57 protein-coding genes and 1 tRNA gene (1 of these 58 only partly in view) are annotated in these 55,050 nt (G+C 67.2%); 23 read left to right on the top strand and 35 right to left on the bottom strand.

What is annotated here, in order from left to right:
* Positions 1 to 218: 218 nt before the first annotated feature.
* From CON76_RS09675 to CON76_RS09690, 4 genes are read right to left on the bottom strand one after another with little or no spacing between them, the layout of a single operon-like run.
* Entirely contained in the window at positions 219 to 1,391 is a 1,173-nt protein-coding gene (locus CON76_RS09675; RefSeq protein ID WP_101103152.1) for a response regulator, read from the bottom strand.
* A 33-nt stretch (positions 1,392 to 1,424) separates the two neighbouring features.
* Positions 1,425 to 3,416, bottom strand: a complete 1,992-nt coding sequence (locus tag CON76_RS09680) for a cache domain-containing protein (protein ID WP_101103153.1) — start codon at positions 3,414 to 3,416, stop codon at positions 1,425 to 1,427.
* Positions 3,413 to 7,549, bottom strand: coding sequence for a response regulator (locus CON76_RS09685; protein ID WP_101103154.1), 4,137 nt, complete (start codon positions 7,547 to 7,549; stop codon positions 3,413 to 3,415). Before CON76_RS09685 ends, CON76_RS09680 begins: the two co-directional genes overlap by 4 nt.
* Positions 7,540 to 8,709 carry a GAF domain-containing protein gene (locus tag CON76_RS09690; protein ID WP_145995402.1) on the bottom strand — a complete coding sequence of 390 codons (1,170 nt, stop codon included), beginning with the start codon at positions 8,707 to 8,709 and terminating at the stop codon, positions 7,540 to 7,542. Before CON76_RS09690 ends, CON76_RS09685 begins: the two co-directional genes overlap by 10 nt.
* Before the next feature lie 50 nt (positions 8,710 to 8,759).
* Here CON76_RS09690 and CON76_RS09695 point away from each other — a divergent pair, with 50 nt between their 5' ends.
* Genes CON76_RS09695 through CON76_RS09705 form a run of 3 tightly spaced genes read left to right on the top strand, consistent with a single transcriptional unit; the run spans position 8,760 to position 11,986 of the window.
* On the top strand, positions 8,760 to 9,614 hold the full coding sequence (locus CON76_RS09695) for a prepilin peptidase (RefSeq protein WP_101103156.1): 855 nt from the start codon (positions 8,760 to 8,762) through the stop codon (positions 9,612 to 9,614).
* Between the two features lie 12 nt (positions 9,615 to 9,626).
* Positions 9,627 to 10,271: a dephospho-CoA kinase gene (gene coaE, locus CON76_RS09700; protein ID WP_101103157.1), complete on the top strand. Its 645-nt coding sequence runs from the start codon at positions 9,627 to 9,629 to the stop codon at positions 10,269 to 10,271.
* Entirely contained in the window at positions 10,268 to 11,986 is a 1,719-nt protein-coding gene (locus tag CON76_RS09705) for a GGDEF domain-containing protein (RefSeq protein WP_101103158.1), read from the top strand. Before coaE ends, CON76_RS09705 begins: the two co-directional genes overlap by 4 nt.
* Positions 11,987 to 12,011: 25 nt before the next feature.
* Here CON76_RS09705 and CON76_RS09710 read toward each other — a convergent pair whose 3' ends face one another.
* Positions 12,012 to 12,752: a 2OG-Fe dioxygenase family protein gene (locus CON76_RS09710; protein ID WP_101103217.1), complete on the bottom strand. Its 741-nt coding sequence runs from the start codon at positions 12,750 to 12,752 to the stop codon at positions 12,012 to 12,014.
* Positions 12,753 to 12,825: 73 nt separating this feature from the next.
* Between CON76_RS09710 and coq7 the strand changes: the two genes are divergently transcribed.
* The gene (gene coq7, locus CON76_RS09715) at positions 12,826 to 13,494 is read left to right on the top strand and encodes a 2-polyprenyl-3-methyl-6-methoxy-1,4-benzoquinone monooxygenase (protein ID WP_101103159.1); all 669 of its coding nucleotides are present in this window, start codon (positions 12,826 to 12,828) and stop codon (positions 13,492 to 13,494) included.
* A gap of 11 nt (positions 13,495 to 13,505) precedes the next feature.
* Here the strand turns inward: coq7 and CON76_RS09720 are convergent, their stop codons facing one another.
* From CON76_RS09720 to CON76_RS09735, 3 genes are all read right to left on the bottom strand, one after another.
* Positions 13,506 to 14,849: a methyl-accepting chemotaxis protein gene (locus tag CON76_RS09720; protein WP_101103160.1), complete on the bottom strand. Its 1,344-nt coding sequence runs from the start codon at positions 14,847 to 14,849 to the stop codon at positions 13,506 to 13,508.
* Between the two features lie 15 nt (positions 14,850 to 14,864).
* Positions 14,865 to 15,053 carry a hypothetical protein gene (locus CON76_RS09725; RefSeq protein ID WP_101103161.1) on the bottom strand — a complete coding sequence of 63 codons (189 nt, stop codon included), beginning with the start codon at positions 15,051 to 15,053 and terminating at the stop codon, positions 14,865 to 14,867.
* A 342-nt stretch (positions 15,054 to 15,395) separates the two neighbouring features.
* The gene (locus tag CON76_RS09735; RefSeq protein ID WP_101103163.1) at positions 15,396 to 15,845 is read right to left on the bottom strand and encodes an OsmC family protein; all 450 of its coding nucleotides are present in this window, start codon (positions 15,843 to 15,845) and stop codon (positions 15,396 to 15,398) included.
* Between the two features lie 238 nt (positions 15,846 to 16,083).
* Between CON76_RS09735 and ilvA the strand changes: the two genes are divergently transcribed.
* From ilvA to CON76_RS09750, 3 genes are read left to right on the top strand one after another with little or no spacing between them, the layout of a single operon-like run.
* Entirely contained in the window at positions 16,084 to 17,673 is a 1,590-nt protein-coding gene (ilvA, locus tag CON76_RS09740) for a threonine ammonia-lyase, biosynthetic (RefSeq protein WP_101103164.1), read from the top strand.
* Positions 17,674 to 17,681: 8 nt separating this feature from the next.
* Positions 17,682 to 18,530, top strand: coding sequence for an adenosylcobinamide-GDP ribazoletransferase (locus CON76_RS09745; protein WP_101103165.1), 849 nt, complete (start codon positions 17,682 to 17,684; stop codon positions 18,528 to 18,530).
* Positions 18,531 to 18,532: 2 nt separating this feature from the next.
* The gene (locus tag CON76_RS09750) at positions 18,533 to 19,177 is read left to right on the top strand and encodes a histidine phosphatase family protein (protein ID WP_101103166.1); all 645 of its coding nucleotides are present in this window, start codon (positions 18,533 to 18,535) and stop codon (positions 19,175 to 19,177) included.
* Here the strand turns inward: CON76_RS09750 and CON76_RS09755 are convergent.
* The gene (locus CON76_RS09755) at positions 19,143 to 19,595 is read right to left on the bottom strand and encodes a general secretion pathway protein C (RefSeq protein ID WP_145995404.1); all 453 of its coding nucleotides are present in this window, start codon (positions 19,593 to 19,595) and stop codon (positions 19,143 to 19,145) included. The two genes, CON76_RS09750 and CON76_RS09755, sit on opposite strands and share 35 nt — an antisense overlap.
* Before the next feature lie 73 nt (positions 19,596 to 19,668).
* On the opposite strand from CON76_RS09755, the gene gspG reads away from it, so the two are divergent.
* The 14 genes from gspG (at position 19,669) to CON76_RS09820 (ending at position 32,354) form a co-directional block, all read left to right on the top strand.
* Positions 19,669 to 20,151, top strand: a complete 483-nt coding sequence (gene gspG / locus CON76_RS09760) for a type II secretion system major pseudopilin GspG (RefSeq protein ID WP_101103168.1) — start codon at positions 19,669 to 19,671, stop codon at positions 20,149 to 20,151.
* Complete coding sequence (locus CON76_RS09765; RefSeq protein WP_338063689.1) at positions 20,152 to 20,679, top strand: GspH/FimT family pseudopilin; 528 nt, start codon at positions 20,152 to 20,154, stop codon at positions 20,677 to 20,679.
* Positions 20,676 to 21,113, top strand: a complete 438-nt coding sequence (gene gspI / locus CON76_RS09770) for a type II secretion system minor pseudopilin GspI (RefSeq protein WP_101103169.1) — start codon at positions 20,676 to 20,678, stop codon at positions 21,111 to 21,113. The genes CON76_RS09765 and gspI overlap by 4 nt, the downstream gene beginning before the upstream one ends.
* On the top strand, positions 21,113 to 21,862 hold the full coding sequence (locus CON76_RS09775; protein WP_101103170.1) for a PulJ/GspJ family protein: 750 nt from the start codon (positions 21,113 to 21,115) through the stop codon (positions 21,860 to 21,862). The genes gspI and CON76_RS09775 overlap by 1 nt, the downstream gene beginning before the upstream one ends.
* Entirely contained in the window at positions 21,859 to 22,884 is a 1,026-nt protein-coding gene (gene gspK / locus CON76_RS09780; RefSeq protein WP_101103171.1) for a type II secretion system minor pseudopilin GspK, read from the top strand. Before CON76_RS09775 ends, gspK begins: the two co-directional genes overlap by 4 nt.
* Before the next feature lie 68 nt (positions 22,885 to 22,952).
* Entirely contained in the window at positions 22,953 to 24,230 is a 1,278-nt protein-coding gene (gene gspL, locus CON76_RS09785) for a type II secretion system protein GspL (protein ID WP_101103172.1), read from the top strand.
* The gene (gene gspM / locus CON76_RS09790; RefSeq protein ID WP_101103173.1) at positions 24,227 to 24,724 is read left to right on the top strand and encodes a type II secretion system protein GspM; all 498 of its coding nucleotides are present in this window, start codon (positions 24,227 to 24,229) and stop codon (positions 24,722 to 24,724) included. The genes gspL and gspM overlap by 4 nt, the downstream gene beginning before the upstream one ends.
* Complete coding sequence (gspN, locus tag CON76_RS09795) at positions 24,721 to 25,554, top strand: type II secretion system protein N (protein ID WP_101103174.1); 834 nt, start codon at positions 24,721 to 24,723, stop codon at positions 25,552 to 25,554. Before gspM ends, gspN begins: the two co-directional genes overlap by 4 nt.
* A gap of 8 nt (positions 25,555 to 25,562) precedes the next feature.
* Entirely contained in the window at positions 25,563 to 27,800 is a 2,238-nt protein-coding gene (gene gspD, locus CON76_RS09800) for a type II secretion system secretin GspD (RefSeq protein ID WP_101103175.1), read from the top strand.
* Positions 27,801 to 27,809: 9 nt separating this feature from the next.
* Complete coding sequence (locus CON76_RS09805; RefSeq protein WP_101103176.1) at positions 27,810 to 29,243, top strand: GspE/PulE family protein; 1,434 nt, start codon at positions 27,810 to 27,812, stop codon at positions 29,241 to 29,243.
* A 40-nt stretch (positions 29,244 to 29,283) separates the two neighbouring features.
* Positions 29,284 to 29,451 carry a hypothetical protein gene (locus tag CON76_RS13140; protein WP_169929028.1) on the top strand — a complete coding sequence of 56 codons (168 nt, stop codon included), beginning with the start codon at positions 29,284 to 29,286 and terminating at the stop codon, positions 29,449 to 29,451.
* On the top strand, positions 29,439 to 30,878 hold the full coding sequence (locus CON76_RS09810) for a sensor domain-containing diguanylate cyclase (RefSeq protein ID WP_145995405.1): 1,440 nt from the start codon (positions 29,439 to 29,441) through the stop codon (positions 30,876 to 30,878). The genes CON76_RS13140 and CON76_RS09810 overlap by 13 nt, the downstream gene beginning before the upstream one ends.
* Before the next feature lie 11 nt (positions 30,879 to 30,889).
* On the top strand, positions 30,890 to 32,125 hold the full coding sequence (gspF, locus tag CON76_RS09815) for a type II secretion system inner membrane protein GspF (protein ID WP_101103178.1): 1,236 nt from the start codon (positions 30,890 to 30,892) through the stop codon (positions 32,123 to 32,125).
* A 10-nt stretch (positions 32,126 to 32,135) separates the two neighbouring features.
* The gene (locus CON76_RS09820; protein WP_101103179.1) at positions 32,136 to 32,354 is read left to right on the top strand and encodes a DNA gyrase inhibitor YacG; all 219 of its coding nucleotides are present in this window, start codon (positions 32,136 to 32,138) and stop codon (positions 32,352 to 32,354) included.
* A 28-nt stretch (positions 32,355 to 32,382) separates the two neighbouring features.
* Here CON76_RS09820 and CON76_RS09825 read toward each other — a convergent pair whose 3' ends face one another.
* The 5 genes from CON76_RS09825 to secA form a co-directional block, all read right to left on the bottom strand.
* On the bottom strand, positions 32,383 to 32,847 hold the full coding sequence (locus CON76_RS09825) for an NUDIX domain-containing protein (RefSeq protein ID WP_101103180.1): 465 nt from the start codon (positions 32,845 to 32,847) through the stop codon (positions 32,383 to 32,385).
* Entirely contained in the window at positions 32,844 to 33,710 is an 867-nt protein-coding gene (locus CON76_RS09830) for an ATP-binding protein (protein WP_101103181.1), read from the bottom strand. The genes CON76_RS09825 and CON76_RS09830 overlap by 4 nt, the downstream gene beginning before the upstream one ends.
* Positions 33,711 to 33,719: 9 nt before the next feature.
* The gene (argJ, locus tag CON76_RS09835) at positions 33,720 to 34,949 is read right to left on the bottom strand and encodes a bifunctional glutamate N-acetyltransferase/amino-acid acetyltransferase ArgJ (protein ID WP_101103182.1); all 1,230 of its coding nucleotides are present in this window, start codon (positions 34,947 to 34,949) and stop codon (positions 33,720 to 33,722) included.
* A gap of 70 nt (positions 34,950 to 35,019) precedes the next feature.
* Positions 35,020 to 37,290, bottom strand: coding sequence for a transporter substrate-binding domain-containing diguanylate cyclase (locus CON76_RS09840; protein ID WP_169929029.1), 2,271 nt, complete (start codon positions 37,288 to 37,290; stop codon positions 35,020 to 35,022).
* A 35-nt stretch (positions 37,291 to 37,325) separates the two neighbouring features.
* Complete coding sequence (gene secA / locus CON76_RS09845; RefSeq protein WP_101103184.1) at positions 37,326 to 40,079, bottom strand: preprotein translocase subunit SecA; 2,754 nt, start codon at positions 40,077 to 40,079, stop codon at positions 37,326 to 37,328.
* Between the two features lie 204 nt (positions 40,080 to 40,283).
* Between secA and CON76_RS09850 the strand changes: the two genes are divergently transcribed.
* A complete protein-coding gene (locus CON76_RS09850) occupies positions 40,284 to 40,601 on the top strand; it encodes a DciA family protein (protein ID WP_101103185.1) in 318 nt (105 codons plus the stop codon).
* Positions 40,602 to 40,637: 36 nt separating this feature from the next.
* On the opposite strand, the gene CON76_RS09855 is transcribed toward CON76_RS09850, so the two are convergent.
* The 9 genes from CON76_RS09855 to CON76_RS09895 all read right to left on the bottom strand — a co-directional run bounded on the left by CON76_RS09855 (position 40,638) and on the right by CON76_RS09895 (position 46,923).
* Positions 40,638 to 40,713 (bottom strand) — tRNA-Thr (locus CON76_RS09855).
* Positions 40,714 to 40,726: 13 nt separating this feature from the next.
* Positions 40,727 to 41,230 (bottom strand): ClpXP protease specificity-enhancing factor, encoded by a 504-nt coding sequence (locus CON76_RS09860; protein ID WP_101103186.1) that lies wholly within the window; start codon positions 41,228 to 41,230, stop codon positions 40,727 to 40,729.
* Positions 41,231 to 41,256: 26 nt separating this feature from the next.
* Positions 41,257 to 41,868, bottom strand: coding sequence for a glutathione S-transferase N-terminal domain-containing protein (locus CON76_RS09865; protein ID WP_101103187.1), 612 nt, complete (start codon positions 41,866 to 41,868; stop codon positions 41,257 to 41,259).
* Positions 41,869 to 41,979: 111 nt separating this feature from the next.
* Complete coding sequence (locus CON76_RS09870) at positions 41,980 to 42,714, bottom strand: cytochrome c1 (protein WP_101103188.1); 735 nt, start codon at positions 42,712 to 42,714, stop codon at positions 41,980 to 41,982.
* A 29-nt stretch (positions 42,715 to 42,743) separates the two neighbouring features.
* Positions 42,744 to 44,153, bottom strand: coding sequence for a cytochrome b (locus CON76_RS09875; RefSeq protein WP_101103189.1), 1,410 nt, complete (start codon positions 44,151 to 44,153; stop codon positions 42,744 to 42,746).
* 11 nt (positions 44,154 to 44,164) lie between these two features.
* A complete protein-coding gene (gene petA, locus CON76_RS09880) occupies positions 44,165 to 44,761 on the bottom strand; it encodes a ubiquinol-cytochrome c reductase iron-sulfur subunit (RefSeq protein ID WP_101103190.1) in 597 nt (198 codons plus the stop codon).
* Positions 44,762 to 44,902: 141 nt separating this feature from the next.
* Complete coding sequence (gene pdxA, locus CON76_RS09885) at positions 44,903 to 45,937, bottom strand: 4-hydroxythreonine-4-phosphate dehydrogenase PdxA (RefSeq protein WP_101103191.1); 1,035 nt, start codon at positions 45,935 to 45,937, stop codon at positions 44,903 to 44,905.
* A 4-nt stretch (positions 45,938 to 45,941) separates the two neighbouring features.
* Entirely contained in the window at positions 45,942 to 46,742 is an 801-nt protein-coding gene (locus tag CON76_RS09890; RefSeq protein ID WP_101103192.1) for a Nif3-like dinuclear metal center hexameric protein, read from the bottom strand.
* A 37-nt stretch (positions 46,743 to 46,779) separates the two neighbouring features.
* A complete protein-coding gene (locus CON76_RS09895; RefSeq protein WP_205758218.1) occupies positions 46,780 to 46,923 on the bottom strand; it encodes a DUF3149 domain-containing protein in 144 nt (47 codons plus the stop codon).
* Between the two features lie 105 nt (positions 46,924 to 47,028).
* Between CON76_RS09895 and CON76_RS09900 the strand changes: the two genes are divergently transcribed.
* A complete protein-coding gene (locus tag CON76_RS09900) occupies positions 47,029 to 48,189 on the top strand; it encodes a trypsin-like peptidase domain-containing protein (RefSeq protein WP_101103193.1) in 1,161 nt (386 codons plus the stop codon).
* Positions 48,190 to 48,198: 9 nt separating this feature from the next.
* Here CON76_RS09900 and tatC read toward each other — a convergent pair whose 3' ends face one another.
* The 12 genes from tatC to hisB all read right to left on the bottom strand — a co-directional run.
* Entirely contained in the window at positions 48,199 to 49,011 is an 813-nt protein-coding gene (gene tatC, locus CON76_RS09905) for a twin-arginine translocase subunit TatC (protein ID WP_101103194.1), read from the bottom strand.
* A 3-nt stretch (positions 49,012 to 49,014) separates the two neighbouring features.
* Positions 49,015 to 49,503, bottom strand: coding sequence for a Sec-independent protein translocase protein TatB (tatB, locus tag CON76_RS09910; RefSeq protein WP_101103195.1), 489 nt, complete (start codon positions 49,501 to 49,503; stop codon positions 49,015 to 49,017).
* A gap of 38 nt (positions 49,504 to 49,541) precedes the next feature.
* Entirely contained in the window at positions 49,542 to 49,802 is a 261-nt protein-coding gene (gene tatA / locus CON76_RS09915) for a Sec-independent protein translocase subunit TatA (protein WP_101103196.1), read from the bottom strand.
* 89 nt (positions 49,803 to 49,891) lie between these two features.
* Positions 49,892 to 50,263 carry a histidine triad nucleotide-binding protein gene (locus CON76_RS09920; RefSeq protein WP_101103197.1) on the bottom strand — a complete coding sequence of 124 codons (372 nt, stop codon included), beginning with the start codon at positions 50,261 to 50,263 and terminating at the stop codon, positions 49,892 to 49,894.
* A gap of 1 nt (position 50,264) precedes the next feature.
* Positions 50,265 to 50,669, bottom strand: coding sequence for a DUF4870 family protein (locus tag CON76_RS09925; protein ID WP_101103198.1), 405 nt, complete (start codon positions 50,667 to 50,669; stop codon positions 50,265 to 50,267).
* A gap of 17 nt (positions 50,670 to 50,686) precedes the next feature.
* Complete coding sequence (locus tag CON76_RS09930; protein ID WP_101103199.1) at positions 50,687 to 51,064, bottom strand: phosphoribosyl-ATP diphosphatase; 378 nt, start codon at positions 51,062 to 51,064, stop codon at positions 50,687 to 50,689.
* The gene (hisI, locus tag CON76_RS09935; protein ID WP_101103200.1) at positions 51,061 to 51,471 is read right to left on the bottom strand and encodes a phosphoribosyl-AMP cyclohydrolase; all 411 of its coding nucleotides are present in this window, start codon (positions 51,469 to 51,471) and stop codon (positions 51,061 to 51,063) included. The genes CON76_RS09930 and hisI overlap by 4 nt, the downstream gene beginning before the upstream one ends.
* A 14-nt stretch (positions 51,472 to 51,485) precedes the next feature.
* Positions 51,486 to 52,286: an imidazole glycerol phosphate synthase subunit HisF gene (gene hisF / locus CON76_RS09940; RefSeq protein ID WP_101103201.1), complete on the bottom strand. Its 801-nt coding sequence runs from the start codon at positions 52,284 to 52,286 to the stop codon at positions 51,486 to 51,488.
* Positions 52,287 to 52,310: 24 nt separating this feature from the next.
* The gene (locus CON76_RS09945; protein ID WP_101103202.1) at positions 52,311 to 53,159 is read right to left on the bottom strand and encodes a D-hexose-6-phosphate mutarotase; all 849 of its coding nucleotides are present in this window, start codon (positions 53,157 to 53,159) and stop codon (positions 52,311 to 52,313) included.
* On the bottom strand, positions 53,159 to 53,899 hold the full coding sequence (gene hisA / locus CON76_RS09950) for a 1-(5-phosphoribosyl)-5-[(5-phosphoribosylamino)methylideneamino]imidazole-4-carboxamide isomerase (RefSeq protein WP_101103203.1): 741 nt from the start codon (positions 53,897 to 53,899) through the stop codon (positions 53,159 to 53,161). The genes CON76_RS09945 and hisA overlap by 1 nt, the downstream gene beginning before the upstream one ends.
* A gap of 49 nt (positions 53,900 to 53,948) precedes the next feature.
* Positions 53,949 to 54,614 (bottom strand): imidazole glycerol phosphate synthase subunit HisH, encoded by a 666-nt coding sequence (gene hisH / locus CON76_RS09955; protein ID WP_101103204.1) that lies wholly within the window; start codon positions 54,612 to 54,614, stop codon positions 53,949 to 53,951.
* A gap of 54 nt (positions 54,615 to 54,668) precedes the next feature.
* A protein-coding gene (hisB, locus tag CON76_RS09960; protein WP_420812935.1) for an imidazoleglycerol-phosphate dehydratase HisB crosses the window boundary here: on the bottom strand, positions 54,669 to 55,050 show its 3' portion. 206 nt of this gene lie beyond the right edge of the window; the window shows 382 of its 588 coding nt (coding positions 207–588); its start codon lies off the right edge, out of view — the gene reads right to left on this strand; it ends in the stop codon at positions 54,669 to 54,671.

A 55,050-nucleotide genomic window follows, 5' to 3' on the forward strand; every position in this document is an offset into this window, starting at 1 on the left:
GACCTCGCGCGCCATCTGACGTAGCACGCGGGCGTGCTTGTCCTTGATGCGCAGTTGCAGGGTTTTGGTGGTAGTGTTCACGCCGACGATGATACGGGTCGGCTACACAAAAGACAACAGGCCGTCCCGGCCTGATCGCTCGAACCTCGGGCTGAACCCCGAGGCTTGCCGCTCAGTCTGGGTCAAACACCATGTGGCGCGGCATGGGGCGGGCGGCTTCAGGTGGTGGTGGAAGCGGTGTCGAGCACCAGGCGCTGCTGCTCGGCCTTGCGCTGCAGGTCGGCGTCGGAGTCGGCAAAGCGCTGGGCGATGGCCTGGAACTGGTCTTGCACCGCCACGAAGGCGTCCACGATGTCGGGGTCGAAGTGCTGGCCCCGGCCCTGCACGATGATGGCGGCGGCCTTCTCGTGCGGCATGCCTTCCTTGTAGACGCGGCGGCTGATGAGGGCGTCGTACACGTCGGCCACCGCCATCAGGCGCGCACCCACGGGTATGGCCTCGCCCGCTGCGCCTTGCGGGTAGCCGCTGCCGTCCCATTTTTCCTGGTGGCCGTAGGCGATTTCCTTGGCCAGGTTGAGGAACTCGACCTTCATGCCCAGGTGCTCCTCGGCGGACTGGATGGCGTCGCGCCCGAGCGTGGTGTGGGTCTTCATGATCTCGAATTCCTCGAACGTGAGCTGGCCGGGCTTGAGCAGGATGCGGTCGGGGATGCCGACCTTGCCGATGTCGTGCAGCGGCGCGGACTTGAACAGCAGCGCAATGTAGCGGTCGTCGTCGAGCACGCTGGCAAAGCGCGGGTGCTTGCGCAGGTGCTGCGCCAGCACTTTGACGTAGTGCTGGGTGCGCCGGATGTGGTTGCCGGTGTCGGAGTCGCGCGTCTCGGCCAGCGAGGCCATGGCCATGATGGTCACGTCCTGGATCGCCATGACCTCGGCGGTGCGGCGCACCACTTCGGCTTCGAGAAAATCGGCCTTGTTGCGCAAAAAATCGGCGCTGGCCTTGAGCGCGAGGTGGTTGCGCACGCGCGCCAGCACGATCGGCGGGCTGATGGGCTTGGTGATGTAGTCCACCGCGCCCAGCTCCAGGCCCATTTTCTCGTCCTCGATGCCGGCCTTGGCGGTCAGGAAGATGATGGGGATGTCGCGCGTGACGGGGTTGGCCTGCAGGCGGCGGCAGACCTCGTAGCCGTCCATGCCGGGCATCATGATGTCGAGCAGGATCAGGTCGGGCGGCGCGTCGGACTGGGCGATGCGCAAGGCCTTCTCGCCGTCGATGGCGGCCTTGACCTTGTAGATGTCGCGCAGCAGGCCGGTCATGAGCGAGAGGTTGGCGGGGGTGTCGTCCACCACCAGCACGGTGGCTTTGTCGGGCAGGGCAAGGTCGAGGTTCATGGATGCAAGCGTAACCGCTGGAGAGGGCTGTTTTCAGTCCGCCGGACGAATGACCACGCACACGCAGCGCGCATGCTGGCCAATGGCGGGGATGTTGGCCAGGGTGATGGCAACCGGGAACTCGTGCCCCCGCTGGTGCTGGGCCATGAGGCCGGTGCGCCAGTTGGCCATCTTGAGCAGGTCGCCCATGCCGCCGTTGGCAAAGGTCTGGCGTTTGGCGACGTGGTCGGCGCGCAGGCGCGCGGGCAGCAGGTCTTCGACCGTAAGGCGCAGGAAGGCGTCGGCGCTGTGGCCAAAGAGCTGCTGCGCCACGCGGTTGGCAAAGATGATGCCGCCATCATCGGCCACGATGACGATGGCGTCGGGCGCACCCGAGAGGATGGACTGGTACCAGTGCTCCATGTCCTGGCTGTAGGCTTGCTGGGCCTGGGAGTGTTCGGCGTCGTGGCGGGCCTGGGCCAGCAGCTCGGTGGTGCGCTGTTGGGCCAGCAGGATTTCCATGTTCATGGCCAGCACGGGCAGCACGGCCTCCAGCGCCGCGCGGTGCTGCGCCAGCTGGGGGTCGGTCGAGGCCAGCTCCAGCACGCCCAGCAGTTGTTCGTTGCGCACCAGCGGCAGCAGCGCCAGCCCGCGCGGCGGCACCTGCCCCAGCCCGCTGGCAATGCGCCAGAAGCCGGGCGCGGCCACGTCGTCAAACCACAGGGCGCGGCGCTCCAGCGCGCACTGGCCCAGCAGGCCTTCGCCCGGAGGCACCACGGCGGGCACGTCGTTGCCGGTGGCGTAGGTGCCGGCCAGGTGCAGCGTGGGCAGGGCGTCGGGGGCGCACAGGCTGTCCACGCGGTAGAGCGCGCCTTGCTGCACCGGCACAAAGCGGCCCAGATGCTGGAACAGGGTCTGCACCAGGGCCGCAAAGTCGCGCGCGTGCTGCAGCGCCAGCGTCAGCTGCGATTGCTGTTGCTCCAGCCGCCGGGCCTGGGCCAGGGCGTGCAGGCTGGCTTCGGCCTGGGCCAGCACGGCGCGGCGGGTGGCGGCGTCGCGCCAGCCGCGCAGCGCCAGCCACAGCACCACCCCCACGCAGCCCGAGACGCCACCGAACACCAGCAGCAAGGCGCTCCAGGGCGCCGCGCCCGACACCGGGGCCAGCACCACCAGCTGCCAGCGGCCGCGCGCGTCCTGCCAGCCCACGCTGGCGCGGGCCAGCAGGTGGCGTTCGCCCAGCAGCGTGGCTTCGGGCCGGCGCACGTCGAACGGCAGCAGCGCCAGCTCGGACGGGGCGGCATCGCCGTCGCCAAACTGGCGCTGCGTGCGCACCTCGGACGCCAGCTCGGGCGACGGGGGCGTGACGTAGTGGTTGCGCCATTTCTTGTCGGTGCTGGCAAACACCACGCCCTGCGGCGAGACCAGCAACGCGCGCCGGTTGAGGCGCTGGCGCAGGCGGTCGTCCAGGTCGGCCGCCACCAGGCGCACCACCACCACGCCCAGCACGCTGCGCTGGGCCGGGGCGTCGTCGCTGTAGATGGGGGCGGCCACGTAGAAGCCGCGCACGGGGTTGCGGTAGCCCACCGCCGGGTACACGTTGGGCACGCCCGCCATCGCCTGCTGCCAGAACGGGCGGTACGACATGTCGTCGCCCAGCGCGCTCTGGCGCTCGGTGGCGTGGGCCACCACGGTGCCGCTGGCATCGAGCACATAGACGCTGTGCACGTCCAGCGTCTGGCGCACGGCGTGCAGGCGCGCCAGCGTGCTGGGCTCGTTGGGTGGCAGTTGCCCGCGGGCCTGGGCCTTGAGCAGTGGCTCGTTGACGCCCAGCAGCTGCGCCGCGCCCATGGCCGGGCCGCGCAGGGTTTCGTCCTCCAGCTGGGTGGCGTGGCGCAGCGCCAGGCCTTGCAGTTCGATGCGGAAGTGTTCTTCTTGCGTGCTGCGGTACCACGCCGCCGCCGCCAGGCCCAGCAGCAGCGCCAGCACCCCCACCAGCAGGTGCAGCATGAACCAGCGTTGTTCAAACCATTTCAGGTGCCGGCTCATGGCGCCACCTCCAGCCCCAGGGCGCTGGCCGCCTGTTGCAGGGTGTGCAGGGCGGTTTCGTAGTCAAAGCCGCGCAGGGCGTTTTCGACCGTGGCGGCCTGCGGCCCCAGCCCGGCCTGCAGCAGCGCGGCGTGCCGGTCCCACAGCTCCTCGCAGGCGGAGTCGTCGTCGGCCAGCAGCGGCACGAGCTGCTGCACCACGCGTTGCAGCGCGGCGCGGTCGAAAGACGGGGCCACCACGGGCGTGGGCGCGGCGGTGGGGTCGGGGGGCAGCGCGGCGCCCAGCTGGGCCAGCAGCGGGTCGAGCACCTGCGCGCAGGCGGCCAGGAGCGGGTCGATCTCGGCGGGTAGGCGCTGTTCGCGCAGGGCGGTCTCCAGCCGCGCGGCCTGGGCCTGCACGGGCTCGGCGCCTATGCTGGCGGCGGTGCCCTTGAGCGTGTGGGCCAGCCGCTCGGCGGTGGCCACGTCGCCTGCGGCCAGGGCGGCGGCTACGTCGGCCAGCGTGTGCTGGGCAGCGGCCCGGAATTTGCGCAGCATGTTCAGGTACAGCGGTTGTTTGCCCAGCACGCGGCGCAGGCCCTGCTCCACGTCCAGCCCGTCGATGTGGTGCAGCGCGGCGTCCAGCGCCTGCCCGGGTGGGTGGGCGGCGGGGCCGTTGGCGGTGGCAGCGGATGCGGTGGGCGCGGGCGGCGGGGTGGATGATATGGCCGACACCAGCGCAGCGGGTGCAGCGGCACTGCGGACGGCCACGGGAGCATTGGCCAGCGGCACGGTGGCATCGGCAGCAACGGCCTGGGCGCGGGCTGGAATCCAGCGCAGCAGGGTGCGCCACAGGTCGTCGGGGTCGATGGGCTTGGCCACGTAGCCGTTCATGCCAGCGGCCAAGCAGCGGTCGCGATCCTGCTGCATGGCGTTGGCGGTCATGGCGATGATGGGCAGCTGCGCAAACTGCGCCTGCTCGCGGATTTTCAGGGTGGCGCCCACGCCGTCGAGCACCGGCATCTGCATGTCCATCAGCACCGCGTCGTAGTGGGTGGGGGGGTGGCTGGCCAGCATGTCCAGCGCGATTTGGCCATGTTCGGCCAGATCGACCACAAACCCGGCGTCCTGCAGCAGCTCGAGCGCCACCTCCTGGTTGAGTTCGTTGTCCTCCACCAGCAGCAGGCGCGCCCCGGCGATGCGCTCCAGGCTGGCCTCCACCGCCGACGGCGTGGCCGCGCTGCGCGGGGCGCTGTCCTGCACCTCGCCCAGCGCGCGGATGGCAGCATCGAACAGCACCGAGGGATTGACCGGCTTGATCAGCACATCGTCAAAACCGGCGGCCTCGGCGCCCTTGATGACTTCCTCGCGCCCGTAGGCCGTGACCATGATCAGGTGCGGCGGCGGCGTCAGGCCCAGTGCCAAAATCTGGCTGCCGGTGGCAATGCCGTCCAGGTCGGGCATCTGCCAGTCGCAGAACACCACGGCGTAGGGTCGGCCTTCGATGGCGGCCTGGCGCACCGCCGCCACCCCGGCCTGACCGCTGTCCACCGCATCGGCCACAAAGCTCATGGTGGCCAGCATGTCGGCCAGCACAATGCGGGCGTGCTCGTTGTCGTCAACCACCAGCACGCGCTGGCCGCGCAGGTCGGGCCGGGGCACCAGCTCGCGGTGCAGCTGGCGCGACTTGCCCACGCGCGCCGTGAACCAGAACTGCGAGCCCTGGCCCAGCTGCGACGCCACGCCCACCTGCCCGCCCATGAGCTCGGCCAGGTTCTTGGAGATGGCCAGCCCCAGCCCGGTGCCACCGTACTTGCGCGTGGTGGAGGTGTCGGCCTGGCTGAAGCTCTGGAACAGCCGCCCCATCTGCTCGGGCGACAGGCCAATGCCGGTGTCGCTGACGGTGAAGCGCAGCAGCACGTCGCGCTCGGTTTCCTCGTCCTTCTGGATGTGGATGGTGATCTCGCCGTGCTGCGTGAACTTGACGGCGTTGTTGCAGTAGTTGATGAGAATCTGGCCCAGCCGCAGCGGGTCGCCCACCAGGTAGGCCGGCACGCCGGGCTCCAGGTCGAAGATCAGCTCCAGCCCCTTGGCAGTGGCTTTTTCGCTGATGAGGCTGGAGACGTTTTCCAGCACCGCGTTGAGGTTGAATTCGGCGTTCTCGACCGAGAGCTTGCCGGCCTCGATCTTGGAAAAGTCCAGGATGTCGTTGATGATGCCCAGCAGGTGCTGGCCCGATTGCTGGATTTTTTGCACGTAGTCGCGCTGGCGCGGGTTGAGGTCGGTCTTGAGCGCCAGGTGCGACATGCCGATGATGGCGTTCATGGGGGTGCGGATCTCGTGGCTCATGTTGGCCAGGAAGTCGCTCTTCATGCGCGCGGCGTCCTCGGCCAGCTCGCGCGCCTTGCGCATCTCGTCGGCCACCTGGCGCTCGACCGAGATGTCGTCCAGCGTCCAGACCACGCCCTTGCCCAGGTCGCGCGCGTCGATGGCGCAGCCGTTGAGGCGCACCCAGATCGGCGTGCCATCGTGGCGCCGCATGGGCACGTCCAGCCGCACTTTCTCGCCGTGCGCCACGCGGGCGTAGGCGTCGCCCACCTGGGCAAACACCTCCTCCGACGGGTACCACTGGCGTGTGCCCTGCCCGACCAGGTCGGCGTCGGGCTGGCCAAACAGCACGCCCAGCTGGCGGTTGCACTTGGTGATGAGGCGCTCGCGCACCACCGCCACGCCGCTGCCCACCGATTCAAGGATGGCGTTCTGCTCGTTGGCGATGGCCTCGAGCGAGCGGCGCTGGGCCTCGATCTCGGCGGTCTGGCGCGCCAGCTCGCCGGTCTGCTCCTGCAGGCGCTGCGCCTGTTGCTGGGTGGCTTGCAGCAGGTGCTGGGTCTTGGCGTTGCGCTCCAGGATTTCCATGCCCAGCGCCACCACCGGCAGCAGGGCCTCGAGCAGGCCGTGCTCGCGCGCGCCCAGCGGGCGCAGCGTGGCCAGCTCCAGCACCGCCAGCACGCGCCCGGCGTTGAGCACCGGCAGCGCCAGGATGGCCGCCGGCGGCCCCTCGCCCAGGCTGGTGCCGACGTGGACGTAATCGGGCGGCGGCTGGGTCAGCTCGATGGCGGCACGCTCCAGCGCGCACTGGCCCACCAGGCCTTCGCCCAGCGCAAAGCTCTGTGCCAAGCCCTTGCGCTGGCGGTAGGCGTACTGCGCCAGCAGGCGCAGCCTCTGGGTGTCGGCGTCCAGCACGTAGAACACGCCCTGCCCCACCTGCAGCAACGGGGCCAGTTCGGCCAGCAGGGTGCGGCCCAGGTCGGGCAGTTCGGTGCAGCCCTGCAGCACGGCGGCCAGCTGGGCCTGGTTGGTCTTGACCCAGCGCTCGTCGGCGATGTGCTCGCGCGTGGTGCCGTATTCGGCCAGCGAGCGCGCCAGCTCGACGATCTCGCTCGGGGCGTGCCCCAGCACCAGCGGCGCCAGCGGCTGGCCGCCCTGCATGGCCTGCACCTGTTCGTTGAGCTGCGCCAGCGGCGCCACCACGCGCCGGGTGTAGAACAGCCCCAGCGTGCCCAGCACCAGCGCGGCGTTGAGCAGGCTCAGCCCGATGCTGGCGCCCCAGGCCAGGCGCAGGCGCGCCTCCACCTGGGTACGCTCGCGCGCCATGCGCCGCTCCAGCTGGAGGCGAAACGCCTGCACCGGGGCGTACACCTGCTGCAGGGCGTGGTCGTAGTCGTAGCCGTGGAGCAGGCGCAGCGCCGCCTCGGTGCGGCCGGCCTGGCGCTCGGCCAAGGCCTGGCGCTCCAGCGCCAGCACCACGTCGGCACGGGTCTCGGCGGTATCGATGTGGCCCAGCTCCTCGGGCAGCAGGCCCATGTCGCGCAGGGCCTGGGCCGCGTGGTGGCGGTTGCGGTACAGCTTGAGCTCGTCCTGGTAGGCGCTCTCGAACGTGGCGTCGCCCGTGACGACAAAGGCGCGCACATCGCGCGTGAGGTTGGCGGTGGCGGTCAGGAAACGCTGGGCCTGCTCGGTGGCGTAGACCTGGCGCTCGGCGGCGTGCTGCTGGCGGCTGGCCAGGTGGGACACCCACATGAAGCTGGCCACCATCAGCAGCAGCAACAGCAGGTACAGCGCGGCCAGCCAGCGGTTGAACCGGATCAGCTGCATGGCGCGGCCCCTTCGGTGGTGCGGGGCAGCGCGTTGGCGGTCGGGGCCACCAGCGGCGGCTGTGGTGGGTCGCGGTGGGCGCTGGAGCCATCCAGCTGCTCGTTGAGCAGCGCCAGCACATGCCGCCCGGCGGCCAGCACGTGGTGAACGGTGCGCTGCTGGGCCGGTTGCAGCGGCGAATGCAACAGCACGTGCGACCCGTCCACCACCGCGTTCATGGCGCTGCGCACCTCGTGGCCGATGTGGGCCAGCAGCTGATGCTCGTGCTGCGCGGCCTCTTGCGCTTGGGCCAGCATCAGCTGGCTGTGCTCGCTGGCGGCGCGGGCCTCGTCGAGCAGCCGCTCGGTGCGGTCGGCGCGCTGCACGATGTCCAGGCCCATGGCAAACACGGGCTCGATGTCGGCCAGCAGCTGCAGCTCATCGGGCGTGAGGGGGCGCAAGACGGCCAGCTCCAGCACCGCGAACACCTGCCCGCCGTATTGCACCGGGTACAACACGATCTCGGCCGGCGCCATGTCGCCCAGGCCCGACGACACGCGCGGAAACCCTGCCCCCGGATCAGGAATGCGCAGGGGCTGGCGCTGCAGCGCGCACTCGTGCAGCAGCGTGCCCAGGCGCGGCAGGCGGGTCATCACGGCCTGGGCATCGGCCCCGGCGCCACCGTAGCGCGCAGCGGCCACCAGCGTGCGTTCGGTGTCGTTCCACAGCGCGCACAGGGCCTGGCGCACCGGCAGCAGCTGGGCCAGTTGCGACAGCAGCGTGTCGGCCAGCTCCACCGACGACTGCGCCTGCTGCAGCCGCACCGACAGCGCCGCCACCTGCGCGCGGCGCTGCAGCTGGGCCTGCGCGGCGGCGGAGCTGGCCTCGGCGTGATCCTGCACCTCCAGCATGGCGCAGCGCAGGCGCCACAGCGCCCACCACAGCAGGGCCGCCACCGGCGGGGCCACCAGCGCCACCAGGCCTGCCAGCGCGTGTGCGGCCACCAGCGGCAGCCACTCGCCCCACGCCAGACCATAGGCCAGCGCCACCACCAGCGCCGCCGAAGCCAGCACCAGCAGCGGCAGCAGCCACAACCAGCGCGCCCACAGCCGACGTATCGGGTGCGACCCCAGGGCAGGCCCGGCGGCGACGGCCACGGCAGGAGTTGGAGAAATGGACACGGTCTGGACGGTTAAACTGCAAACCCGCACACCATACAACAAAGACGCGCATGGATTGGGATTATTTGACCGCCCACGGGGCCTGGCTGGGCGCGGGCGTGCTGGGCTTGCTGGTCGGCAGCTTCCTGAATGTGGTGATCCACCGCCTGCCGCTGATGCTGCAACGCCAGTGGGCGCGCGAATGCGCCGACTTCAGCGGCCAGCCCGTGCCCGACGACGCCCCGGCGTTCAACCTGCTGGTGCCGCGCTCGCGCTGCCCGCACTGCCAGCACCCCATCGCCTGGCACCAGAACCTGCCGCTGCTGAGCTTTGCGCTGCAAGGCGGGCGCTGCGCGCACTGCCAGGGCCGCATCGGCTGGCGCTACCCGCTGGTGGAGGCCCTGACCGGCGCGCTGTTTGCCGCCGTGGCCGCACAGCACGGCGCGCACTGGGGCACGCTGGCCTGGCTGGGCTTTGTGACGGCGCTGCTGGCGCTGGCCTTCATCGACTGGGACACCACCCTGCTGCCCGACGACATCACCCTGCCGCTGCTGTGGGCCGGGCTGCTGGCCGCCGCCGTGGGCTGGAGCGGCACCGCGCTGCCCGCTGCGGTGTGGGGCGCGGTGGTGGGCTACCTGACGCTGTGGTCGGTGTACTGGGCCTTCAAGCTCGCCACCGGCAAGGAGGGCATGGGCTACGGCGACTTCAAGCTGCTGGCCGCGCTGGGCGCCTGGTTTGGCTGGCAGGCACTCATCCCGATGCTGCTGCTGGCATCGCTGCTGGGGGCGGTGGTGGGCATCGCTCTCAAGCTCAGCACCGGCCTGCGCGAAGGCGGCTACATTCCGTTTGGCCCGTTTCTTGCCTTTGCAGGCTTGACGGCGCTGCTGCTGGGCCCCGACACCCTGCTGCGCTGGGCCGGCCTTTGATGGATGCACCCCATGGACACACACCTTTCGCTTTTTGATGCCCCCCTGCCCGCGCTGGATGGCAGCCGCGCCCTGCGCCTGGGCCTGACCGGCGGCATCGGCAGCGGCAAGAGCACCGTGGCAAGAGAGCTGCAACGGCTGGGCACCACCGTCATCGACGCCGACGCCCTCTCGCGCGCCAGCACCGCCAGCGGCGGCAGCGCCATTGCCGCCATCCGCGCCGCGTTTGGCGACGCCTTCATCACCCCCGACGGCGCACTCGACCGCGACCGCATGCGCACGCTGGTGTTTGCCCAGCCCGAGGCCCGGGCGCGGCTCGAAGCCATCATTCACCCGCTGGTGCGCGCCGAGATCGAGCAGCGCGCCCACGCCGTGCCGCCCGGCCAGGTGGCGGTGCTGGACCTGCCGCTGCTGGTCGAATCGGGCAACTGGCGCCAGCGCGTGGACGTGGTATGGGTGGTGGACTGCAGCCCTGAAGTGCAAATCCAGCGCGTGATGCGGCGCAACGGCTGGCCGCGCACCCAGGTCGAGGCCGTGCTGGCCAGCCAGGCCACGTCAGCAGAACGCCGCGCCGTGGCCGACACCGTCATCAGCAACGACGGCAGCGAACTGGCACCGCTGTTGCAACAAGTGCGCCAGGCCTGGGCGGCGTTGTGAGCCTCAAGACCCGCTTTCTGCTGCTGGCCGCCGCGCTGATGGTGCTGGCGTCGCTGGCGTCGTGGCTGGTGTTCGAGTCCATCTCGCAGCGGGTGATCGAAGGCTGGGGCCGGCGCATGGCCCAGGTGCAGGTGCGCTACGACAGCGCGCGCCTGCTGCAGCCGCTGGAGCGCGAGATTGCGCTGGCGCGCCAGATGGCACAGTCCAACGTGCTCAGGCGCTGGGCCAGCGAAGCACAGCCCACGCCCGAACTGCACGCCGAAGCCCTGGCCGAGATGGAAAGCTACCGGCGCAACTTCATGGATCGCAACTACTTCTTTGCACGGGTGGACAACGGCGACTACTACCACAACAACGCCCAGAACGAGTACGCCACGCAGCCGCTGCGCTACCGGCTCCACCCCGGCCAACCCGCCGACGTCTGGTTCTACCAGCTGGTGCGCGAGCGGCGCGACTTCCACCTCAACATCAACCCCGACGAAGTGCTCGACGTCACCAAGCTCTGGATCGACATGCTGGTGCGCGACGGCGAGCGCGTGGTGGGCGTGCTGGGCACGGGCATCGAACTGGGCGCGTTCCTGCACAGCGTGGTCGATATCGGCCAGCCCGGCATCACCAGCCTGTTCGTGGACCAGCACGGCGCGATCCAGCTCTCGCGCGAGCAGAAACTGATCGACTTTGCCAGCTTCGTCAAGCCCGAGGGCCAGAAAAACACCCTGGCCCTGCTGCTGGATCGCCCCGAGGAACAGCAGCGCGTGCAAGCCACCATGCAGCGCCTGGCCCAGCTGCACACCAGCCGCGCGGGCATGCCCGAAGTCCACACCGACTTTGTGAGCGTGCGGGGCCAGCGCCACCTGCTGGGCGTGGCCTACCTGCCCACCATCGGCTGGTTCGAGGTCACGCTGATCGACCTCGATATCCTCATGCCCGCGCACCAGTTCTGGCCCGTGCTGGGCGTGTTTTTGCTGATGCTGCTGCTCAGCCTGCTGCTGTTCCACGAGGCGCTGCGCCGTCTGATTCTCAAGCCCGTGGCCGCGCTGGAGCACGCCATGCAGCGCCTGCGCAACGGCGAGCTGCAACCCACTCCGCTGCCGCGCGCGCACAGCGAGATGGGCCGCCTGGTGGCACACTTTGACAGCATGGCCGACGCCATACGGCACAACACCCGGGAGCTGGAACAGAAAGTGCGCGCGCGCACCGAAGAGCTGGATCGCCTGGCACGGCTGGACGCGCTGACCGAACTGCACAACCGGCGCGGCATGCAAGAGCTGCTGGGCGCCGAGGCCGAACGCGCCCAGCGCCAGCACACCCCCTACGGCGTGCTGTGGCTGGACGTGGACGAATTCAAGGGCATCAACGACCGCCACGGCCACGCCAACGGCGACCAGGCGCTGCTGGCGGTGGCGCAAGTGCTCAAGGCCAGCTGCCGCCGCTACGACCACGTGGCACGCTGGGGTGGCGACGAATTTCTGGTGCTGCTGGCCCCCTGCGACGACACCACCCTGCGCGGCATGGGCGAGCGCATCCGCAGCGGCGTGCAAGCCCACAGCAGCACCCTGGGCTACCCGCTGAGCGTGACCGTGGGCGGCTGCCTGAGCCAGCCCGGCCAGACGCCCGAGGACGTGCTGCAATGCGCCGACGAGGCGCTCTACACCGCCAAGGCACAGGGGCGCAACCGGGTCTGCCTGGCGGGCGAGCCCCAGCCCGCGCCTTGAAGCAACAGCGCGCCCGTGCGCCCGCTCAGTCGCCCTGGAAACCGCCGGCGCTGCAGGTCAGCACCAGCGTGTCGCGCCAGCCCAGCTCGCCGGGCTGCTGCGGCTGGATGGGCGTGGTCTCGTGGATCATGCGCGCGTCGTCGAGCAACAGCAGCGACCACGGCTCGGTCAGCGTAAAGCGTTGCCCGGCGGGGCCGTTGGCCTCGAAGATGCGGCTCTCGCCGCCCTTGATGCGGTGGCGCCCCACCATGAACACCGCCACCAGCGCCACGCCGTCGCGGTGCGCGCCCTCGGGCGTGGGCCGGCCTATGCCGTCGGTGGTGTCGATGCGGAACTGGTGCGCCTCCACGTACCACGGCTGCACGCCCTTCAGCGCCGAAGTGGCGGCGGCGGTCTGCACCAGCAGCCGGTGCCAGGCGGGCAGCGCCAGCGTCTCGGGCGCCATGGGCTCGAACCAGCGTTGCATGCCGCCGTGCAGGGCGTTGTACTCCAGCGGCTGCCAATGCGCGCGGTGCGGCACCAGGGTCACCTGCTCACCATCGACCACAAAGCAGCTGTGGCGGCGCTGGCGGTAGCGGCCACCGTCCTTGAGGTACTGGTCGCTGGGCAGGTCGTCCCAGCTGGGCTGCAGGCGGGCCAGCTCCTGCGGCGGCACGTCCAGCCACTGCTGCACCGAACGGCCATCGAGCAAGGCAAAGCCCTGGCCAGCCAGCGTGTCGTCCAGGCGGCTCAGGGGCACCGAAGGGGGTAGAAAATGGGCACTCATGCCAGCAGTGTAGCGAGGCAGCGGCTTTGCCATAATCACCGTATCAAAAAACCACGTCCCCAAGGAGTTTGCCGTGACCACCTTTGTTGACGCCAGCCTCATCGCCGCCGACAGCGCGCTGCGCACCCTGTTTGCGCCCCACCGCGCCAGCCGCCCCCGTCCCACCGCACCCGGCGTGCCGCCCACCGCCAGCAACGACGGCCTGAGCGACGCCGACAAGGCCCTGGCCGGGGCGCTGATGCGCGTCAACCACGTGGGCGAGATCTGCGCGCAGGCGCTCTACACCTCGCAGGCGCTGGCCGCGCGCACCGGCCCCGGCAGCACCCGCACCAAGGAAGAACTGGCCCGCCACCTCGACGCCGCAGGGCAGGAGGAAACTGACCATCTGGCCTGGTGCAAACAACGGTTGGACGAACTGGGCTCACGCCCCTCGCTGCTCAACCCGCTGTGGTACGCCGGGGCGTTTGGGATTGGCCTGCTGGCTGGCCGCTTGGGCGAGCGTGTGAGCTTGGGCTTTGTGGTCGAAACCGAACGCCAAGTGGAAGCCCATTTGGATGGGCACATGCACCGCCTGCCTGCGCACGACCACGCCTCACGCGCCATCGTGGCCCAAATGAAAGAGGACGAAGCGCGCCACGCCCGTGAAGCACAACGCGCCGGGGCAGCCGAGCTGCCTCTGCCCGTACAAGCCATCATGAAAACCGCGGCCAAGGTGATGACCACCGTGGCACACCGCATCTAAAGATTGAAAGCTCAGGCGGCGCGTGCCTGCGGGTTCACCTTGAACGCCGACACCGCCGCCACCAGCCCATCCGCTTGCACACGCATGTTGCGTGCTGCCACAGCCGACTCCTGCACCAACCCCACGTTTTGCTGCGTGGCCTGTTCCATCTCTTGAATGGTCTGGTTGACGTGCTCAATGCCATTGCGCTGCTCTTGGCTGGCACTGCTGATTTCACGCACCATGCCATTGACACGGGCAATCGCCTCCACAATGTTGTGCATGGTGGCACCCGCGTTTTGCACCAGACCAGAACCTTGCTCCACCGTTTGGGTACTGGCCACAATCAAGTCCTTGATCTCCTTGGCCGCAGCGGCGGTGCGTTGCGCCAGCGTGCGCACCTCGCTGGCCACCACCGCAAAACCGCGCCCTTGATCGCCCGCGCGGGCCGCTTCGACCGCCGCGTTCAACGCCAGAATGTTGGTCTGGAACGCAATACTGTCGATCACGTTGATGATCTCGGCAATGCGGCGTGAGGATTCGGAAATGCCTTGCATCGTGACCACCACATCCTGCATCAAGCTACCCCCCTGGGCGGCCACGGCGGCCGCGTCGCCGGCCAACGTGTTGGCCTCGTGGGCGTATTCGGCGTTTTGGTGCACGGTGGTGTTGAGCTGCACCACGGTGGCTGTGGCTTGGCGCAAAGATTGGGTCTGCTGCTGCGTGCGCACCGACAGGTTCTCGTTGCCCGCATCCAGCTCAGCGCTGGTGCTGGCCACGGTTTCGGCGCTGCGGCGCACCCCCACCACCACGCGGGTCAAAGATTGTTCCATTTCAGACAGTGCCGTCATCAGCGGGGCAAACTCATCGCTTTGCCCATCCAAGGTGATGCCCATCAGGTTGCCATCACGCACCTGCTCCGCCACACGGCGGCACACGCCAATGCGCTGACTCAAGGTGCTGCGCATCCACACAGCAAACCCCAGCAAAGCCGCCACAATCACCACCAACACCACCGTACCCAGTACCAGATTGGTGTGGATCAAAGCTTTGATGCCGTTGATGTCGTTCGACAACCCCTGGGTTTGGTATTCCACCGTGCCCGCCAACACCTGCAACAAGGCGTTGCGGGCCGGAATGGTTTGGTCCACCAGGTAGGCAAATGCCTCTTCTTTTTGACCGTTCTGAATCAAACGCAGGTTGGCTTCGCCATGCCGCCAAAAGGCTTGCACCAAGCCGGGAACCGGTGCAAACCGTTGTCGTCCCTCATCGGTGTGCAATTTTTTTTCGTAGTCTCGCAACACACTGTCAATGTCACGGCGCTTTTGGGCAATGTCGTCCAATGCGGTTTGTTGTTCTTGTGGCGTGCGGGCCAAAATGCTATGGCGCAGTTACAGTGAAACCCGCGTGACATTGAGCTCCACCGCCGCCATAGCGCGCAACTGCGGCACCCGCACCGACTCGGCTTTGTCGGCCAACACCACGACGTGGTTCAACTGGATGTAATTCCACACCGCCATGCCCACCATCATGATGGACAGCAGGCCAATGGTGAACATCAAGCGTTGAATGATGGTCATTTTGTCTCCTTGTTTTGCAGGTTATGGTCGTTCACAGCAGTTGCACTGTGCAGGCCCCGTGCAAGGCAACAAAAAACCCAGCTTCCGCGCTCGAAAACTGGGCCACACGCTTTTAAAAGACGGTTTTTTCGGAACTTTTGTGCAAGCTACGGCACGTCGGCACGTCGGCACGTCGGCACGTCGGCACGTCGGCACGTCGGCACGTCGGCACGTCGGCACGTCGGCACGTCGGCACGTCGGCACGTCGGCACGTCGGCACGTCGGCACGTCAGAAACTCGGAAATTCATGGGGAGGTATCAGACAATTGATACTCCCCATTGTACGCAGCGCAGACTGTGCGCTCAAGCTTCGATCAAATCAAAACTGGTGGTGATGTCGGCGGTTTTGCCCAGCATGATGCTGGCCGAGCAGTATTTGTCGTGGCTCATGGCAATGGCGCGCTCCACCGCTGCCGCAGGGATGCCCTTGCCGGTGACGGTAAAGTGCATGTGGATTTTCGTGAACACCTTGGGGTCGGTGTCGGCGCGTTCGCTGGTGAGCTTGACGCTGCAGCCGCGCACGTCGTGGCGGCCACGCTTGAGGATCAGCACCACGTCGTAGGCGGTGCAGCCGCCGGTGCCTGCCAGCACGGTTTCCATCGGGCGCGGGGCCAGGTTGGCGCCGCCGTTTTCGGGTTTGGCCGCATCGGGCGCGCCGTCCATCGTCAGGGTGTGGCCGCTGCCGGTTTCGGCCACAAAACCCATGTGGGAGCGGGTACCGGCAGCGCCGGTCCAGGTCACGGTACATTCCATCGCAAATCCTTGTTACACAAAATCATGTTGCAACGCAACAAATCAGGGTTTATACTAACGTCATTGCATGCAAGCGGGTTACTGTAACGGTTCTTGCCCCCTTGCATTGCAGGCTGGAGTTTTCCAGCGTTGCCAGTTGTCTCCTCTGCCCTCTATGGGTGGTTATATGCCCGGACCAGTTTATGTGTCCGGGCTTTTTTTTGCCGGTACTGTTGCCGGTAGGCTGTACCATTTGCCCATGTCACGCCACACGCCCTCTTGCCACGCCGACGCGTCGGCCCCCATCACCCCCGCCGATTACCTGAAGAAAGTCCTGACCGCCCGCGTGTACGACGTGGCCATCGAGTCCGACCTGCAACCGGCGCGCCACCTCAGCCAGCGCCTGCACAACAAAATCCTGCTCAAGCGCGAGGACCAGCAGCCCGTGTTCAGCTTCAAGCTGCGCGGTGCGTACAACAAGCTGGCACACCTGACCCCCGAACAACTGGCCAAAGGCGTGATTTGCGCCTCGGCGGGCAACCACGCACAGGGCGTGTCGCTGGGCGCGCGCAAGCTGGGCACGCGGGCCGTGATTGTGATGCCCACCACCACGCCGCAGCTCAAGATTGATGCCGTCAAGAGCTTTGGCGGCGAAGTGGTGCTGTTTGGTGAGAGCTATTCCGACGCTTACGCCCATTCGCTCAAGCTGGAACAGGAACAAGGCCTGACCTTCGTCCACCCGTTCGACGACCCGTACGTGATTGCAGGCCAGGGCACGATTGCGATGGAAATTTTGCGCCAACTGCAACGCCTGGGCTCCGATAGGCTGGACGCGGTGTTTGTGGCGATTGGCGGTGGTGGCCTAATTGCGGGCGTGGCCAATTACATCAAGGCCGTGCGCCCCGAGATCAAGGTCATTGGTGTGCAGATGAAAGACTCCGATGCCATGATGCAATCGGTGGCAGCGGGTGAGCGTGTCACGCTGCCCGACGTGGGCCTGTTCAGCGATGGCACCGCAGTGAAGTTGGTGGGCGAAGAAACTTTCCGCATCAGCCAGGAGTTGGTGGACGACTTCATGGCCGTGGACACCGACGCGGTGTGCGCCGCTATCAAGGACGTGTTTGTCGATACCCGCAGCATTGTGGAACCCGCCGGAGCGATGGCGGTGGCGGCCATCAAGCAGTATGTGGCCACGCACAAAACCAAGGGCGAGACCTACGCCGCCATCCTGTGCGGCGCCAACATGAACTTTGACCGCCTGCGCTTTGTGGCCGAACGCGCCGAAGTGGGCGAAGAACGCGAAGCCCTGTTTGCCGTGACGCTGCCCGAGGAACGCGGCAGCTTTAGGCGTTTTCTGGAAACGATCGCCAACCTGGCCGGGGGCGCGCGCAGCGTCACCGAATTCAACTACCGCATCAGCCAAGCGCAACTGGCGCACGTGTTCATTGGCCTGACCACACACGGCAGGGGCGAAAGCACCAAGATCGCCACCAGCTTCGAGCAACAGGGCTTTGCCACGCTGGACTTGACGCAGGACGATCTGGCCCAAGAACACTTGCGGCACATGGTGGGCGGGCATTCGCCGCTGGCGCAAGATGAGCGCCTGCTGCGCTTTACCTTCCCCGAGCGCCCCGGTGCGTTGCTCAAATTTTTGAGCCTGATGCGCCCGAACTGGAACATCAGCCTGTTCCACTACCGCAACCAGGGCGCGGACTATGGCCGCATTCTGGTGGGGTTGCAAGTGCCACCCAGCGACGATGCGGCATTCCAGGAGTTTCTGGCGGCGCTGGACTACCCGTGGGTGGAAGAAACGCACAACCCGGCGTACCGCCTGTTCCTCAAGACCTGAACGCCCGCATGCAGGGACTCAAGCACTTTCTGCTGGCGTTGCAGTTTTTCACGCGCATCCCGGTCACGGGCGCGCTGGCGGCTTGGGTCGGCTACAGCCCCGCCATGTTGCGCGCCAGCACGGCGCACTTTCCGGCCGTGGGCGCGGTGGTGGGCACCGTGGCGGCGGGCGTGTACGCGCTGCTGTGCCTGCATCTGCCCTCGGCGGTGGGGGTGACGCTGGTGGCGGCGGTGTTGAGTACCGTGGCCACAGTGCTGGTCACGGGCGGCTTCCACGAGGACGGGCTGGCCGACCTGAGCGATGGCCTGGGCGGCAGTTACAGCCGCGAGCGCGCGCTGGAAATCATGAAAGATTCGCGTGTCGGCGCTTTTGGTGCCATGGCACTGGTGCTGGCGCTGCTGGCCAAGGTGGCGCTGCTGGCGTTGCTGGGGCAGGTGTCGCTGGCCAGCGCGGTGCTGGCGTTGTGGCTGGGGCATGTGGTATCGCGCACTTGGCCGCTGCTGACCATACGTGGTTTGCCCCACGTGGGGGATGTGGCGGGCAGCAAATCCAAACCGCTGGCGGATCAAATCTCCGGCCCGGTGTTGGCCACGGCACTGGCATGGTGCGCCGCCGCCGTGGCGCTGGCGTGGTGGGCACTGTCGGCCTTGCCACCCCATTGGCTCGGCGGCTTGGTGCAAGGCGAACGCTGGCCCGAGGTGCTGGCCAGTGGTTTGCTGGGCTCGGGCGCAGGCTGGGCGCTGGTGCATTGGCGCTTGCAGCGCCGCTTGCAGGGCTTTACCGGCGATGGGCTGGGTGCGGTGCAGCAAATGAGCGAAATCGGCTTCTACCTGGGCGTGGCCCTGGCACTGGGCTGATAGTGCCGCCGCCCGCTGAACTCGAACTGTGGCTGGTGCGGCACGCACGGCCTGTGATCGCCCCCGGCATCTGCTACGGCAGCACCGACGTGGCCGCCGATGCGGAACATACCGCACAGAGCGCCGCCCGCTTGTGGCGGGCGCTCAACGCCCAAAGCGCATCGGGCAACACCACCGAACACATCCCGTGGCAGGTGTGGGCCTCGCCACTGCAACGGGCACAAACCCTGGCGCAGGCCCTGCACGCCGCATCGGGCCACACCCTGCACTGGCACACCGACGCACGGCTGGCCGAGATGGACTTTGGCACTTGGGAAGGCCGCGCTTGGGCCGAATTGGGTGCCGATGCCTTTGCACCGTGGATGGCCGACTTTGCCCACCACCGCGTGGGCGGTGGCGACAGCGTGGCGCATTTCATGGCCCGCGTGGGGCAGGCGTGGCAACACGCGCTGCAACAGTGCCACGCACAGGGCCACACCCGCGCCATCTGGCTGACGCACGCCGGCGTGATCCGTGCCATGCGGCTATGTCACCAGGGCATCACCTGCCCCGCCAGCGCACAGGACTGGCCCGCCGACGCACCCGGCTATGGCGAGTGGACGGTGTTGCACTTCAACGTGGCAGGGGCGGCAGGCTCAGGCGCGTGACGGCGGGGCCGCCGGGCTGCGCTACCAATGTGGCGTCGCGCGCACCCAAGGCGCCCAACCATACGCCATCGGCCACAACAGCGCCAACGCGGTAGGCCTTAGCGGGTTGGCCGTTGGTGGCGATCAGGGCCAGACCAGCGCCGTTGCGGTCACGCACCACGCCCAGCAGCACATGGTTGGATGCCGTAGCGGCGGGCGCGGTCGCCAGCGTGGCGGTGGAAGATACCCCCAGGCCGCGCGCCACCCCATCGGTCTCCACCGCCAAGCGCTGCGCCGCCACCAGCGGCACCGGCTCGGGCGGGGTCTGGCCCCACCAGCGCCAGCCCCAGTGCGCCAGCGACAAGCCCACGCCCAACCACAGCAGCATCGCCCCCCACGTAGGGGGCGCTGGCAAACGGCGGGCGACAACAGTTGGCATGGTGATCAAAAAGAAAGCGCCGCCAGCACACACAGGCCGGCGCCGGCACGGCGTGATCGTATGATAGCCGCCCATGCGCTTGACCTACTTTTCCCTTCCCGACCTGCCCCGTTCGCGGCCGCGGCGCCGCCTGGCTGGCAGCACCCCGCGCCAGCGCGGCTTTACCCTGATCGAGCTGATGGTGATTCTGGTCATCATTGGCACCCTGGCGGCGCTGATCGTACCCAACGTGCTCGACCGCGCCGACGAGGCACGTACCACCGCGGCCCGCACCGATGTCAACAACCTGATGCAGGCGCTCAAGCTGTACCGGCTCGACAACCAACGCTACCCCAGCACCGAACAAGGCCTGCAAGCTCTGGTGACACAGCCCACCAGCGGGCCGCAACCGCTGAAGTGGCGGCCCTACCTGGACAAGCTGCCCACCGACCCCTGGGGCCGTCCGTACCAATACCTCAATCCGGGCGTGCATGGCCCGGTGGATGTGCTGTCACTGGGCGCCGATGGCCAGCCGGGCGGCGAAGGCGATGCCGCCGATGTCGGGAGCTGGCAATAATTGCGGCTGCACCCAAGTCGGTGGCCACGCCAACCACACGCAGGGGCGCATCACCGGGCAGCACGCGGCTTTACGCTGATTGAGCTGCTGGTGGTGCTGCTGATCCTGGCCGTGGCCAGCAGCGGCGTCGGGCTGGCGTTGCACGACACCGAACACGATGTGCTGGAGCGCGAAGCCTTACGCCTGAGCAGCCTGCTGGAAGCGGCACGGGCACAGTCGCGCGCCACAGGCATCACGCTGCATTGGCGCAGCACCGCGCAGGGCTTTGAGTTTGTCGATGCCAACGGTCAGCCCCTGGCCAACGATCCCAGCTTGCAGGCGCCACGGCACTGGCCCAATCCGGATTTGCAAGTGGACGTGGTGCGCCCCGCCAACGCCCCGCAACTGCTGCTGGGGCCAGAGCCCTTGCTGCCCGCCCAGACGGTGCGGCTGCGACTGAACGGGCGCTCGGTGCTGGTCCACAGCGACGGGTTTTCGCCCTTTGCGGTGGGTGGCGGTGACACGCCCGCCAGCGCCAACACGCCATGACGACGGCCAGCACCCCAACACGGGACACTTGTGCCAGCCCGCTCGCACCAACAGCACCGGTACCGGCACAGCAAGGCTTCACCCTGATTGAAGTGCTGGTGGCGCTGGCCATCGTCGGCATCACCCTGACCGCCGGACTGCAAGCCACCGGTGCGCTGACGCGCCACGCCGAACGCCAGCGCCTGCAATGGCTGGCCCAGCTGTGCGCCGACAACGCCCTGGTGCAAGTGCGGCTGGCCACGCAGATGCCCCCCATTGGGCGCAACAGCAGCAACTGCGAACAGGCCGGACACACGCTGGAGGTGGTGCAGGACGTGTCGCCCACGCCCAACCCCAGTTTTAGGCGCGTGGTGACGCAAGTCCACACCGGTGCCGACAGCGACGATGGCCGTCGGCTGCTGCTGCAACTGTCCACCGTGGTGGGGCGGTATTGATGGCACGCCGCCGACGCCCCACCCACCCGCTGGCACGCACTGCCCTGCGCGGCCTGACGCTGATCGAGCTGCTGGTGGCGCTGGCGCTGATGGCGGTACTCACAACGCTGAGCTGGCGCGTGCTGGACGGCATGACCCGCACCCAGCAACAAACGCAGGAACACGCCGACAGCTCGCAGCAATGGCAAGTGGCGCTGGCCCAGTGGCAGACCGACCTGGACGCGCTGCAGGAGACCAACCTGCAAACTGCGGTGGATTTCAATGGCCGCGTGCTGCGCCTGACGCGGCGCGCCCCGGCCAGTGCCACCGAAGCCGACAACGGCCTGCACGTGGTGGCCTGGGCGCTGCAACCCGACGCTGAAGCGGGCAACGGCCTGCGCTGGGCGCGCTGGATGTCGCCCCCGCTGCGCCAGCGCCAAGAACTGGAACGCGCCTGGCAGCAGGCCGCACAATGGGCTGAGAACCCCGGCGGCAGCAACACCGCGCAAGAACGCCAATGGCTGCTGACCCCCGTGGCCGCATGGCAACTGTTCTACCACCGGGGCGGCAGCTGGAGCAACCCGCAATCCAGCGCCGATGCGGGCACCAGCGCCACCACGCCCGGCGAAGCCACAGGCACCCCGCGTACGGTGGCAACACCACCCGATGGCATCCGCCTGCAACTCACCCTGCCCGACACCACCAGCCCCAGCGGCACCCTGACGGTGGACTGGGTGCGGCCCCAGACCGGCGGGGGCAAAGCGCAATGAAGCCCCACCCGCACGCACCCGCCACCCCACCACGCCAGCGCGGCGCCGCCCTGCTGCTGGCCATGCTGATCGTGGCGCTGGTGGCCAGCCTGAGCGCCGCCGCCTTCTGGCAACAATGGCGGGCTTGGGCGGTGGAAGCGGCCGAACAGCAGCGCAGCCAGACCGCCTGGGTACTGACCGGGGCGCTGGACTGGGGCCGGCTGATCCTGCGCCAGGACGCACGCGCCAGCAGCACCGACCATCTGGCCGAACCGTGGGCGGTACCGTTGCAAGAAAGCCAGCTCTCCACCTTTCTGGCGGGCAACAACGACAGTGCCAGTGAAACCAACGACGTGGCGCTGCAAGCCTTTTTGTCCGGCGAAATCCACGACCTGCAAGGCCGCCTGAACCTGCGCAACCTGGTGGCCAGCGGCAACACACTGTCGGAACCCGACTGGCGAGCCTGGCAACGGCTGTACCGCACGCTGGGGCTGCCAGAAAGCGAACTCAGCGCCGTGGCACAACGCCTGCGCCTGGCACTGGAACCCGCGCAGGACGCCGCCAGCACCGCACCCCTGCTGCCACAAGGCTGGGCGCAAGTGGGTTGGCTGGGGATGTCGACACACAGCGCGCGCACGCTGGCCCCGTACGCCACCTGGCTGCCGGAGCGCACCCCGCTCAACCTCAACACCGCCAGCGCGCTGGCGCTGCATGCCACCATACCGGGGCTGGACTTGGCACAGGCGCAGCAACTGGTCACGCAACGCCAGCGCAGCCACTTTGCCAGCGTCGCCGATGCCGCCAGCCAGGTGCAGGGCCTGGGCGCCAATGCCATCAACCCGCAGCAGCACAGCACCAGCAGCCGCTACTTCGAGATCCTGGGCCAGCTGCGGCTGGACGACAGCGTCACCGCCGAAAGCTCCACCGTGGTGCGCAACGGCACCGAAGTCCGGGTGCTGTGGCGGCAACGGGCAGCGGTGCCGGGCCACGCGGGGCACAGGTCAATCGCGCCACCAGTCATTCCAGCGTCATCGCTAGAATGATGCGCGGTTTGGGCACCTGATGTTGTTCGTTTTTTGCACCGGCCATTTCTGACATTGAAACCACCGCTGTGCTGCTGCTGATTCCCGCCTCCCCTTTTCCTATGGCTGCCGATGCGCCCCTGCTGTGGCATTGGGTGCAATCCTCCGACGGCCTGACGCCCGACGCGCAGGGCCAGCACGCCGCCACCGGCAGCTGGCCCACCGATGCCGAACGGGTGCTGGTGGTGCCGGTGCAGCAGCTGTCGTACCACCAGGTGATGGTGCCCAAGGTCAACACCGCCCGCCTGCCCGCCGTGCTGGCCGGGCTGCTGGAAGAGCAGCTGCTGGACGAACCGGAACAGCTGCACGTGGCACTGGCCCCCGGTGCGGTGGCGGGCAGCAGCGCCCCGGTCTGGGTGGCAGCGTGCCAGCGGGCGTGGCTGCAGCGTTGCCTGCAGGCGCTGGAACAGGCGCAGTGCCCCGTCAGCCGCATCGTGCCAGCGGCGGCGCCGCAAGAGCTATCCCAACTGGGCGTCTACGCCGACCCCACCAGCGACCACACCCACTGGCACCTGTGCGGCCCGCACGGCGTGGTGACGCTGGCCTGGCCACGCAACGCCGACCCACACCCCGGCGCCCCTCCAGCAGCCTTGCTGCGCGGTCTGACTCCCTGGCCACTGCCCACCCACACCAGCACGCCCTGGCCCGACGAGCTGCACGCCTGCGCCGACAACGCCAGCACCGGCCTGGCCGAACACGCCTGGCCAGAACTGCGTTGGCACGCCGAACCCGTGGCCGCCAGCTGGCTGCGCGCCGCCCGCAGCGACTGGAACCTGGCCCAGTTCGACTTCAAGCTCTCGGCCCCCACACGGCGGCGCCAATGGGCCCAGCGCACGCTGCGCCAGCTGTGGCAGGATCCCGCCTGGCGCGTGGCGCGCTGGGGCCTGGCCAGCCTGGCCGTGGTGCAACTGGTCGGCCTCAACCTGAGCGCCTGGCAAGAGCGCCAGGCCTTGCGCCAGCAGCAACGGGCCGTGCAACAGACGCTGACCCAGACCTTCCCGCACGTGACGCTGGTGCTGGATGCCCCATGGCAAATGCAGCGCGAACTCGACCAGCTGCGCGAGCGCCAGGGCGACACCACCGGGCGCGACCTGGAAAGCCTGCTGCAAGCCATCGGCCACAGCCAGCAAGACACGCCGTGGCGCTACCAGCAACTCGACTTCACCCCCGAACGCACCACCCTGAGCGGCGTGCAACTGCCGCCCGACCAGGCCAGCGCCATCCAGGCGCGGCTGGCCCAGCACGGCTGGCACGCCACCCTGCAGGGGCCCGACATGCAACTGCGCCCCGCCGGAGCCATGCCATGAACCGCACCGCCCTGCAACAGTTTTGGCGCGCGCGGCCAGCGCGCGAGCGGTACGCCCTGGTGGTAGCAGGGCTGGTGGTGGGCACGGCGCTGCTGTGGCAGCTGGGCGTGGCGCCCGCCTGGCGCACCCTGCGCGACGCACCCGCACAACGCGCGGCGGCGCAACAGCAGCTCAACGCCATGCAGGCGCTGGCCGCCCAGGCACGGGCATTGCAAGGCCAGACCGGTCGCAGCGCCCTGCCCCACGCGGAACGGCTGCGTGCGCTGGAAACCGCCACCCAACAGCACCTGGGCACGCAAGCCCGCATCGCACCCAGCGCCGAATCGGTACAGGTTACGCTGCAGAACGCGCCAGCACCGGCCGTGGCGCAATGGCTGCAGCAGGTGCGCCTCAACGCCCAGCTGCCTGTCACCAGCGCCAGCCTGACCCGCAGCGGTGACCAGCACTGGAGCGGCACACTGGTGCTGGGCGGGCCGGGGCTGCAAGCGCCATGAAGCACTGGTCACGCAATCACCCCGCCGGGGCTGGTCACAACTCTGGTAGGCCACACTGGCGCGGCTGGGCAGCGGCAAGCGCCGGGCTGCTGCTGGGCAGCGTGGTGTTTGCACCCGCCCGCTGGGCCGCGCAATGGGTGCAACAGGCCAGCCAGGGCCAGGTGCAACTGCGCAACGCACAGGGCAGTCTGTGGCACGGTCAGGCCGATGTGCTGCTGCGCGGTGGCCACGGCAGCCGGGCCGAACTGGCACTGCCGCAGGGCATCCAATGGCAACTGCGGCCCGGCTGGGCCGAAGGTGCGCCCGTGCTGCGCCTGCACCTGACGGCGCCGTGCTGCATGGCACAGCCGATGCAATGGCAACTCTACGCGGGCTGGGGCGGCTCCGGTGTGCGCCTGGACGCCCACCGCAGCCAATGGCCCGCTGGCTGGCTCGCCGGGCTGGGCACACCCTGGAACACCATCGGGCTGCAAGGCCAGCTGGTGCTGGACACCCCCGGCCTGCAACTGCACTGGGCGCAAGGGCGGCTGCAATGGTTGGGTGGCCTGACGCTGGACGCGCTGGACGTGACCTCCCCGCTGTCCACCCTGCAACCGCTGGGCAGCTACCGCCTCTCGCTTAGCACCCGCCCCGGCCAGCCCATGCCCGCGCTGCAACTGCACACCCTGCACGGCGAACTCGCACTGCAAGGCGAAGGCCAGTGGAGCGGCGCCCGGTTCCGCTTCCGGGGCACCGCCCAGGCCAGCCCCGCCAGCGTGGGCGCAGTCTCCAACCTGTTGAACCTGCTGGGCCGCCGCGATGGCGTGCGCGCCCACATCAGCCTCGGATAGATTTTTTCATGCGCCACGCTACGCCTCCTTTTGTCCAACGCCCGCTCTGGAGCGGCCTGCTGCTGGCCGCGCTGTGTGGCGGTCTTTCCTTAAACAGCTTGTCGGCCCAAGCACAAACCCCACCCGCCGCCAACAGCGCCCCCACCGTGCGCCCCGGCGAGCCCATCACGCTCAACTTCGTCAATGCCGAGATCGAAGCCGTGGCACAGACGCTGGGCCAATTGGTGGGCCGTCAAGTGGTGGTCGATCCGCGCGTCAAGGGCACCATCAGCCTGAGCACCGACAAACCCCTGCCCCCCCACGCGGCGCTCAACCAGTTCATGGCCGCACTGCGCCTGCGCGGCTTTGCGCTGGTCGAAGCCGAAGGCCTGTACAAGGTGGTGCCCGAGGCCGAAGCCAAGTTGCAAAGCCCCACGGTACTGAACGACAAGGCCAGTGCCAGCGGCGGCCAGATCGTGACGCAGATCTTCCGGCTCAACCACGAAAACGCCAACAACCTGGTGCCGGTGCTGCGCCCACTCATCAGCCCTAACAACACCATCAACGTCAACCCGGGCACCAACGCGCTGGTCATCACCGACTACGCCGACAACCTGCGCCGCCTGGGCCGCATCGTGGCCGCGTTGGACGTGTCCAACGCCAGCGACGTGGAAGTGATTCCGCTGCAACACGCGCTGGCCAACGACCTGGCACCGCTGGTGCAGCGCCTGATCGACGGCAGCGGCGCGGCCAGCGGCGCCGCCACGGGCGCAGCGGGTGGCGCCGACACCTCGTTCAAGACCGTGCTGTTGCCCGAGCCGCGCAGCAACGCGCTGATCCTGCGCGCCGCCAACCCGGCGCGGGTGGCACTGGTGCGCTCGCTGGTGAGCAAGCTCGATCGACCCAACAGCACCGGGGCCAACGGCAACATCCACGTGGTGTACCTCAAGAACGCCGATGCCGTGCAACTGGCCACTACCTTGCGCGCTGCCTTGGCCGCTGACAACGCCAGCGCAAGCAGCGGCAACAGCCCCGCCGGAGCGACCAGCGGCACCACCACGGCTGCCACACCGCGCACCACCGGTAACGCGGCCAGCGCCGCCGTGGCCCCCAGTGCCGCCCCCTCGGTGGGTGGACAAATCCAGGCCGACCCGGCCACCAACGCCCTCATCATCAGCGCGCCGGAACCGCAGTACCGCCAACTGCGTGCCGTGATCGACAAACTCGATATGCGCCGTGCGCAGGTGTACGTCGAAAGCCTGATCGCCGAAGTCAATGCGGACAAAGCCGCCGAGTTCGGCGTGCAATGGCAAGGCGCGCTGGGCCGCGCGGGCGATGGCGTGGTCGGGCTGCTGGGCACCAACTTCAGCACCAGCGCGGCAGCCAACATCCTCAACGTGGCCACCGGCGCGGCGCTGCCCTCGGCGGGCCTCAACATCGGCGCGGCACAGCGCACCAACGGCACCTATGTGCTGAGCTTTCTGGCGCGCTTCATCGAGCAAAACGGCGAGGGCAACATCTTGTCCACCCCCAACCTGCTGACGCTGGACAACGAGGAAGCCAAGATCGTGATCGGGCAGAACGTGCCGTTCGTCACCGGCCAGTACACCAACAACAACTCGGCCAACGGTGCGGTCAACCCCTTCCAGACCGTCGAGCGCAAAGACGTGGGCCTGACGCTGCGCGTCAAACCACAGATCAGCGAAAACGGCACCGTCAAGATGAACATCTTTCAGGAAGTCAGCAGCGTGCTGAGCTCCACCCTGAAAGACCCCAACGGCCCCACCACCAACAAACGCTCCATCGAATCGAGCGTGCTGGTGGACGACGGCAACATCGTGGTGCTGGGCGGCCTGCTGTCGGACGAATACGGTGGCAACGAGGACAAGGTGCCCCTGCTGGGCGACCTGCCCGTGCTGGGCAACCTGTTCAAAAGCGAGCGACGCAACCGCAAGAAAACCAACCTGATGGTGTTCCTGCGCCCGGTCGTCATCCGCGACATCCGCCAAAGCGACAGCCTGGCCCAGGACCGCTACGAACTGATGCGCGCAGCCCAGATCCAGCAACAACCCAAACCCAGCAACGTGCTGGGCATCAACGAAGCCCCCGCACTGCCCGAACTGGACTTGAGCGGCCGCCGGACACCGCTGTCGGGGCTGGTGCAACAGGCCGCACCCGCCGACGCAACACCGGCCAGCGCCACACCCCAGCCTGTGCTCACAACACCAGCGTCCACTCCGGCACCGGCCAGCCCCAGCGCCCTGTAACGCCCCACCATGAGCACCGCCCACCCCCTGCCCTACGCCTACGCCCGCGAACACCGTTTGCTGCTGGAGCGGCTGCACGGCGACGTGGTGCTGTGGGTGCCCGCTGTGGCTCCTGCGGCAACGGACACCGCCGCCCAACGCACCACCCTGCTCAGCGCCATCGCTGAAGTGCAACGCCGCTACGGCCCATGCCAGTTGCAAGTCGAAGACGCAAGCCTGCTGGCCCAGCGCATCAGCGCCGCCTACGCCAACCAAGGCGATGCCAGTGCCGCCGCCGTGGTCAGCGAGGTCGAATCCGATGCCGACCTCAGCCGCATGATGCAAGAGCTGCCCGCCATCGAAGATTTGCTCGAAACCGCCGACGACGCGCCCATCATCCGCATGCTCAACGCGCTGCTGACGCAAGCCGCACGCGATGGGGCCAGCGACATCCACATCGAACCTTATGAGCGCCACTCCAGCGTGCGCTTTCGCGTCGATGGCACCTTGCGCGAGGTGGTGCAACCCAACCGCGCCCTGCACGCCGCGCTCATCAGCCGCCTCAAAATCATGGCGGAACTCGACATCTCCGAAAAACGCCTGCCGCAAGATGGCCGCATCAGCCTGCGCCTGGGCACCCGCGCCATCGACGTGCGCGTCTCCACCCTGCCCAGCGCCCACGGCGAACGCGCCGTGCTGCGCCTGCTGGACAAATCCGGCAGCAAACTCACGCTGGAAGCCGTGGGCATGCAAGGCCACGTGCTGCAACAACTCGATGCGCTGATCCACCAGCCGCACGGCATCATCCTCGTCACCGGCCCCACCGGCTCGGGCAAGACCACCACGCTGTACGCGGCGCTGCAACGGCTGGACGCGCAGCGGCTCAACATCATGACGGTGGAAGACCCCATCGAGTACGAACTGCCCGGTGTGGGCCAGACCCAAGTCAACGCCAAAATTGAACTCACCTTTGCCAAGGCCCTGCGCGCGCTGCTGCGGCAAGACCCCGATGTGATCATGATCGGGGAAATCCGCGACTTCGAAACCGCCCAGATCGCCATCCAGGCCAGCCTGACCGGCCACTTGGTGTTGGCCACGCTGCACACCAACGATGCCACCAGCGCCGTCACACGCCTGACCGACATGGGCATCGAACCCTTCTTGCTCAGCAGCTCCTTGCTGGGCGTGCTGGCGCAACGCTTGGTGCGCAAGCTCTGCCCCCACTGCCACGGCGCGGGTTGTGCCGACTGCGGCCACAGCGGCTACCAGGGCCGCACTGGCGTGTTCGAGCTGCTGGTGGCCGACGATGCCATCCGTGCCCACATCCACCGCCAAGCGGCAGAGGCCGACATCCGCGCCACCGCGCTGGCCAGCGGCATGGTGCTCATGCGCGACGACGGCGAACGGCTGGTGCAAGCGGGCATCACCAGCCGCGAAGAGCTGCTGCGCGTCACGCGCGACTGAAGCGGCTGCCGCCACGCCCGCTGGCGTATCCTTGCGCACCATGACGCTCCACATTCCCACGCTGTTGCTGACGCTGGTGGTGGCCACGGTGACCATGTCGCTGGCCATTGCCTACATCACCTACCGCCGCCAGCAGGCACTGGTCATCATGGCCGGGGGCTGCTGCTGCATGGCTTGGGCTACGGGCTGTTCAGCGTGCGGGGCTTGATTCCGGACGCGGTGTCGGTGGTGCTGGCCAACGTGTCGGTGCACAGCGCCTGCGCGCTGTACGTGCTGGCGTTGTACCGGCTGCAAGAACGCCCGCCCACGCGCTGGCTGCTGGTGCTGCCCGTGCTGGTCATCGCACTGACCCTGCCGTGGCTGTTGCGCGACTACACCCTGCGCCGCTTGCTGGTATCGGCGGTCAGCCTGTTCCAGTTTGGGCACATGTTGGTGCTGCTGCACCAGCGCCGCCACGTCACACCGGGCCGTGGGCACCGCATCCTGGCCTTTGCCGCACTGCTGACGTGCGCTTTGATGCTGTACCGCCTAGGCGTGACCCTGGCAGGCTGGGACACCGCCCGGCAAGTCACCGACTCCACCTTCACCGTGGTGATGACCTTCATGCTGGTGCTGATGGTCATCCTGCTGCTGTCCACCGGCACCCTGCTGATGGTGCAAGAGCGCAGCGAGCACGCCCTGGCCGCCAGCGAGGCGCGCTACCGCCTGCTGGTCGAATCGGCCAACGAGGGCATCTGCGTGATTGCCAACGGCCACATCGAATTCATCAACACTCAAGGTGCGGCCCTGTTTGGACACCCACCCGCAGCCCTGCTGCACCAACCCATCACCGCCTTCATCCACCCCGACGACCGCGACAGGGTGCGCGACAACCACCACCGGCGCCTGCAAGGCGTGGTCAACGGCATGACGTATGCCGCACGGGTACTGACCACGCCCGAGCACATCACCCGCTGGTTTGAAGTCAGCGGTGTGGCCCTGGAATGGCACGGCCAGCACGCGGCGCTGAACTTCTTCACCGACATCACCGAACGCAAAGAGATGGAAGAGCGCATCGAGCATCTGGCCTTTCACGATGCCCTGACGGGCCTGCCCAACCGCCGTCTGTTGCTCGACCGCATCACACAAGCCCAGCACGCCAACGGCCGCAGCCACGGGCACAGCGCGCTGGTGTTTCTGGACTTGGACAACTTCAAACCCCTCAACGACCGCCACGGCCACGCCACCGGCGACCTGTTGCTGGTACAGGTGGCACAGCGCCTGCACCAACACACCCGCGCCGCCGACACCGTGGCCCGCTTGGGCGGCGACGAGTTTGTGCTGTTGCTCCACGGCTTGGGCCCGGATCTGGCACCAGCCACCGCACAAGCCCACATGCTGGCACAACGCACCATCGCCACCTTGGCCCAACCTTACACCCTGCCCTTGGGCAGCGACCACGCGGCCACCACCGTCACCCACCATTGCACCGCCAGTGCGGGCGTGGCGCTCTTCAGCGACGACAGCGCCTCGGCCAACGATGTGCTGGACCACGCCGACGCTGCCATGTACGCGGCCAAGGCTGCAGGCCGGGGCCAAGTGCACCTGTTTTCGGATGCCGACCGCACGCCTGAAGCACCGCCGGCCACCTCGTAACCCATCCCCCCATGCCCGCCTACACCTACGAAGCCGTTGATGCCGAAGGCCGAGCGCAACGCGGCCTGCTCGAAGCCGACACGGTGCGCGCCGCCCGCACCCAGCTGCGCCAGCGGGGCCTGATCCCGCTGAATGTGGCCAGCGCCATCGACAGCACCCACCCCACCAACGGCCACGGCACCGGTCTGAACCGCACCGTGTGGCAACGTCGCACCTTCCCCACCAGCGCGCTGGCGGTGTGGACGCGCCAACTGGCGGGCCTGGTCAGCGCGGGCCTGCCCTTGGAGCGGGCCCTGAGTGCGCTGGCTGATGAGGCCGAAACCCCGGCCCAGCAACGCTTGGTGGCCACCTTGCGCGCCGAAGTCAACGCCGGTGCCCCCTTTGCCAGCGCGCTGGCGCAACACCCGCGCGAATTTGATGCCAGCTACATCGCCGTCATCGCCGCTGGGGAACAAGGCGGCCAGCTCGGCACCGTGCTGGAGCGCCTGGCCACCGACCTGGAAGACAGCGAACTGCTGCGCGGCAAACTTATCTCCGCCGCGCTGTACCCGGCCATCGTCACCGTGTTTGCCACCGTCATCGTGGTGTTCCTGATGACCTACGTGGTGCCACAAGTGGCCAACGTCTTCATCGGCAGCAAACGCGCTCTGCCGCTGCTGACCACCGTGATGCTGGCCGCCAGCGACTTTGTGCGCCACTGGGGCTGGCTCATGGCGCTGCTGCTGGCCGGGCTGGGCGCAGGCGTGGTGCAGGCGCGCAAGCACGCCACCCTGCGCGGCCGCATGGACGCGGCTTGGCTGCGCCTGCCCGTGGTCGGGCGGCTGGCCTGTGGCTACAACGCGGCGCGCTTTGCCGCCACCCTGTCGATGCTGGCCGGTGCGGGGGTGCCCATCCTGCGCGCGCTGCAAACCGCCGCCGACACGCTGCACAACCGCGCCTTGCGTGCCGATGCGCTGGACGCGCTGGTGCGGGTGCGCGAAGGTGCGCCGCTGGCCTCGGCGCTGGCGGCCCACCAACGCTTTCCGGGCCTGCTGCCCATGTTTGCGCGGCTGGGCGAACAAACCGGCCAACTGCCCGTCATGCTGCAACGCGCGGCGCAACAACTCAGCGGCGAGGTGCAACGCCGCGCCCTGCGTTTGGCCACGCTGCTGGAACCTTTGCTCATCGTCGGCATGGGCCTGGTGGTGATGCTGATTGTGCTGGCCGTGCTCATGCCCATCATCCAGCTCAACCAGCTGGTGAAATAATCACCCAACCATGAACACGCCCACCGCAGCCCCCGCCTTTCAAGCCAAAACCGTGACCTGCCCCGCCTGTGGCGGCCCCAGCCTGTACGCCCCCAGCAACCGCTACCGGCCCTTTTGCAGCGAGCGTTGCAAGACCCACGATCTGGGCGCGTGGGCCAGTGAGGACTTCCGCGTCCCCACCGCCCCCACGTTCGATGCGGCACCACCCGAAGACAGCTGGCGCCATTGAAAACCGAGCACCGCCAGTGCAGGGCGGTTCAGGCGCCCGCCGCGGCCTCCTCGGCCAGCCACTGCAACACCGGCACCGTACCGGGCAACACCGGCTCTACCGTGACGGGCAAACGTTGCCACGCAAACGTCTGGCCTTCGTGCATGTGCAAGTCACCCTGCCAATCAAACACCTTGCAAAAATGCAGCCGCACCAGCGCATGCGGGTAATCCACCAACTGCTCGCGCCACGGGTGGACTTCACCCACCGTCACGCCAATTTCTTCCTGCAACTCGCGCCGCAGAGCTTGCGCCACGGTTTCACCCGCCTCTAACTTGCCGCCGGGAAACTCCCAGTAGCCCGCATACACCTTACCCGGCGGGCGCGTGGTGAGTAGGAACTGGCCGTCCGGGGCGATCAACACCCCCACGGCCACATCGGTCACGGGCCGGTCGGCACCGCCAGTGCGCTGCTGCTGGCCATCGGCCACCAGCACGTTCTGGCCGCTGCTCATCGGTTGCCCGCGTAGTCGCGCGCAAACTGGTACGCCACGCGGCCACTGCGTGAGCCACGCTCCAGCGCCCACACCAGCGCCAGCGGGCGGGCGGCCTCCAGTTCAGCGTCGGGCACACCGTAATAACGCAGCCACTGCGCCACCACGCTCAGGTACTCGTCCTGGCTGAACGGGTAAAAACTCACCCACAAGCCAAAACGCTCCGACAGCGAAATTTTCTCCTCCACCGCCTCGCCGGGGTGGATTTCACCGTCGTCACCGTGGCGCGTGCCCAGGTTGTCCTTCATGTACTCGGGCAACAAGTGACGGCGGTTGCTGGTGGCGTAAATCAGCACGTTGGGCGATGCCGCCGCCACCGAACCGTCCAAAATCGACTTGAGTGCCTTGTAGCCCGGTTCCCCGTCCTCAAAACTCAGGTCGTCGCAAAACACCATGAACTTCTCGGGGCAGCCCGCCACCACTTCCACAATGTCGGGCAAATCGGTCAGGTCGGACTTGTCCACCTCGATCAGGCGCAAGCCTTGGTCGGCGTAAGCGTTCAAGCACGCCTTGATCAACGAACTCTTGCCAGTGCCACGCGCGCCGGTCAACAGCACATTGTTGGCCGGGCGACCCTGCACAAAGTGCTCGGTATTGCGCTGGATCTTGGCCTTCTGGTCGTCAATTTCCTGCAAATCGCTCAGGGCAATGTGGGCCACATGGCGCACCGGCTCCAGCACACCATGCCCGCCGCGCTTGCGGTAGCGAAACGCCACCGACGCGCCCCAATCCGGCGCAGCCAAGGGTTGTGGCAACGCCGCTTCCCAGCGCGCCAGCACCGACTCGGCCCGCGCCAACAAGCGTTCCAAAGCTTCGGGGTTCATCGTCATGGTTCAGCTGCGGTAATCGGCGTTGATGGTCACGTAGTCGTGGCTGAAATCGCACGTCCACACGGTTTCCGCCGCATCGCCCCGGCCCAAACCCACGCGGATGGTGATTTCGCTCTGCGCCATCACGCGTGCGCCATCGGCCTCTTGGTACTCGGCGCGGCGGCCGCCTTGGCTCACCACATGCACATCGTCCAAGTGCAACTCAATCTTGTTCTGGTCCAGGTCGGCCACACCGGCGTAGCCCACCGCCGCCAGAATGCGGCCCAGGTTCGGGTCGCTGGCAAAAAACGCGGTCTTGACCAGCGGCGAGTGTGCAATCGCATACGCCACCTTCAGGCACTCGTCGGTGGTCTGGCCACCTTCCACCCGCACCGCAATGAACTTGGTGGCACCTTCACCGTCGCGCACAATCGCGTGCGCCAGCGTGCGGGCCACTTCGGTCATAGCGGCTTGCAGGGCCTGGCCGTCGGCGCTGTCCAGGTCGGTGATGGGCACGTTGTCCGCCAAATGCGTGGCCACCACCACAAACGAGTCGTTGGTCGAGGTGTCACCGTCCACCGTTACGCGGTTGAACGACGCATCGGCCAGACGCTTGGCCAGCTCTTGCATCAAACCCGGTGCCACCGCAGCGTCGGTGGCCACAAAACCCAGCATGGTGGCCATGTTGGGGCGGATCATGCCCGCGCCCTTGGCAATGCCAGTAATGGTCACTGTCTTGCCTCCCAGCTGCACTTGGCGGCTGGCCGCCTTGGGCACGGTGTCGGTGGTCATGATGCCTTCGGCGGCCTTGAGCCAGTTCTCGGCACAAGCATCGCCCAGCGCGGCGGGCAGGCCAGCAATGATGCGGTCCACCGGCAGCGGCTCCATGATCACGCCGGTCGAAAACGGCAGAATCTGCTCGGGTGACACGCTCAACTGGCGCGCCAGCGCAATGCAGGTGGCGCGGGCATTGACCAGCCCAGGCTCGCCCGTGCCCGCATTGGCATTGCCGGTGTTGATCACCATCGCACGGATGCCATGCCCGGCGGCCAGGTGCTCACGGCACAACTGCACCGGCGCGGCGCAGTAGCGGTTCTGCGTGAACACGCCCCCCACCGCACTGCCTTCGGCCAGCAAGAACACGGTCAGATCCTTGCGGTTGGCCTTGCGCACTCCCGCTTCGACCACCCCCATGGTCACGCCCGTCACGGGCAACAAATCCGCCGCCTCGGGCGCAGTCCAGTTCACAGCCATGTTCAACTCCAATCAGGTCATCAGAAGCGGGGCGCACACGGCCCCATTGCGCGGGCAATATACCCGCTTTTCAAGACGATTCGGCTTCCACGCGGTCGCGCCCCAAATGCTTGGCGCGGTACAGTGCGGCATCGGCACGGCCCACCAGGGTTTCCACCGTGTCGCCGCTGCGGTAGGCCGCCACACCAAAGCTGGCGGTAATGTGCTGCGGAACGGCGCTCCAGTCGTGCTCGCGCAGGCGCTGGCGCAACGTGTCGGCCAGGTGCATTGCCCCGGCCAGATCGGTGTCGCGGCACACCAGCAGGAACTCCTCGCCACCCCAGCGCCCGGCGGCATCGGTGGCGCGCACGCCGGTCTGCAGCAGCGTACCGATACCCACCAGCACAGCATCACCCACCAGGTGGCCCCAGGTGTCGTTGACCTGCTTGAAGTGGTCCACGTCCAGTATCACCACCGCAAAACCCGTGCCGTGGGCGGCGGCCTCCAGCCCGTGCTCGAGCAGTTGCTCCAGGCGCATGCGGTTGTAGACGCCGGTCAGGCGGTCGGTGGTGGCCATCTGCTCGAGCTGGCGGTTGGTCTCCTGCAGCTCCAGCTGCATCTGGCGCAGCTCGTCCACCGCCTGCTGCGCGCGCTGGCGCGCCTGGTGCAGCGTGCGGTTCCACCATAAGGTCAGCGCCAGCGCCAGCAGCGCCATGCCGCCCACCATCCAGGCGCGCGAGTAGTCAATGCCCTCCTCGGAGCGCAGCGACAGCCAGCGGCTCATCAGGGTCTGGCGGTCGGCGTCGCTCAGGCTGTCCACCGCCTTTTGCAGCACGCCGTGCAGCAGCGGCGAGGCGTGCTCGGGCATGGCAAACGCCAGCGACAGCGCAAACGGCGTCTTGCCCACCACCTTCACGTCGGCCACCGCGTCCTGCTGTAGCGCAAACGCCACCGCCACCGGGGTGTCGATGTAGGCAAACACCTGGCCCGAGTGCACGGCGGCCACACCATCCACGGCACGCGGCACCGACTGCAGCTGGATGCCAGGATAGAACAGCCGCAGGTCGTTCCACAGCGCCTCGTTGTCGCCCAGGGCAAAACGGCGCTGCGCCACGTCGCGCATGTCCTCCACAAACAGCTCGCTGCTGGAGGTGGCCAGCACGTAGGGCAGGTTCAGGAAGTGCTCGGTCCAGTGCCACGACAGCTCCGTGAACGTGCCTGGCGCCAGCACCGCCACCTCGCAGCGGCCCGCGCGCAGTGCCTGGCGCGCCGCCGCCACCGACGACACCAGGTGCGGCTCGAACGACAGCCCGACCCGCGAGCCCAGCAACTCCAGGTAGTCCCACAGCAGGCCCTGCAGCGCCACCGGGCCCGGGGCGTCCTTGGCCTCCACACGCCAGATGTAGGGCGGGCGGTTCTCGGGCAAGCACACCGACACCCCGGCGCGCTGGCGCACAAACGTCTGCTCGGCCATGGTCAGGCGGCTGTCCACCGACGCCTGCCGCACCCCCAGGCTGTGACCAAACCACTTCAGGTACAGGGCTGTGCGCTCCTGCGGCGTCAGGGCCGCCAGCGCCTTGTTGAGCATGACTTGCAGCTGCGGCAAGTCCTTGCGCACCCCAAAGTGGCCGGTGTAGAAGTTGCCGTACCGGTCGCCAAACAGGCGGTACACCATCTGCAGGTCGGTGTAGCCGCGTTGGGTGATGATGTGCTGCAGCACCATCTCGGCCTCCAGCGTGGCGTCGGCGCGCCCCAGCGCCACCGCCTCCACCGCCTCGGCCATGTTGGCCACCGGCAGGTGTGTGAACTTGATGCCGTGCTCGCGCAGCACATTCAGGTAGTCGTAGCTGTGCGGCATGGCCACCACGCGGCCACGCAAATCCAGCGCGCTGCGGATGCTGCGGTTGTCGCTGCGGGTCAGGATCACCTCGCGCGCCCGCAGGTAAGGCGCGCTGAACAGCAGGTACTGCGCGTCCGAGTCGGTGTACTGCACCGACGTCACCACATCGATCTGGCCCGCGCGCAACTGGCCCAGCGCCGCATTCCAGTCCGATCCATCCACAAACTCGGGGCGCAAGCCCAGCTTGTGCAGCAACAAGCGGATCAGCTCGATGCTGTAGCCCTGGGGCTGGCCATGCTCGAAAAAGTCGAACGGGGCGTAGGTGTGGTCGTTGGCCACCCGCACCACCGGGTGGCGCTGCACAAAGGCGCGCTCGCCGGGCGTGAGTTCGATTGTCTCGGCCAGCGGGGCCGGGGCGGGCGTCTGGGCCTGCGTTGCACCGACGACACCCAGCCACAGCGCGGGCAGCAGCCAGATCAGCGCCGCCCAGCGGTACCGGCGCCATACCTGCCACCAGTTCATCGTCGGTACCCGCATGGTGCGCTTTCAGGCGGGGGTCAGGTCAGCTGGCCGTGGCAGTGCTTGTAACGCTTGCCGCTGCCGCACGGGCAGGGGTCGTTGCGGCCCACGCGCGGCACGGCCTGCCCGTGCGCCACCTGGGGGCCATTGGCGGGTGTGGTCTGCGGCTCGCCGGTCTCGGTGGGTGCGGTGTAGGTCACGTGGCCCAGGTGCTCGGCCTGCGCCTCCAGCTGCTGGGCGGCGGTGCTCACCTGCTCGGGCGACTGCACTTTCACGTTCATCAGCAGGCGCGTCACATCGTTGCGCACCGTGTCGAGCAACTGGCCAAACAGCTGGAACGCCTCGCGCTTGTACTCCTGCTTGGGCTGCTTTTGCGCGTAGCCGCGCAGGTGAATGCCCTGGCGCAGGTAGTCCAGCGCGCTGAGGTGGTCGCGCCACTGGCCGTCGATGTGCTGCAACAGCACCACGCGCTCAAAGCTGGTGAAGCTCTCGCGCCCGGCCTGCGCCACCTTGGCCTCGTAGGCCGCGTGCGCGGCGGCCACCACCTGCGCCACGATGTCCTCGTCGGTGATGGCCTCGGCACCGCCGACCAGCTGCACCAGCGGCAGCGCCACGCCCCACTCCTCGGCCAGCACCCGCTCCAGCGCGGGCAAGTCCCACTGCTCTTCCACACTGTTTTCTGGCACGTACTGACGCACCAGATCCGCAAAGCAACCCTCGCGCAGCGCCGTGATCTGCGCGCTCATGTCGTGGGCGTCGATGATGTCGTTGCGCTGCTGGTAGATCACCTTGCGCTGGTCGTTGGACACATCGTCGTACTCCAGCAACTGCTTGCGGATGTCGAAGTTGCGGGCCTCCACCTTGCGCTGCGCGCTCTCGATGCTGCGCGTCACGATGCCGGCCTCAATCGCCTCGCCTTCGGGCATCTTGAGCTTGTCCATGATGGCGCGCACGCGGTCACCCGCAAAAATGCGCATCAGCTGGTCGTCCAGGCTCAAGTAGAAGCGGCTGGAGCCCGGATCGCCCTGGCGGCCCGCACGGCCACGCAACTGGTTGTCGATGCGACGGCTCTCGTGGCGCTCGGTGGCAATGATGCGCAGCCCCCCCAGCGCCTTCACCTTGTCGTGGTCGGCCTTCCACTGCTGGCGCAGCGCCTCGATCTGCTGTGCCTTGGCGGCCTCGTCCAGCGCCGGGTCGGCTTCTAAAGCCATTACCATCTTCTCGATGTTGCCCCCGAGCATGATGTCCGTGCCCCGGCCCGCCATGTTGGTGGCAATCGTGATAGCCCCCGGACGACCCGCTTGCACAATGATGTCGGCCTCACGCGCATGCTGCTTGGCGCTGAGCACCTCGTGCGGCAACCCTTCCTGCACCAGCAGCTGCGCAATGATCTCCGAATTCTCGATCGACGACGTGCCCACCAGCACCGGCTGGCCGCGCCCGTGGCATTCGCGAATGTCCTGAATCGCGGCAGCGTACTTCTCGCGCGTGGTCTTGTACACGCGGTCGAGCTCGTCCTTGCGCAGACTGGGGCGGTTGGGCGGAATCACCACCGTCTCCAGGCCGTAGATCTCTTGGAACTCGTAGGCCTCGGTGTCGGCGGTGCCGGTCATGCCCGACAACTTGCCGTACAGGCGGAAATAATTCTGAAACGTGATCGAGGCCAGCGTCTGGTTTTCGGGCTGGATCGCCACCCGCTCCTTGGCCTCCACCGCCTGGTGCAGGCCATCGCTCCAGCGCCGGCCACTCATCAGGCGGCCCGTGAACTCGTCCACGATCACGATCTCGCCGTTTTGCACCACATAGTGCTGATCGCGGTGGTACAGGTGCTGCGCCTTGAGCGCCGTCACCAAACTGTGCATCAGCACAATGTTGCCGGGGTCGTACAGCGACGCACCTTCGGGCAGCAACCCGGCCTGCGCCAGAATGCGCTCGGCGTTCTCGTGCCCTTGTTCCGTCAGGTGGATCTGGTGGCCCTTCTCGTCCACCGTGAAGTCGCCCGGCTTGGTCACGCCCTCGCCCGTGCGCGGGTCGGCCTCGCCCTCCTGGCGAGTCAACTGCGGCACCACCGCGTTGATGGCCAGGTACATCGGCGTGTGATCCTCGGCCTGGCCGCTGATGATGAGCGGCGTGCGCGCCTCGTCGATCAGGATCGAGTCCACCTCGTCCACGATCGCATAATGCAGCTTGCGCTGCACGCGCTCGCTGGCCTCGTAGACCATGTTGTCGCGCAGGTAGTCAAAGCCGTACTCGTTGTTGGTGCCGTAAGTGATGTCGGCGGCGTAGGCGGCCTGCTTGTCCTCCTTGGGCATGTTGGGCAGGTTGATGCCCACGCTTAGGCCCAGCCAGTTGTACAAGCGGCTCATCCACTGCGCGTCGCGGCTGGCCAGGTAGTCGTTCACCGTGACCACGTGCACGCCCTGGCCTGCCAGCGCGTTCAGGTACACCGGCAGCGTGGCGGTCAGGGTCTTGCCCTCGCCGGTGCGCATCTCGGCCACCTTGCCGTGGTGCAGCGTCAGGCCGCCCAGCAACTGCACATCAAAATGGCGCATCTTCATGATGCGCTTGCTGGCCTCGCGCACGGTGGCAAAGGCCTCGGGCAACAGGGCGTCCAGCGTCTCGCCTTGCGCCAAGCGTTGCTTGAACTCGGCGGTCTTGCCTTGCAGCGCCTCGTCCGACAGCTTCTCGAACTGGGGTTCCAGCGCGTTGACGCGCTCCACCGTCTTGCGGTACGTCTTGAGCAGGCGATCGTTGCGGCTGCCGAAAATCTTGGTCAAAAATGGGATGGCCATACAGACAGCGCCCGCACACACCACACAGCACTGCGGGCAAGCGTTTCAATTGTGAATCTGAACACCGCTTGGAAACACGCCAAGCCGTGGACGGCAGGGGATGCCGCAATCGAACCATTTTAACGGTTGCCCCAGACCGGGGCGGTTCGGGCCATAATGCGCCCCCGCCCCGATTTCTGGGGCCTTTTAACCGCTCCAGCCGCCATGTTCAGCCTGCAACAAGCCGCCCGCAACGCGCCCACACTGGCCCACCTGTTCGACCGCATCCGGCACTCCGAACAGATGCTGCACGTGGTGCAACCGCTGCTGCCGCCGGGGCTGCGTGCGCAGGTGCAAGCCGGGCCGCTGGACGACGCGTCGTGGTGCCTGCTGGTGAGCAACCCCGCCGTGGGCGCCAAGCTCAAGCAGCTCACACCTGCGCTGCTGGCCGCGCTGCGCCACGCCGGTTTTGAGGTGCCGGAGCTGCGCATCAAGGTGCGCACCAGCGCGCCGACGGGCACAAAAAAGCCTTCCAAGACATGACGCTTTGGAAGGCTGACAAGGTATCTGAAAGAAAACTGGTGCCGCCTGTCGGATTCGAACTGACGACCTACCGCTTACAAGGCGGTTGCTCTACCAACTGAGCTAAGGCGGCAACGCTGCGTATTCTACTTCACCCGCGTCAGGGCTGGGCGGCCCGGAGGCGGAGCGGTGCCCGCCCCGGCTTGCGGTGTGGGTGCCTGGCCCGGTGCGGCCTCGGCCTCGGGCGCACTGCCCTCCACCACCTGCAGGCCCTTGCGCCCGGCACCGGCACGCTGGCGGCTGGCGGCCTCCAGCGCGGCCGACGGCACCGGCGGCGTGAAGGCCATGCCCTGCCCGTTCTCGCGCGCGTAGATGGCCACCACGTGATCCACCGGCACCAGGATGTCGCGCGGTATGCCCCCGAAGCGGGCCTTGAACTCGACGTAGTCGTTGCCAATCAGCAGGTGGCTGGTGGCGTCGTAGCTGGTGTTGAGCACGATCTCGTTGTTCTGCACAAACTCGCGCGGCACCTGCACCGTGTCGTCCACATGCACCACCAGGTAGGGGGTAAAGCCGTGGTCGGTGCACCACTCGTGCAGGGCACGGATCAGGTACGGGCGGGTGGACGGGGCGTCGTCGTCAAAGCTCATGGGGCACCTCCTTGTGCTTGCTTGCTTTACTTGCGCATCACCTTCTCGGACGGCGTCAGCGCCTCGATGTAGGCCGGGCGCGAGAAAATGCGCTCGGCGTACTTCAGCAGCGGAGCGGCGTTCTTGCTCAGTTCGATGCCGTAATGGTCCAGGCGCCACAGCAGCGGCGCAATCGCCACGTCCAGCATCGAGAAATTGTCGCCCAGCATGAACTTGTTCTTCAGGAACACCGGCGCCAGCTGCGTCAGGCGGTCGCGGATGTGGGCACGCGCCTTCTCCAGCGTCTTGTCGGTGCTCTTGACGTTGCGCGCTTCCAGCGCCGAGACGTGGGCAAACAGCTCCTTCTCGAAATTGAGCAGGAACAGGCGCACGCGGGCACGGTCCACCGGGTCGCCGGGCATCAGCTGCGGGTGCGGAAAACGCTCGTCGATGTACTCGTTGATGATGTTCGATTCGTACAGAATCAGATCGCGTTCCACCAAAATCGGCACTTGGCCGTAGGGGTTCATGACGGCGATGTCGTCGGGCTTGTTGTAGAGATCGACATCACGGATTTCAAAATCCATGCCTTTTTCAAACAGCACAAAACGGCAGCGGTGCGAGAAAGGACAGGTGGTACCCGAATACAAAACCATCATGGCGAAAACTCCTCAATCACAAAAAGCAAAAAACAGTGGCAGGCCGTCGGCGCACAAGGCACGGCACCACCACTGTGTCAGTGTCCGGCCCGACGTGCGGGCCAGAGGGGGTTACTTGACGTCTTTCCAGAACGATGCGTTCAGGCGCCAGGCCACAAACGTGAACAGCGCCAGGAAGGCCAGCACAAAGTAGCCCATCTGCTTGCGGCTGGTCTGTGCCGGTTCGGCCATCCACTGCATGAAGGCCACCAGGTCGCCGACCGCGTTGTCGTACTGTTCCGGTGTCATCTGGCCGGGCTTGACCTGTTCCCAGCCGGTGATTTGCTGGTGCTCGTCAAACACGGGCTTGCGCTCGCCTTGCAGCTCCCAGAACACGTGCGGCATGCCCACGTTGGGGAACACGGCGTTGTTCCAGCCGGTCGGACGGGTGTCGTCGCGGTAGAAGGTGCGCATGTAGGTGTAGAGGTAGTCGGCACCGCTGCCAGCACCGCTGGCACGCGAGCGCGCCACCAGGGTCAGGTCAGGCGGGTTGGCACCGAACCACTCCTTGGCCTGCACCGGGTTGATGGTGGCCTTCATCACGTCGCCCACCTTGTCGGTGGCAAACACCAGGTTTTCCTTGATCTGCTTTTCGGTCAGACCAATGTCCTTCAGACGGTTGTAGCGCATAAAGGCCGCCGAGTGACAGCTGAGGCAATAGTTGGTGAACAGCTTGGCGCCATGTTGCAGCGCGGCCATGTCGGTCACGCGGTCGGGCGCCTTGTCGAGCGGGAAGCCCGCACCGGCCGCCTGCGCGCCACCGGCCAGGCCCAGGGCCATCATGCAGCCCACGATCCACTTTTTCATGTTGATTCTCCTGTCGTCGCGGGTTGGGGTCAGTGGGGCTTGAAGGTGACGCGGGTCGGCACCGGCTTGAACTCGCCAATGCGGCTCCACACCGGCATCAGCAGGAAGAAGCCGAAGTAGATCAGGGTGCCCACTTGCGACACGCGCTCGCCCACCGGCGACGGCGGCTGCACGCCCAGGTAGCCCAGGATCAGGAAGTTGACCACGAACACCGCGTACAGCACCTTGTGCCAGGTCGGACGGTAGCGGATGGAGCGCACCGGGCTGTTGTCGAGCCAGGGCAGGAAGAACAGGATCACCACGGCACCACCCATGGCCACCACGCCCCAGAACTTGGCGTCGATGGCCAGCAACAGGCCCGACACCACCACGGCGGCACCGATGATGGCACCCTTAAACTTGGCGTCCAGTTGCGACTTGCCCGCACCGAAGATGGCACCCAGCAGCACGCAAGCGATCAGCACGTACACCATCTCGCCGGTGATGGCGCGCAGCATGGAGTAGAACGGCGTGAAGTACCACACCGGGGCAATGTGGGCCGGGGTCTGGAACGGGTCGGCCGGGATGAAGTTGTTGTACTCCAGGAAGTAGCCGCCGAACTCGGGGGCAAAGAACACCACCGCCGAGAAGGCCATCAGGAAGAAGCCCACGCCCAGCAGGTCGTGCACCGAGTAGTACGGGTGGAACGGGATGCCGTCCAGCGGCTTGCCCTTGGCGTCCTTGGGAGCGTTGGGACCCTTGATTTCCACGCCGTCGGGGTTGTTGGAACCCACTTCGTGCAGCGCAATGATGTGCGCAGCCACCAGGCCGATCAGCACCAGCGGTACCGCAATCACGTGGAAGCTGAAGAAGCGGTTCAGCGTGGCGTCGCCCACCACGTAGTCGCCACGGATCAGCAGCGCCAGGTCGGGGCCGATCAGCGGCACAGCGGCAAACAGGTTCACGATCACCTGCGCGCCCCAGAACGACATCTGGCCCCAGGGCAGCAGGTAGCCCATGAAGGCCTCGGCCATCAGGCACAGGAAGATGGCACAGCCAAACACCCACACCAGTTCGCGCGGCTTGCGGTAGGAGCCGTAGATCAGGCCACGGTACATGTGCAGGTACACCACCACGAAGAACGCCGAGGCGCCGGTGGAGTGCATGTAGCGGATCAGCCAGCCCCAGGGCACATCGCGCATGATGTACTCCACCGAAGCAAACGCCACGGCAGCGTCGGGCTTGAAGTTCATCACCAGGAAAATGCCGGTGACGATCTGGATCACCAGCACCAGCAGCGCCAGCGAGCCGAAGAAATACCAGAAGTTGAAGTTCTTCGGTGCGTAGTATTCGGAGAGGTGCTCCTTGTACAGCTTGGACAGCGGGAAGCGGTTGTCCACCCAGTTGAGCAGTTTCTCGCCCGCCGGAGCGTTGGGCGCGACTTCTTTGAATTCAGCCATTTAGGATCTCCTCAAGCCTTCTTTTCTTCGCCGATGAGCAGCAGCGTGTCCGACAGGTACACGTGCGGCGGCACTTCGAGGTTGTCCGGGGCCGGCTTGTTCTTGAACACGCGGCCGGCCAGGTCGAAGGTGGAACCGTGGCAGGGGCACAGGTAGCCGCCCACCCAGTCGTCGGGCAGCGAGGGCTGCGGGCCCGCCTGGAACTTGTCGGACGGCGAGCAGCCCAGGTGGGTGCAGATGCCCACCGCCACGAAGATCTCGGGCTTGATGGAGCGGTGGCGGTTCTTGGCGTATTCGGGCGTGGGGTAGGCGGTGCGCTCGGAGGTGGGATCGGCTAGGCCGCCGTCCAGTTTCTCGAGTTCCGCCAGCTGCTCGGGAGTGCGGCGCATGACCCAGACCGGCTTGCCGCGCCATTCCACCACCATTTTCTGGCCCGGCTGCAGGACGGAGACGTCCACTTCCACCGCGGCACCGGCGGCCTTGGCGCGCTCGGAGGGCTGGAATGTGCTGACGAAAGGTACGGCTACAGCGGCTGCTCCCACGCCGCCCATGGCGGCCGAGGTGATCAGCCAGACGCGGCGGCCGTTATCGACGGTTGCTTCGCTCATGGGGATCTTTCAATGACTAGCTAGACAATTGAGGAACCGCGGCAGGGTCACCGGGTCAACCGGCGATTGTAGCGGAGCCTTACCGTACCGGGTACTTTTGCAACAAACTGCAAAACCTTGCACGCCTGTGGCACATACACCTCAGGTGGGCAGGGCCAAAAGGGCCGCCTCTACCGCCGCCATCAGGCTGCTGGGGTCGGCGCGGCCGGTGCCGGCCAGGTCGAACGCGGTACCGTGGTCGGGGCTGGTGCGCACAAAGGGCAAGCCCAGCGTGGTGTTGACACCGTGTTCCAGCCCCAAATACTTCACTGGAATCAGCCCTTGGTCGTGGTACATGGCCACCACCACATCAAATTCCCCCCGACGTGCGCGCATGAATACGGTGTCGGGCGCGTGGGGGCCGCTGGCGTCGTAACCCTCCCGCCGCGCCTGCGCGATGGCGGGGGCAATGGTGTCGATTTCTTCACGGCCAAACAGCCCGCCCTCGCCCGCGTGGGGGTTGAGTCCCGCCACCGCGATGCGGCATGGGTGCCCACCGACGCCGTGGCGGAAGTGCTGGCCTGTGATGCTGATGGTTTGCAACACGTTGTCGAACGTCACCGCATCCAGCGCCTGGCGCAAGGCCACGTGGATGCTGACCAGCACGGTGCGCAACCCGGGGTTGGACAGCATCATGCGAACCGGCACGTCGGCCACGCTGCGGCCCAGGTGTTCGGCGGCCAGCGCCTGCAGGTATTCGGTATGGCCGGGGTGGGCAATGCCCGCTGCCGCCAGCGCCTCCTTGTGGATGGGCGCGGTCACCACCGCCGCCACCTCGCCCCGCAACGCCGCACGCGCGGCCCAGGCGATGGCTTGTGCGGCGGCACGGCCTGCGTCGGCGCTGACCTGGCCCCACGGCACCGGCTGGGGCAGTTGCACCACGGGCAGCACTGGCACGCAACGCGGCGGCAGCGTGGCCACATCGGCGGCGTGTTCCAGCACGGCCACGGGCAACAGGCCGCCCGTCGCCTCGGCGGCGCGGCGCAGGGTGGCCACATCGCCCACCACCACGCAGCGCTGCGACCACTCGGGCCGGCGCCGGAACAGCTCGGCCACGATTTCCGGGCCTATGCCCGCCGGGTCGCCCATGGTGATGGCGATGGGCCGCTGGGCGGCCGATGTGGGTGGGGTGTCCATGGGCTCAGGCCGGGTTGTCGATATCGATGAATGCGTGCGCCAGCCCCAGCTGGGCCGCCACGTGGGCGCCCAGCGCCTGCACGCCATAACGCTCGGTGGCGTGGTGGCCGCAGGCCAAGTAGGCCACGCCGCACTCGCGCGCGTAATGCGCCTGCGGCTCGGAGATTTCGCCGGTGATGAAGGCATCGGCACCGGCGGCGATGGCGGCCTCGAAGTAGCTTTGCGCACCACCACTGCACCACGCCACGCGGCGCAACGGGCGCTGCTGCGCGCCGCCGTCCACCACCGTCACGCCCCGGCCCAGTTGCTGCTGCGCGTGGGCGGCCAGTTCAACCACGCTGTCGCACGGCGACAGGCCCAGAAAACCCAGCTCCTGCTCGCCGAAACGGCCCCAGGCGCCGGTGTCGGGCAACGGCTGAAAACCCAACCTCAAGGCAAGCTGGGCGTTGTTGCCCAGCTCGGGGTGGGCGTCGAGCGGCAGGTGGTAGGCGTACAGGTTGATGTCGTGGCGCAGCAAGGCGGCTAGGCGCCGCTTCATCCAACCGGTGACGCAGCCGCTCTGGCCACGCCAGAACAGGCCGTGGTGTACCACGACAGCATCAGCCCCGACAGCCACCGCCGCCTCGATCAGGGCCAGGCTGGCCGTGACGCCGCTGACCAGCTTGCGCACCTCAGACCTGCCCTCGACCTGCAAGCCGTTGGGGCCATAGTCCTTGAAGGCACCGGGCTGCAGGACGCACTCGAACGCTTGCGTCAGCGCGGTGCGCTCCACCGCAGCAGCGGCAACAGAAGATGAATTCGTCATGCCAACATCATGCCACGGCACGCTGACCCCGGCGGCCTCAGCGGCGCTGGTTGCGCTCCGATTCAAGCATCTTGCGCCAGAAGAAACGGGCAAACCAGCCCATCATGCCCACCGCAAACACCACCACCACCAGGCTGAACAGCCCGTAGTCGGTGGAAAAAAGATCGACAATCGCTTTCATTCACAGTCCTTCCAAAGACACAAGACGTTGGCACAGTTGTACCCGCTCTGCACCCATCGCCCTTGACTTGGGTCAAATACCACGCAACCTTACCCTGACCTGACCATGAAACGCTACTGGCTGATCTTTTCACAAACCGCCACCGTGCTGCTGGCGGTGTACTTCGTGGTGGCCACGCTCAGGCCGGAGTGGCTGCGGCGTGCGCCCACTGTGGCCTCGGTGGTGCAGGTGTTCGAGAGCAGCGACACCGCAGCGCGCACCGATGCGGGCAACGGCTACAGCCAGGCGGCGCGGCTGGCCTCGCCGGCGGTGGTCAGCATCAGCACCAGCAAGGCGCCCCTGCGCAACCCGCACTACGCCGACCCGTGGTTCCGCTTCTTCTTTGGCGACCAGGCCAACAACCAGCCGCAAAGCGGGCTGGGCTCGGGCGTCATCGTCAGCCCCGAGGGCTACATCCTGACCAACAACCACGTGGTGGAAGGCGCCGACGAGATCGCGATCCAGCTCAGCGACGGGCGCAAGGCGCTGGCCCAGGTCATCGGCACCGACCCCGACACCGACCTGGCGGTACTCAGGATCGGCCTGGCTGATTTGCCGGTCATCACGCTGGGCAATTCCGACCAGCTGCAGGTGGGCGATGTGGTGCTGGCGATTGGCAACCCGTTTGGCGTGGGCCAGACCGTGACCAGCGGCATCGTGAGCGCGCTGGGGCGCACGCAGCTGGGCATCAACACGTTCGAGAACTTCATCCAGACCGACGCCGCCATCAACCCCGGCAACTCTGGCGGCGCGCTGGTGGACGTGCAGGGGCGCCTGATGGGCATCAACACCGCCATCTACTCGCGCTCGGGCGGCTCGATGGGCATTGGCTTTGCGATCCCGACCTCGATTGCGCGCAACGTGCTGTCGGCCATCGTGCGCGACGGCAAGGTCACGCGCGGCTGGATTGGCGTGGAGCCGCAGGAACTCACGCCCGAAATGGCGCTGAACTTTGGCATTGCCCCGGACGCGCAAGGCGTGGTGATCACCGGCGTGCTGCAGGACGGGCCTGCGGCGCAGGCGGGCATCCGCCCCGGCGACGTGATTGCCACCGTGCAGGACAAGGCCGTGACGAGCGTGCCCGCCCTGCTGCAGGCGGTGGCGGCGCTGACGCCCGACACCGCCGTCATGGTGGAGATCTGGCGCGGCCAGGAGCGGCTGAAGCTGCCCATCACACCGGGGCGCCGCCAGAGCGCCACCACACAGACACAGCCGCCGGGCCGCTGACGGTGCGCGTCAGGCCGATGGCGGCGGGGGTGGCGTGATATCGGTGCCCGGTGCGGCGGCGGCGGGCGGGGCGGCCTTGCTGAACCAGCGTGCGCCCAGGATGCCCAGCTCGTACAGCAGGCACATCGGCACCGCCAGCGCCAGTTGCGAGATCACGTCGGGCGGCGTGACGATGGCGGCAATCACGAACGCCACCACAATGAAATAGCCTCGGAAGTTCTTGAGCTGCTCGACCGTGACCATGCCCATGCGCACCAGCAGCATCACCACCACCGGCACCTGGAACGCCAGCCCGAACGCCAGGTACAACGACAGGATGGCCTCGACGTAGGACGCGATGTCGGGCGTGGCGTTGACGCTGTCGGGCGTGAAGCCCTGGATGAAGGCGAACATCTTGTCCAGCACAAAGAACTGCACGAACGCAATGCCCGTGTAGGCCAGCACACTGCCAAAGACGATGAGCGGCAGCGCAAACTTCTTCTCGTGGCTGTAGAGGCCGGGCGCCACAAAGGCCCAGATCTGGTAGATCACCCACGGCAGCGCCAGCAGCAGGCCCGCCATCATCAGCACCTTGATCGGCACAAAGAACGGGCTGAACACGCCCACCGCAATCAGCTTGACGTCGGGCGGCATGTGGGCCCGGATGGGCATGGCCACCAGGTCGATCAGCCCGCTGGGGCCGGGCCACACCGCCAGCAACGCCATGCACACCCCCACCCCGACCAGCGCGTACAGCAGCCGGTCGCGCAGCTCCATCAGGTGCTGGACAAACGGCTGCTCGGTGCCGGCGAGTTCGTCGGCAGGATGGGGTGGTGTGGACATGGTTCAGAAAGGACGGGTTTTGGGGCGGTAGCGCGCCACCCGCGCAGCACCCGACTGCACCCGGGTGCGCGTGCCCGTGCGGGCCTTGTACCACTGCGGCACCGCTTTTTGCTTGAGCCGGAACCGCTTGCGCGGGTGGCGGTACTGCGGGTACGACGGGGCCGGGGCCAGGCCTTCGGCGTCGGTGCCGGTGACGAAGCCGCCATCAAAGCCGGCGCTGCTGTCGTGCCAGGTGGTGTTGACGTCGCGCACCGTCTGGTGGATGGAGGACTCGACGTGCTGCGCGGCGTCCTGCACCGAAGCCTTCATGCGCTGCAACTCCTCGAGGTCGATGGAGCGGCTGACCTCGGCCTTGACGTCGGCCACGTAACGCTGGGCCTTGCCAAACAGCGCGCCCACCGTGCGCACCACGCGCGGCAGCTTCTCGGGGCCGATGACGACCAGCGCCACCACGCCGATCAGCGCCAGCTTGGAGATGCCCAGATCAATCATGCACGGCCCTCCCCGGCGCAGCGCGCAGCGGCACGGCGTCAGCCCCTGGTCTTGGCTTCCACATCGATGGTGGTGGGCTGGGCGGTGGGTTGGCTGGCGGCCTGCTGCGTGACCTGGGCCGCCGGAGCGGCGTTGGCGTCCGCATCGGCAGGCGGGGCGCTGCCGTCGCGCATGCCGTCCTTGAAGCCCTTGACGGCGCCGCCCAGGTCGGAACCGATGTTCTTGAGCTTTTTGGTGCCGAAAATCAGCACCACCACCAGCAACACAATCAGCCAGTGCCAAATCGATAAACTGCCCATGTATTAATCTCCTGCGCCTAGGGTCAACACCCTGGCATGAAGGGCGAATTCTACGCCCACACCCGCGCGGGCGCAGCGCGCAGCCGGTTTCAACCGCGTGCCCACGGGCGCGGGCCGCCCATGACGTGCAGGTGCAGGTGGTGGACTTCCTGCGCACCGTCGGCGCCGGTGTTGGCAATGATGCGGAATCCTCCTTCGGGGTACGGGCGGCAACCCAGCTCCAGCGCCAGTTTGGGCGCCAGCACCATCATGCGGCCCAGCAGGCGCTCGTGCTCGGGCGTGACCTGCGCCATCGACGGGATATGCTGCTTGGGAATCAGCAGAAAATGCACCGGCGCCCACGGCGCGATGTCGTGGAAGGCGTAGATGTCGTCGTCCTCGTACACCTTGCGGCTCGGGATCTGGCCCGCCACGATCTTGCAGAAGATGCAGTGCGGGTCGGCGTTGGGATGCAAGCTCATGTCAGAACACTCCATCGGCATCGACCGGCTGGCCCGCGTTCATGCGCGCCATACCCTTGACGATGCGGTACAAGAACCAGATTGAAATGGCCAGCCACGCCAGCCAGCCCGGCACCAGAAACAGCAGCCACAGCGGGAACGTGACGAGGTAGGCCACGCAGGCGATCAGCACGGAACGGATACGCCAGGTGAAGTGGCTGGCGTGCCAGGTGCCTTCGGCCTCGGATTTTTTCACGAAATCCAGGATCAGTGCCACGATCAACAGCGTTGGCCCCCACTGCCCGCCCGGCACCAGCGCCGCCACCGCCACCACCAGGTGCAGCAAATAGCTGATGAGGCCCACGGTGTTGAGCCGGCGCAGCAGCTCCGGGTCGTGGTCGGGTGGCAGGATGATGGGGTCGGGCATGGCGGTGGTGCGCTGGCTCAGGCGTTGCCCGCTTCGCGGGCCTGCACCTTGCGCAGGGCTTTTTCTTCCAGCCCGCTCAGGCCTTCGCGGCGGGCCAGTTCGGCCACCACATCGGCGGGGCTCAGGCCAAAGTGCGCCAATGCGACCATGCTGTGAAACCACAGGTCGGCCACTTCGCCCACCAGGGCTTGCGGGGTGCCGTGGCCATGTTGCAAGTCCTTGGCGGCCATGATGGCCTCGCCCGCCTCTTCGGCCACTTTCTTCAAAAATGCGTCGGGGCCCTTGTGCAACAGGCGCGCGACATAGCTTTTTTCCGGGTCGCCGCCGTTGGCGGGCTTGCGGCTGTCGAGCACAGCGGCCAATCGGTTGAGGGTATCGGTGGTGGTAGCGGTCATTGTTTGTAGATGCTTTCAGGGTCTTTGAGCACAGGATCGACACTGTGCCACACAGGCACGGCGTTGGTAGCGTCGGTGTCCAGACGCTGGTAGAAGCAGCTGTGGCGGCCGGTGTGGCAGGCAATGCCAGGCTCGTGGCCCTGCTGCGTGATCTTGAGCAGCACCACGTCGTTGTCGCAGTCCAGGCGGATGTCGTGCACAGTTTGCACGTGGCCCGATTCTTCGCCCTTGAACCAGAGCTTGTTGCGCGAGCGGCTGAAGTACACCGCCCGCCCCAGTTCGGCGGTTTTTTGCAGCGCTTCGCGGTTCATCCAGGCAAACATCAGCACGTCGCCCGTGCTGGCTTCCTGGGCAATCACCGGCACCAGGCCCTTGTCGTCCCACTTGATCTGATCCAACCAATCCATGGTCGTCCTCCCGTTCACAGGCGCACCGGAATGCCACGCTCGGCCATGCGCTGCTTGGCCTGGGCAATCGTGAATTCGCCGTAGTGGAAGATGCTGGCGGCCAGCACCGCGTCGGCACCGCCTTGCTGCACGCCATCGGCCAAGTGATCGAGGTTGCCCACGCCGCCCGAGGCAATCACCGGCACCGCTACCGCATCGCTCACGGCACGGGTCAGGGCCAGGTCGAAGCCGGATTTGGTGCCGTCGCGGTCCATGCTGGTGAGCAGGATTTCACCCGCACCGTGTTCGGCCATCTGGCGCGCCCAAGCCACGGCGTCCAGCCCCACGTTCTTGCGGCCACCGTGGCTGTACACGTCCCAGCCCGGCCCCAGCGGCAGGCCGTTGGCACCGGGGCGCTGTTCGTCCTCGGGGGTGCGGCGCTTGGCGTCGATGGCGACCACGATGCACTGGGCGCCGTAGCGGGCCGAAGCGTCGCGGATGACCTGCGGGTTGGCAATGGCGGCGGAGTTGAAGCTGACCTTGTCGGCCCCGGCATTGAGCAGGCGGCGCACGTCGTCCACGGTACGCACACCCCCGCCCACGGTCAGCGGGATGAACACCTGCGAAGCCACGGCCTCGATGATGTGCAGGATCACGTCGCGGCCGTCGCTGGTGGCGGTGATGTCGAGAAAGGTGAGCTCGTCGGCACCCTGCTCGTTGTAGCGGGCGGCAATTTCCACCGGATCACCGGCGTCGCGCAGTTCGACAAAGTTGACGCCCTTGACCACGCGGCCACCGGTAACGTCCAGACAGGGAATGATGCGTTTGGCTAACATGGGAATGAAGTGTGGAGGGCCGGTTCAGGCCACGGTGAGTTGTTGCCAGCCCTGCCACCGGGCGCCGGGCGCGACCTGGATCGGCTCGAACACCTGCGCGGCCTCCACGCACAGCATGTGGCGGTGGCCGTCGGCGGGCATGTCGGGCAAGGCGGCGCAGTTGTCGGGGCCGGGGTTCCAGACCACCGCGCTGGCCCAGCTGGGGCTGTGGGCGATGTGCAGGGCGTGTACGCCATCCTGCAGGTGCAGCGGCCCGGCCGGGGCGGCGTACACACGGTCGAATTCAGCGTTGAAGGTCTGGGCCGCAGCGGCTGGCTGGCGGGTGTCGCGCAGCGCGTCCCATTCTGGCTGCCCGTGCAGGCCGGTCAGCGTGGCCTGGGTCACGTCCTGCACCGCCAGGTAGGTGTGCAGGGCGCCGGTGAATAGCAGCGTTTCAACCCCGGTGTTGTGGACGTGCAGCGTGATGCGGAGCTGGCCAGGCTGCAGGTGCAGCGCCAGCCGCGCCTCGAACGCTTGGGGCCAGTGGGCGTGGGTGGCAGCACTGTCACGCAGGGCCAGCACCAACTCGGCCTGGTCGGCAGCGCCCTGGAACGACAGCACCTGCCACGGCATGGTGCGGGCAAAACCGTGCTTGGGCAGGGAGCCGCGCTGGTTGAACTGCGGCCAGCACACCGGCACGCCGCCTCGGATGGCGCTCACGCCATCAAAACGGCTACGGGGGCTGAGGAACAGGCGCTCGCGCCCCGCCGCCTGCCACTGCAGCACCTGGGCGCCGTGTTCGGCCACCAGCAAGCTGTCGCCCTGGGGCAAGCGCAGGCGGTGGCACGGCAACCCGGCCAGCGCCTCGGGCGCGCAGGTGGCCAGTGCGGGCATCAGCCGTTGAGCTCGTCGGCCAAGCGCTGGGCCGCTTCAAAGTCCAGGTCGCCGCTGTAGATGGAACGGCCACAGATCACGCCTTCCACGCCCTCGTCCTCCACCGCGCACAGCTGGCGGATGTCTTCGAGGTTGGACAAGCCGCCCGAGGCGATGACGGGAATGGTCAGCGCCTGCGCCAGCTTGACGGTGGCCTCGATGTTGATGCCAGACAGCATGCCATCGCGGCCAATGTCGGTGTAGATGATGGACTCGACGCCGTAGTCCTCGAACTTCTTGCCCAGATCGACCACGTTGTGGCCGGTGAGCTTGCTCCAGCCGTCGGTGGCGACCTTGCCGTCCTTGGCGTCCAGGCCCACGATGATGTGGCCGCCGAACGCAGTGCAGGCGTCCTGCAGGAAGCCAGGGTTCTTGACGGCGGCGGTGCCGATGATGACGTAGCGCAGACCGGCGTCCAAGTAGCGCTCGATGGTGTCAAGGTCGCGGATGCCACCGCCGAGCTGCACATCCACCTCGCTGCCGACTTCCTTGAGGATGGCGCGGATGGCGCCCTCGTTGCGGGGCTTGCCGGCAAAGGCACCGTTCAAGTCCACCAGGTGCACCCGCCGTGCGCCCTTGTTGACCCAGTTGCGCGCCATGGCGGCCGGATCTTCACCGAACACGGTGGATTGGTCCATGTCGCCTTGTTTCAGGCGCACACATTGGCCGTCTTTCAAGTCAATGGCAGGAATCAGAAGCATGGCTGTGCAGAAAAGTCAGAGGTGGAAACAAGAAAACCGGTGCCCCCGTTCAGGGGTTCCAGTGCAGGAAATTGCGGTACAGGGCCAGCCCCTGGTCGGCGCTTTTTTCGGGGTGGAACTGGGTCGCGAACAGGTTGTCGCGCGCCACGGCACAGGTAAAACGCTGGCCGTAGTCGGACTCGCCCACGCTGTGCGCTGGGTTGGTCGGGCGGGCGTAGAAGCTGTGCACGAAATAGAAATAGCTGCCATCGGCAATGCCGTCCCACATCGGGTGCGCCGGGCCACGGCCCAGATCGTGGAACACCTGGTTCCAACCCATTTGCGGCACCTTGTAGCGGCTGCCATCGGGCTGGGTCTGGCCTTCCAGCCGGAACTTGACCACCTCGCCCGGAACCAGGCCCAGGCCGGGGGTGTCGCCCTCCTCGCTGTGGTCGAGCAGCATCTGCATACCCACGCACACGCCAAACAGCGGCTTGTGCGCGGCGGCGTGCAGCACGGCGTCTTGCAGGCCACTGCGAGCCAGTTCGGCCATGCAGTCGGGCATGGCGCCCTGGCCGGGCAGCACCACGCGGTGCGCGTCGCGCACCACCTGCGGGTCGGACGTGACCAGCACGTCCACATGGTCCACCGCGGTGGCGGCATGGATCACCGCCTGCGCCACCGAGCGCAGGTTGCCCATGCCATAGTCCACCACGGCCACGGTTTGTCGGTTCATTGGTAACAAGTCGGTACGGTCACGGAAACGGCAGCGTGCGGGGCCGCGCAGCCCTTACAGCGAGCCTTTGGTCGAAGGAATGACGCCCGCTTGGCGCGGATCCAGCTCCAGCGCAGCACGCAGCGCACGGGCAAAGGCCTTGAAGATGGTCTCGCACTGGTGGTGGGCGTTGACACCTTTGAGGTTGTCGATGTGCAAGGTCACACCCGCGTGGTTGACAAAGCCCTGGAAGAATTCGTACACCAGTTGCGTGTCGAGTTGGCCCAGCATGCCGCTGGTAAATTGCACATCCATGTGCAGGCCCGGGCGACCGGAAAAGTCCACCACCACGCGGCTCAAAGCCTCATCCAGTGGCACGTAGGCGTGGCCGTAACGGCGAATGCCTTTTTTGTCGCCCACCGCCAGCGCAAAGGCCTGGCCCAGCGTGATGCCCACA

It is taken from the genome of Macromonas bipunctata (assembly GCF_002837135.1).
Classification (GTDB): Bacteria; Pseudomonadota; Gammaproteobacteria; order Burkholderiales; family Burkholderiaceae_C; genus Macromonas_A; species Macromonas_A bipunctata.

Coding starts and splice junctions, on each gene's coding strand:
- CON76_RS09735 (WP_101103163.1), bottom strand. CDS start 15,845: ATGGAATGTACCGTGACCTGGACCGGCGCTGCCGGTACCCGCTCCCAC.
- CON76_RS09900 (WP_101103193.1), top strand. CDS start 47,029: ATGAAACGCTACTGGCTGATCTTTTCACAAACCGCCACCGTGCTGCTG.
- hisH (WP_101103204.1), bottom strand. CDS start 54,614: ATGAACCGACAAACCGTGGCCGTGGTGGACTATGGCATGGGCAACCTG.
- CON76_RS09925 (WP_101103198.1), bottom strand. CDS start 50,669: ATGCCCGACCCCATCATCCTGCCACCCGACCACGACCCGGAGCTGCTG.
- CON76_RS09725 (WP_101103161.1), bottom strand. CDS start 15,053: ATGACCATCATTCAACGCTTGATGTTCACCATTGGCCTGCTGTCCATC.
- CON76_RS09895 (WP_205758218.1), bottom strand. CDS start 46,923: ATGAAAGCGATTGTCGATCTTTTTTCCACCGACTACGGGCTGTTCAGC.
- CON76_RS09755 (WP_145995404.1), bottom strand. CDS start 19,595: ATGCCAACTGTTGTCGCCCGCCGTTTGCCAGCGCCCCCTACGTGGGGG.
- CON76_RS09920 (WP_101103197.1), bottom strand. CDS start 50,263: ATGAGCTTGCATCCCAACGCCGACCCGCACTGCATCTTCTGCAAGATC.
- gspD (WP_101103175.1), top strand. CDS start 25,563: ATGCGCCACGCTACGCCTCCTTTTGTCCAACGCCCGCTCTGGAGCGGC.
- tatC (WP_101103194.1), bottom strand. CDS start 49,011: ATGTCCACACCACCCCATCCTGCCGACGAACTCGCCGGCACCGAGCAG.
- gspK (WP_101103171.1), top strand. CDS start 21,859: ATGAAGCCCCACCCGCACGCACCCGCCACCCCACCACGCCAGCGCGGC.
- CON76_RS09685 (WP_101103154.1), bottom strand. CDS start 7,549: ATGCAGCTGATCCGGTTCAACCGCTGGCTGGCCGCGCTGTACCTGCTG.
- gspI (WP_101103169.1), top strand. CDS start 20,676: ATGACGACGGCCAGCACCCCAACACGGGACACTTGTGCCAGCCCGCTC.
- CON76_RS09775 (WP_101103170.1), top strand. CDS start 21,113: ATGGCACGCCGCCGACGCCCCACCCACCCGCTGGCACGCACTGCCCTG.
- CON76_RS13140 (WP_169929028.1), top strand. CDS start 29,284: ATGACGCTCCACATTCCCACGCTGTTGCTGACGCTGGTGGTGGCCACG.
- CON76_RS09745 (WP_101103165.1), top strand. CDS start 17,682: ATGCAGGGACTCAAGCACTTTCTGCTGGCGTTGCAGTTTTTCACGCGC.
- CON76_RS09830 (WP_101103181.1), bottom strand. CDS start 33,710: ATGAACCCCGAAGCTTTGGAACGCTTGTTGGCGCGGGCCGAGTCGGTG.
- CON76_RS09820 (WP_101103179.1), top strand. CDS start 32,136: ATGAACACGCCCACCGCAGCCCCCGCCTTTCAAGCCAAAACCGTGACC.
- CON76_RS09695 (WP_101103156.1), top strand. CDS start 8,760: ATGGATTGGGATTATTTGACCGCCCACGGGGCCTGGCTGGGCGCGGGC.
- hisF (WP_101103201.1), bottom strand. CDS start 52,286: ATGTTAGCCAAACGCATCATTCCCTGTCTGGACGTTACCGGTGGCCGC.
- CON76_RS09870 (WP_101103188.1), bottom strand. CDS start 42,714: ATGAAAAAGTGGATCGTGGGCTGCATGATGGCCCTGGGCCTGGCCGGT.
- ilvA (WP_101103164.1), top strand. CDS start 16,084: ATGTCACGCCACACGCCCTCTTGCCACGCCGACGCGTCGGCCCCCATC.
- CON76_RS09945 (WP_101103202.1), bottom strand. CDS start 53,159: ATGCCCGCACTGGCCACCTGCGCGCCCGAGGCGCTGGCCGGGTTGCCG.
- gspN (WP_101103174.1), top strand. CDS start 24,721: ATGAAGCACTGGTCACGCAATCACCCCGCCGGGGCTGGTCACAACTCT.
- CON76_RS09840 (WP_169929029.1), bottom strand. CDS start 37,290: ATGAACTGGTGGCAGGTATGGCGCCGGTACCGCTGGGCGGCGCTGATC.
- hisA (WP_101103203.1), bottom strand. CDS start 53,899: ATGCTTCTGATTCCTGCCATTGACTTGAAAGACGGCCAATGTGTGCGC.
- argJ (WP_101103182.1), bottom strand. CDS start 34,949: ATGGCTGTGAACTGGACTGCGCCCGAGGCGGCGGATTTGTTGCCCGTG.
- pdxA (WP_101103191.1), bottom strand. CDS start 45,937: ATGGACACCCCACCCACATCGGCCGCCCAGCGGCCCATCGCCATCACC.
- petA (WP_101103190.1), bottom strand. CDS start 44,761: ATGAGCGAAGCAACCGTCGATAACGGCCGCCGCGTCTGGCTGATCACC.
- CON76_RS09860 (WP_101103186.1), bottom strand. CDS start 41,230: ATGAGCTTTGACGACGACGCCCCGTCCACCCGCCCGTACCTGATCCGT.
- CON76_RS09875 (WP_101103189.1), bottom strand. CDS start 44,153: ATGGCTGAATTCAAAGAAGTCGCGCCCAACGCTCCGGCGGGCGAGAAA.
- coaE (WP_101103157.1), top strand. CDS start 9,627: ATGGACACACACCTTTCGCTTTTTGATGCCCCCCTGCCCGCGCTGGAT.
- secA (WP_101103184.1), bottom strand. CDS start 40,079: ATGGCCATCCCATTTTTGACCAAGATTTTCGGCAGCCGCAACGATCGC.
- CON76_RS09850 (WP_101103185.1), top strand. CDS start 40,284: ATGTTCAGCCTGCAACAAGCCGCCCGCAACGCGCCCACACTGGCCCAC.
- CON76_RS09710 (WP_101103217.1), bottom strand. CDS start 12,752: ATGAGTGCCCATTTTCTACCCCCTTCGGTGCCCCTGAGCCGCCTGGAC.
- gspG (WP_101103168.1), top strand. CDS start 19,669: ATGCGCTTGACCTACTTTTCCCTTCCCGACCTGCCCCGTTCGCGGCCG.
- CON76_RS09890 (WP_101103192.1), bottom strand. CDS start 46,742: ATGACGAATTCATCTTCTGTTGCCGCTGCTGCGGTGGAGCGCACCGCG.
- CON76_RS09805 (WP_101103176.1), top strand. CDS start 27,810: ATGAGCACCGCCCACCCCCTGCCCTACGCCTACGCCCGCGAACACCGT.
- gspF (WP_101103178.1), top strand. CDS start 30,890: ATGCCCGCCTACACCTACGAAGCCGTTGATGCCGAAGGCCGAGCGCAA.
- gspM (WP_101103173.1), top strand. CDS start 24,227: ATGAACCGCACCGCCCTGCAACAGTTTTGGCGCGCGCGGCCAGCGCGC.
- CON76_RS09675 (WP_101103152.1), bottom strand. CDS start 1,391: ATGAACCTCGACCTTGCCCTGCCCGACAAAGCCACCGTGCTGGTGGTG.
- tatA (WP_101103196.1), bottom strand. CDS start 49,802: ATGGGCAGTTTATCGATTTGGCACTGGCTGATTGTGTTGCTGGTGGTG.
- CON76_RS09865 (WP_101103187.1), bottom strand. CDS start 41,868: ATGATGGTTTTGTATTCGGGTACCACCTGTCCTTTCTCGCACCGCTGC.
- CON76_RS09680 (WP_101103153.1), bottom strand. CDS start 3,416: ATGAGCCGGCACCTGAAATGGTTTGAACAACGCTGGTTCATGCTGCAC.
- CON76_RS09825 (WP_101103180.1), bottom strand. CDS start 32,847: ATGAGCAGCGGCCAGAACGTGCTGGTGGCCGATGGCCAGCAGCAGCGC.
- hisI (WP_101103200.1), bottom strand. CDS start 51,471: ATGGATTGGTTGGATCAGATCAAGTGGGACGACAAGGGCCTGGTGCCG.
- tatB (WP_101103195.1), bottom strand. CDS start 49,503: ATGATTGATCTGGGCATCTCCAAGCTGGCGCTGATCGGCGTGGTGGCG.
- CON76_RS09930 (WP_101103199.1), bottom strand. CDS start 51,064: ATGACCGCTACCACCACCGATACCCTCAACCGATTGGCCGCTGTGCTC.